This is a genomic window from Rhodoplanes tepidamans, from assembly GCF_030813915.1.
GTDB classification, from domain to species: Bacteria; Pseudomonadota; Alphaproteobacteria; order Rhizobiales; family Xanthobacteraceae; genus Rhodoplanes; species Rhodoplanes tepidamans.
In genome coordinates, this window is sequence record NZ_JAUSUJ010000010.1 from 56,504 (window position 1) to 112,284 (window position 55,781).

The 55,781-nt window shown below is 71.5% G+C and carries 53 protein-coding genes (2 of these 53 running past the window's edge); 20 read left to right on the forward strand and 33 right to left on the reverse strand.

Annotated elements, in window-relative coordinates:
- The 4 genes from secA to J2S22_RS13440 form a co-directional block, all read left to right on the forward strand.
- Positions 1-736 carry the end of a preprotein translocase subunit SecA gene (secA, locus tag J2S22_RS13425; protein WP_272775394.1) on the forward strand. The gene continues 2,057 nt to the left of window position 1, outside the view, so only the last 736 of its 2,793 coding nucleotides appear in the window; the start codon falls outside the window, past its left edge; the stop codon is at positions 734-736.
- Between the two features lie 347 nt (positions 737-1,083).
- Positions 1,084-2,169 (forward strand): DUF2336 domain-containing protein, encoded by a 1,086-nt coding sequence (locus J2S22_RS13430; RefSeq protein ID WP_272775395.1) that lies wholly within the window; start codon positions 1,084-1,086, stop codon positions 2,167-2,169.
- Between the two features lie 219 nt (positions 2,170-2,388).
- Positions 2,389-2,730, forward strand: a complete 342-nt coding sequence (locus tag J2S22_RS13435; protein WP_272775396.1) for a PilZ domain-containing protein — start codon at positions 2,389-2,391, stop codon at positions 2,728-2,730.
- Positions 2,731-2,746: 16 nt separating this feature from the next.
- Complete coding sequence (locus J2S22_RS13440; protein ID WP_272775397.1) at positions 2,747-3,826, forward strand: DUF2336 domain-containing protein; 1,080 nt, start codon at positions 2,747-2,749, stop codon at positions 3,824-3,826.
- Between the two features lie 93 nt (positions 3,827-3,919).
- Here the strand turns inward: J2S22_RS13440 and J2S22_RS13445 are convergent, their stop codons facing one another.
- The 3 genes from J2S22_RS13445 to J2S22_RS13455 all read right to left on the reverse strand — a co-directional run bounded on the left by J2S22_RS13445 (position 3,920) and on the right by J2S22_RS13455 (position 7,667).
- Positions 3,920-5,353, reverse strand: coding sequence for a L,D-transpeptidase family protein (locus J2S22_RS13445; RefSeq protein ID WP_272775398.1), 1,434 nt, complete (start codon positions 5,351-5,353; stop codon positions 3,920-3,922).
- A 330-nt stretch (positions 5,354-5,683) separates the two neighbouring features.
- The gene (locus tag J2S22_RS13450; RefSeq protein ID WP_272775399.1) at positions 5,684-6,640 is read right to left on the reverse strand and encodes an acetyl-CoA carboxylase carboxyltransferase subunit alpha; all 957 of its coding nucleotides are present in this window, start codon (positions 6,638-6,640) and stop codon (positions 5,684-5,686) included.
- Between the two features lie 91 nt (positions 6,641-6,731).
- Complete coding sequence (locus J2S22_RS13455) at positions 6,732-7,667, reverse strand: AraC family transcriptional regulator (RefSeq protein ID WP_272775400.1); 936 nt, start codon at positions 7,665-7,667, stop codon at positions 6,732-6,734.
- Between the two features lie 139 nt (positions 7,668-7,806).
- Between J2S22_RS13455 and J2S22_RS13460 the strand changes: the two genes are divergently transcribed.
- On the forward strand, positions 7,807-8,562 hold the full coding sequence (locus tag J2S22_RS13460) for an SDR family NAD(P)-dependent oxidoreductase (protein ID WP_272775401.1): 756 nt from the start codon (positions 7,807-7,809) through the stop codon (positions 8,560-8,562).
- Positions 8,563-8,631: 69 nt separating this feature from the next.
- Here J2S22_RS13460 and J2S22_RS13465 read toward each other — a convergent pair whose 3' ends face one another.
- The 7 genes from J2S22_RS13465 to J2S22_RS13495 form a co-directional block, all read right to left on the reverse strand.
- Positions 8,632-8,988 carry a HepT-like ribonuclease domain-containing protein gene (locus tag J2S22_RS13465; RefSeq protein ID WP_272775402.1) on the reverse strand — a complete coding sequence of 119 codons (357 nt, stop codon included), beginning with the start codon at positions 8,986-8,988 and terminating at the stop codon, positions 8,632-8,634.
- Complete coding sequence (locus J2S22_RS13470; protein WP_272775403.1) at positions 8,978-9,274, reverse strand: nucleotidyltransferase family protein; 297 nt, start codon at positions 9,272-9,274, stop codon at positions 8,978-8,980. The genes J2S22_RS13465 and J2S22_RS13470 overlap by 11 nt, the downstream gene beginning before the upstream one ends.
- Before the next feature lie 1,135 nt (positions 9,275-10,409).
- Positions 10,410-11,531: a site-specific tyrosine recombinase XerD gene (locus J2S22_RS13475; RefSeq protein WP_272775404.1), complete on the reverse strand. Its 1,122-nt coding sequence runs from the start codon at positions 11,529-11,531 to the stop codon at positions 10,410-10,412.
- Between the two features lies 1 nt (position 11,532).
- Entirely contained in the window at positions 11,533-11,682 is a 150-nt protein-coding gene (locus tag J2S22_RS13480) for a histidine kinase (protein ID WP_272775405.1), read from the reverse strand.
- Between the two features lie 95 nt (positions 11,683-11,777).
- Positions 11,778-13,022 (reverse strand): sensor histidine kinase, encoded by a 1,245-nt coding sequence (locus J2S22_RS13485; protein WP_272775406.1) that lies wholly within the window; start codon positions 13,020-13,022, stop codon positions 11,778-11,780.
- Between the two features lie 87 nt (positions 13,023-13,109).
- A complete protein-coding gene (locus J2S22_RS13490; RefSeq protein ID WP_272775407.1) occupies positions 13,110-13,799 on the reverse strand; it encodes a response regulator in 690 nt (229 codons plus the stop codon).
- A 120-nt stretch (positions 13,800-13,919) separates the two neighbouring features.
- Complete coding sequence (locus tag J2S22_RS13495; protein WP_272775408.1) at positions 13,920-14,570, reverse strand: Spy/CpxP family protein refolding chaperone; 651 nt, start codon at positions 14,568-14,570, stop codon at positions 13,920-13,922.
- 291 nt (positions 14,571-14,861) lie between these two features.
- On the opposite strand from J2S22_RS13495, the gene J2S22_RS13500 reads away from it, so the two are divergent.
- From J2S22_RS13500 to J2S22_RS13510, 3 genes are all read left to right on the forward strand, one after another.
- Positions 14,862-15,548: a shikimate kinase gene (locus tag J2S22_RS13500; RefSeq protein WP_272775409.1), complete on the forward strand. Its 687-nt coding sequence runs from the start codon at positions 14,862-14,864 to the stop codon at positions 15,546-15,548.
- A complete protein-coding gene (gene aroB, locus J2S22_RS13505) occupies positions 15,545-16,672 on the forward strand; it encodes a 3-dehydroquinate synthase (protein WP_272775410.1) in 1,128 nt (375 codons plus the stop codon). The genes J2S22_RS13500 and aroB overlap by 4 nt, the downstream gene beginning before the upstream one ends.
- A 116-nt stretch (positions 16,673-16,788) precedes the next feature.
- On the forward strand, positions 16,789-18,087 hold the full coding sequence (locus J2S22_RS13510) for an HlyC/CorC family transporter (RefSeq protein ID WP_272775411.1): 1,299 nt from the start codon (positions 16,789-16,791) through the stop codon (positions 18,085-18,087).
- A gap of 54 nt (positions 18,088-18,141) precedes the next feature.
- On the opposite strand, the gene J2S22_RS13515 is transcribed toward J2S22_RS13510, so the two are convergent.
- Positions 18,142-18,411, reverse strand: a complete 270-nt coding sequence (locus tag J2S22_RS13515) for a BolA family protein (protein ID WP_272775412.1) — start codon at positions 18,409-18,411, stop codon at positions 18,142-18,144.
- 120 nt (positions 18,412-18,531) lie between these two features.
- Here J2S22_RS13515 and J2S22_RS13520 point away from each other — a divergent pair, with 120 nt between their 5' ends.
- Positions 18,532-19,155 carry a J domain-containing protein gene (locus J2S22_RS13520; RefSeq protein WP_272775413.1) on the forward strand — a complete coding sequence of 208 codons (624 nt, stop codon included), beginning with the start codon at positions 18,532-18,534 and terminating at the stop codon, positions 19,153-19,155.
- A 246-nt stretch (positions 19,156-19,401) separates the two neighbouring features.
- On the forward strand, positions 19,402-20,388 hold the full coding sequence (gene cobS, locus J2S22_RS13525) for a cobaltochelatase subunit CobS (protein ID WP_272775414.1): 987 nt from the start codon (positions 19,402-19,404) through the stop codon (positions 20,386-20,388).
- 13 nt (positions 20,389-20,401) lie between these two features.
- On the opposite strand, the gene J2S22_RS13530 is transcribed toward cobS, so the two are convergent.
- On the reverse strand, positions 20,402-20,653 hold the full coding sequence (locus J2S22_RS13530; protein ID WP_272775415.1) for a hypothetical protein: 252 nt from the start codon (positions 20,651-20,653) through the stop codon (positions 20,402-20,404).
- A gap of 70 nt (positions 20,654-20,723) precedes the next feature.
- Here J2S22_RS13530 and cobT point away from each other — a divergent pair, with 70 nt between their 5' ends.
- Positions 20,724-22,622: a cobaltochelatase subunit CobT gene (gene cobT, locus J2S22_RS13535; RefSeq protein ID WP_272775416.1), complete on the forward strand. Its 1,899-nt coding sequence runs from the start codon at positions 20,724-20,726 to the stop codon at positions 22,620-22,622.
- Positions 22,619-23,677 carry an esterase-like activity of phytase family protein gene (locus J2S22_RS13540; RefSeq protein WP_272775417.1) on the forward strand — a complete coding sequence of 353 codons (1,059 nt, stop codon included), beginning with the start codon at positions 22,619-22,621 and terminating at the stop codon, positions 23,675-23,677. Before cobT ends, J2S22_RS13540 begins: the two co-directional genes overlap by 4 nt.
- Here J2S22_RS13540 and J2S22_RS13545 read toward each other — a convergent pair.
- On the reverse strand, positions 23,658-24,485 hold the full coding sequence (locus J2S22_RS13545) for an NAD(P)H-dependent oxidoreductase (RefSeq protein WP_272775418.1): 828 nt from the start codon (positions 24,483-24,485) through the stop codon (positions 23,658-23,660). The genes J2S22_RS13540 and J2S22_RS13545 overlap by 20 nt on opposite strands.
- A gap of 93 nt (positions 24,486-24,578) precedes the next feature.
- Here J2S22_RS13545 and J2S22_RS13550 point away from each other — a divergent pair, with 93 nt between their 5' ends.
- Positions 24,579-25,604 (forward strand): LysR family transcriptional regulator, encoded by a 1,026-nt coding sequence (locus J2S22_RS13550; RefSeq protein ID WP_272775419.1) that lies wholly within the window; start codon positions 24,579-24,581, stop codon positions 25,602-25,604.
- Here J2S22_RS13550 and J2S22_RS13555 read toward each other — a convergent pair.
- Together J2S22_RS13555 and J2S22_RS13560 are read right to left on the reverse strand one after the other, a co-directional pair.
- Positions 25,541-25,960, reverse strand: coding sequence for a PACE efflux transporter (locus tag J2S22_RS13555; protein ID WP_272775420.1), 420 nt, complete (start codon positions 25,958-25,960; stop codon positions 25,541-25,543). The two genes, J2S22_RS13550 and J2S22_RS13555, sit on opposite strands and share 64 nt — an antisense overlap.
- Before the next feature lie 127 nt (positions 25,961-26,087).
- Positions 26,088-26,822 carry an SDR family oxidoreductase gene (locus J2S22_RS13560; protein ID WP_272775421.1) on the reverse strand — a complete coding sequence of 245 codons (735 nt, stop codon included), beginning with the start codon at positions 26,820-26,822 and terminating at the stop codon, positions 26,088-26,090.
- Positions 26,823-26,936: 114 nt separating this feature from the next.
- Between J2S22_RS13560 and J2S22_RS13565 the strand changes: the two genes are divergently transcribed.
- Positions 26,937-27,857 carry a LysR family transcriptional regulator gene (locus J2S22_RS13565; protein ID WP_272775422.1) on the forward strand — a complete coding sequence of 307 codons (921 nt, stop codon included), beginning with the start codon at positions 26,937-26,939 and terminating at the stop codon, positions 27,855-27,857.
- Between the two features lie 112 nt (positions 27,858-27,969).
- Here J2S22_RS13565 and J2S22_RS30910 read toward each other — a convergent pair whose 3' ends face one another.
- From J2S22_RS30910 to J2S22_RS13590, 5 genes are all read right to left on the reverse strand, one after another.
- Positions 27,970-28,542, reverse strand: a complete 573-nt coding sequence (locus J2S22_RS30910; RefSeq protein ID WP_370878206.1) for a CarD family transcriptional regulator — start codon at positions 28,540-28,542, stop codon at positions 27,970-27,972.
- A gap of 728 nt (positions 28,543-29,270) precedes the next feature.
- Positions 29,271-29,606, reverse strand: coding sequence for a ferredoxin FdxA (fdxA, locus tag J2S22_RS13575; protein WP_272775423.1), 336 nt, complete (start codon positions 29,604-29,606; stop codon positions 29,271-29,273).
- A gap of 244 nt (positions 29,607-29,850) precedes the next feature.
- Complete coding sequence (locus tag J2S22_RS13580; protein WP_272775424.1) at positions 29,851-30,228, reverse strand: RNA-binding S4 domain-containing protein; 378 nt, start codon at positions 30,226-30,228, stop codon at positions 29,851-29,853.
- 3 nt (positions 30,229-30,231) lie between these two features.
- Positions 30,232-33,669 carry a helicase-related protein gene (locus J2S22_RS13585; RefSeq protein WP_272775425.1) on the reverse strand — a complete coding sequence of 1,146 codons (3,438 nt, stop codon included), beginning with the start codon at positions 33,667-33,669 and terminating at the stop codon, positions 30,232-30,234.
- Between the two features lie 555 nt (positions 33,670-34,224).
- Entirely contained in the window at positions 34,225-35,079 is an 855-nt protein-coding gene (locus tag J2S22_RS13590) for a DUF3108 domain-containing protein (protein WP_272775426.1), read from the reverse strand.
- Between the two features lie 245 nt (positions 35,080-35,324).
- Here J2S22_RS13590 and rpmB point away from each other — a divergent pair, with 245 nt between their 5' ends.
- A complete protein-coding gene (gene rpmB, locus J2S22_RS13595; protein WP_272775427.1) occupies positions 35,325-35,636 on the forward strand; it encodes a 50S ribosomal protein L28 in 312 nt (103 codons plus the stop codon).
- Between the two features lie 179 nt (positions 35,637-35,815).
- Entirely contained in the window at positions 35,816-36,433 is a 618-nt protein-coding gene (locus J2S22_RS13600) for a Uma2 family endonuclease (RefSeq protein WP_272775428.1), read from the forward strand.
- A 40-nt stretch (positions 36,434-36,473) separates the two neighbouring features.
- Here J2S22_RS13600 and puhE read toward each other — a convergent pair whose 3' ends face one another.
- From puhE to bchF, 13 genes are all read right to left on the reverse strand, one after another.
- On the reverse strand, positions 36,474-37,505 hold the full coding sequence (gene puhE / locus J2S22_RS13605) for a putative photosynthetic complex assembly protein PuhE (protein WP_272775429.1): 1,032 nt from the start codon (positions 37,503-37,505) through the stop codon (positions 36,474-36,476).
- An 18-nt stretch (positions 37,506-37,523) separates the two neighbouring features.
- Entirely contained in the window at positions 37,524-38,609 is a 1,086-nt protein-coding gene (gene acsF, locus J2S22_RS13610) for a magnesium-protoporphyrin IX monomethyl ester (oxidative) cyclase (protein ID WP_272775430.1), read from the reverse strand.
- A complete protein-coding gene (locus J2S22_RS13615) occupies positions 38,606-38,908 on the reverse strand; it encodes an O2-dependent cyclase accessory protein (protein WP_272775431.1) in 303 nt (100 codons plus the stop codon). The genes acsF and J2S22_RS13615 overlap by 4 nt, the downstream gene beginning before the upstream one ends.
- Positions 38,905-39,372, reverse strand: a complete 468-nt coding sequence (puhC, locus tag J2S22_RS13620; RefSeq protein ID WP_272775432.1) for a photosynthetic complex assembly protein PuhC — start codon at positions 39,370-39,372, stop codon at positions 38,905-38,907. The genes J2S22_RS13615 and puhC overlap by 4 nt, the downstream gene beginning before the upstream one ends.
- A 13-nt stretch (positions 39,373-39,385) precedes the next feature.
- Positions 39,386-40,045 (reverse strand): photosynthetic complex putative assembly protein PuhB, encoded by a 660-nt coding sequence (puhB, locus tag J2S22_RS13625; RefSeq protein WP_272775433.1) that lies wholly within the window; start codon positions 40,043-40,045, stop codon positions 39,386-39,388.
- Positions 40,042-40,824, reverse strand: a complete 783-nt coding sequence (gene puhA, locus J2S22_RS13630; protein ID WP_272775434.1) for a photosynthetic reaction center subunit H — start codon at positions 40,822-40,824, stop codon at positions 40,042-40,044. Before puhA ends, puhB begins: the two co-directional genes overlap by 4 nt.
- A 23-nt stretch (positions 40,825-40,847) precedes the next feature.
- Complete coding sequence (locus J2S22_RS13635; RefSeq protein ID WP_370878207.1) at positions 40,848-42,296, reverse strand: BCD family MFS transporter; 1,449 nt, start codon at positions 42,294-42,296, stop codon at positions 40,848-40,850.
- Entirely contained in the window at positions 42,293-42,991 is a 699-nt protein-coding gene (bchM, locus tag J2S22_RS13640) for a magnesium protoporphyrin IX methyltransferase (RefSeq protein WP_272775435.1), read from the reverse strand. The genes J2S22_RS13635 and bchM overlap by 4 nt, the downstream gene beginning before the upstream one ends.
- An 82-nt stretch (positions 42,992-43,073) precedes the next feature.
- A complete protein-coding gene (gene bchL, locus J2S22_RS13645) occupies positions 43,074-44,027 on the reverse strand; it encodes a ferredoxin:protochlorophyllide reductase (ATP-dependent) iron-sulfur ATP-binding protein (RefSeq protein ID WP_272775436.1) in 954 nt (317 codons plus the stop codon).
- Positions 44,024-47,638, reverse strand: coding sequence for a magnesium chelatase subunit H (locus J2S22_RS13650; RefSeq protein ID WP_272775437.1), 3,615 nt, complete (start codon positions 47,636-47,638; stop codon positions 44,024-44,026). Before J2S22_RS13650 ends, bchL begins: the two co-directional genes overlap by 4 nt.
- Complete coding sequence (bchB, locus tag J2S22_RS13655; RefSeq protein ID WP_272775438.1) at positions 47,613-49,292, reverse strand: ferredoxin:protochlorophyllide reductase (ATP-dependent) subunit B; 1,680 nt, start codon at positions 49,290-49,292, stop codon at positions 47,613-47,615. Before bchB ends, J2S22_RS13650 begins: the two co-directional genes overlap by 26 nt.
- A 3-nt stretch (positions 49,293-49,295) precedes the next feature.
- Positions 49,296-50,585 carry a ferredoxin:protochlorophyllide reductase (ATP-dependent) subunit N gene (locus J2S22_RS13660; RefSeq protein ID WP_272775439.1) on the reverse strand — a complete coding sequence of 430 codons (1,290 nt, stop codon included), beginning with the start codon at positions 50,583-50,585 and terminating at the stop codon, positions 49,296-49,298.
- A complete protein-coding gene (gene bchF, locus J2S22_RS13665; RefSeq protein ID WP_272775440.1) occupies positions 50,582-51,115 on the reverse strand; it encodes a 2-vinyl bacteriochlorophyllide hydratase in 534 nt (177 codons plus the stop codon). The genes J2S22_RS13660 and bchF overlap by 4 nt, the downstream gene beginning before the upstream one ends.
- Before the next feature lie 323 nt (positions 51,116-51,438).
- Here bchF and J2S22_RS13670 point away from each other — a divergent pair, with 323 nt between their 5' ends.
- From J2S22_RS13670 to J2S22_RS13685, 4 genes are all read left to right on the forward strand, one after another.
- Positions 51,439-52,335, forward strand: a complete 897-nt coding sequence (locus J2S22_RS13670; RefSeq protein WP_272775441.1) for a cobalamin B12-binding domain-containing protein — start codon at positions 51,439-51,441, stop codon at positions 52,333-52,335.
- A gap of 116 nt (positions 52,336-52,451) precedes the next feature.
- Positions 52,452-53,828: a transcriptional regulator PpsR gene (ppsR, locus tag J2S22_RS13675; RefSeq protein ID WP_272775442.1), complete on the forward strand. Its 1,377-nt coding sequence runs from the start codon at positions 52,452-52,454 to the stop codon at positions 53,826-53,828.
- Between the two features lie 67 nt (positions 53,829-53,895).
- Positions 53,896-54,795 (forward strand): chlorophyll synthase ChlG, encoded by a 900-nt coding sequence (chlG, locus tag J2S22_RS13680; RefSeq protein ID WP_272775443.1) that lies wholly within the window; start codon positions 53,896-53,898, stop codon positions 54,793-54,795.
- Positions 54,792-55,781, forward strand: partial view of a BCD family MFS transporter gene (locus tag J2S22_RS13685; RefSeq protein ID WP_272775444.1) — the 5' portion only. It continues 387 nt past the right edge of the window; the window shows 990 of its 1,377 coding nt (coding positions 1-990); it begins with the start codon at positions 54,792-54,794; its stop codon lies beyond the right edge, outside the window. The genes chlG and J2S22_RS13685 overlap by 4 nt, the downstream gene beginning before the upstream one ends.

The following is a 55,781-nucleotide window of genomic DNA, read 5'->3' on the forward strand; positions in this document are numbered from 1 at the left end:
CGACGAGGTGACCAACGAGGTCGTCACCGACATGCGCCACAGCGTGGTCGACGACCTGGTCGGCAAGCACGTGCCCGAGAACGCCTATCCGGAGCAGTGGGACACGGCCGGGCTGAAGGAGGAGATCGGCCGCGTGCTCGGCCTCGACCTGCCGGTCGAGGAGTGGGCCAAGGAAGAGGGCATCGCCGACGAGGAGCTGATCTCCCGCATCGAGCGCAAGGCGGACGAGCACATGGCGGCCAAGGCGGCCCAGTGGGGCCCCGACGTGATGCGCTACATCGAGAAGTCGATCCTGCTGCAGTCGCTCGACCATCTCTGGCGCGAGCACCTCGTCATGCTCGACCATCTGCGCAACGTCATCGGCCTGCGCGGCTATGCCCAGCGCGATCCGCTCAACGAGTACAAGGCCGAGGCCTTCGCCCTGTTCGAGACGATGAGCCAGAGCCTGCGCGAAGCCGTGACGGCGCAGCTCATGCGGGTCGAGGTCGTCCAGCAGCAACCCGAGGAGGCGTCGCTCCCCTACATGGAGGCGACCAAGCTCGATCCCTCCACGGGCGAGAACGAGTTCGCCCCGGCGGACGCGGGCTTCCTGCTCGGCACCCGCCTGGACGACACGGTCGCGGCGGAAGCCCGGGATCCGAACAACCCCGCCACCTGGGGCAAGGTCGGCCGCAACGAGCCCTGCCCGTGCGGCTCGGGCAAGAAGTACAAGCACTGCCACGGCCGTTACGGCTGATCGGCGGCTGCCGGCAGCGCGGCCGCGCGCCGGTGTTTCGCCGGCGAATGGACGATATCTAGCCGTATCGCACTAGTGGTAGTTTAACACCCCATTCACCGTTCGGGGCTATGGTCGATACGCCGCACGCGAGTGGAACCGCGGGCGGCGTTCACCTGTCGGTTCCGGCCGAATTCCGGCGCGGTATCGATCACCGTCCGAGCCACCGGCGCGTCTTGCGCTCGCGGGTCTCCTGCCATGCCGGATCGCGCCCCATCTGGCGCCAAGTCCTGCGACCTGTGCCGCGCCGGCATCCGCGGCGATACGGACATGTCGTGCCGCGCCCCCTCGACGCCGGGGGTCGCGCCGTGACCGTCGCGCCGCAGGCCCTGTTCGCCGAGCTTCCCACCGTCCTGGCCCAGGGCACGGCCGCCACCCGCAGCGAGATCCTGCGCCGCCTCACCGACCTGTTCCTGGCCCAGGCGGGCGCCTTCCAGGACGAGCACGTCGCGCTGTTCGACGGCGTCATGGCCGTCATCGTCGACACGGTGGAGCGGCACGCGCTGATCCGGCTCGGCCTGCAGCTCGCGCCGCTGCCGAATGCGCCGATCCGCACCATCGCCCGGCTGGTCCACTCGGACGACATCGCGGTCGCCGGGCCGGTGCTCGAGCGCTCGACGCGGATCTCCGACGAGGTGCTGGTCGACATCGCCTCGACCAAGACCCAGGCGCATCTCGCGTCGATCGCGGTGCGGCGGGCCCTGTCCGTGGTGGTCACCGACGCTCTGGTCGGCCGCGCCGACCTCGAGGTCAGCCGCAAGGTGATGGCGAACCGCGGCGCGCATTTCTCCGAGACCGGCTTCCGGACCATCGCGGGCCGGGCGCATCTCGACGAGGCGCTGGCCCTGCTCGTCGCCGGCCGCGGCGACGTGCCGGCCGAGGTGTTCCGCGACATGGTGAAGAACGCCACCGACGAGGTGCGGCGGCGGCTCGCCCGCTGCGAGGAGCCGGGCGTGCGCCAGCGCCTGAACCAGGCCGTGACGGCGATCGGCAGCCAGCTCCTGCACGCCCGCCGCAGGGCCGAGGCCCCCGGCACCGCCACGCCGGCGAGCCCGGCGCCCGACAAGCTGAAGGCGCTGTGCGAGAAGGCCCGCAGCGGCAAGCGCGGCGACGTGATCGAGGACCTCGCGGTGATCACCGAGGTGCCGGACGTCGCGATCAAGAACCTGATCAAGCAGGGATCCGAGGAGGGCATCCTGATCCTCTGCAAGGTCGCCGGCCTCGCCTGGCCGGACGCCAAGGCCGTGCTCCTCGCTCTCACCGGGTCGGCAGGCGATCCGCGGACCGCCTTCGGCACCTTCTCGGGCCTCACCGCCGAGACGGCGCAGCGGGTCGTCCGCTTCATCCGGCTGCGCAAGTCGGCGAGCCACGCCGAGATCCGCCGCCTCATGTGACGCGCGGCGGCCGGCCCGCCCGCCGTCTCTGGTCCCTAATTACCACGACGTGCAACTGCGGCCTGATCGCGGTAACGTAGTGTTCACGTCCAGGCGTTAAGCTTTCCCGGTTCGCGAGGTGGACCATCACCAGACGACTTCGACGAGCCCGTCGATTTTGACCCGGCGCGAGCAATACAGATGCCCGGCACGCGGCCCCAGAGCTTTCGAGCCACGGCGATGCCCGAACAGGCGTCCGGCGCTGCCGTCGCGACCGGGCGCGAGCAGCGCCGCGCACGCCGCTACCTGACCCTGGCGACCGCCAAGATCGCCATCCCCGGCGACGCGATCGACTGCGCGGTGCTGAACGTGTCGGCCGGCGGCGCCTGCCTGCTGGTGTGCGATGTCGCGGCCGTGCCCGACGCCTTCGATCTGCTGGTCGACCCCGGCCGCATCAAGGTCCGCTGCACGATCGCCTGGCGCGGCCGCCATCATGTCGGGGTCTCGTTCGTGCCGACGGGCGGCGAGCCGCTGCCCTCCCCCGACGCCTGGCCGCCGCTCGTCCCGCTGGCGGAGACGTGATCTGGAATCCCCCGCCATGCCCTCCTCCGCGATCCTGATCGAAGAGCTCTCCAGTGCGCTGGCGGACGGCACCGCGGAACGGCGCAGCGAAGTCCTGCGACGGGTCACCGACCTGTTCCTGGCGAACACCGAGATGCTCGGCGAGGAGCATGTCGGACTGTTCGACGACGTCATGCTGCAGCTCGTCGAGACGGTCGAGCGCTACGCCCTGATCCGCCTCGGGCTGCAGCTCGCCCCGGTGCGCAACGCGCCGCTCGACACCATCGGCCGGCTCGCCAGCGACGACGACATCGGCATCTCGGGTCCGGTGCTGGAACGCTCTCCCCGGGTCTCCGACGCGCTGCTGGTCGAGGTGGCGCGCAGCAAGGGCCAGGCCCATCTCGCCGCCATCGCGGCCCGCGAGCATCTCTCCGAGGTGGTCACCGACATCGTCGTCGAGCGCGGCGACCTCGAGGTGACCCGCAAGGTCACGGCCAACACCGGCGCCCGCTTCTCCGACGCCGGGCTGCGCACCATCGCGGCCCGCGCCCATGCCGACGAGGAGCTCGCCGAGCTGCTCGCCGGCCGCAGCGACGTGCCGCCCGACATCTTCTGCGACATGGTCCGCGACGCCACCGGGATCGTGCGGCATCGGCTCGCCGCCTCGGCGCATCCGGCGGTCCGCACCCGGCTCGACCACGCCATCGCGGCGATCGGCGACCAGCTCGTCCATGCGCGTCTGCACGCCGCCCATCACGGGCCGGCGGTGCGGATCGACCCGGACGGGCTGAAGGTGCGCCTGTGCGAGCACGCCCGGCAGAGGCAGCGCGGGCCGGTGATCGAGGACCTCGCCGCCGTCGCCGACGTGCCGGTGATCGCGGTGCGCAACCTGATCCGCCAGCGCTCCGCCGACGCGCTCCTGATCCTGTGCAAGGCGGCCGGCCTCGGCTGGTCCGACGCCAGGGCCGTGCTGGAGACCACGCTGGGCGAGCCCGAGGATCCGCGCGCCGCCTTCCAGCAGTATATCCGGCTGACCGGCGAGGTGGCGCAGCGCGTCGTGCGCTTCATCAAGCTGCGCAAGTCGGCGAGCCGCAGCGAGCTCGACCGGCTGATGTGATCCCGGCCGGCCGCTCCGCCGGCGCCTGCCCCCGAAACGCCGATGCCCGGCACCGGGCCGGGCATCGGACGGAGTCGACGGAAGCGGCGGACGCTACATCCCGCCCCAGCGGTTGTCGAAGCTCGACGACGACAGCACCGGCTTGGCGCCGGGCATCAGGCTGCCGCCCGCATAGGCGGCGGCCGGCGCCGAGTCGGTCTTGCTCTGCGAGGTCGTCTGGGCCGTGGCCTGCGGCTTCGCGGCGGCCGCCGAGGCGGTCGGCGCCGTGGTGGTCGGCCGGATGGCGCCGAGCGCCACCGGGCGTGACGACGACGAGGCCAGCATGGTCTGCGATCCCGCGGCCGGAGCCGGCTTGGCCGCCGGGGCCGGCCTGGCGGCCGTGGCGGGCTTGGCGGCCGGGGCGGCGGCCGGTTTCGGATTCGGGGGCGGCGGGACGTCGTCGCTCTTGCCGAGGCCGAACCATTTGCCGAAGCCGCTGCCCGAGGATGCCGCGCCGGACCCGCTGCCGCCGAACAGGCCGCCGAGCGCCCCGTCGCCGTCGGCGGAGGCGACCCGGGTGCTGCCGACCACGCCGGCCGTGGTGTCGGGATCGGCCGAGGCGACCGCCGTGGGGGCGGAGTTCGGCAGGTAGACGAGCGTCGCCTTGCCGCCCGACCGGGTCGGCGGCAGGCTGCCGACCTTGCGGCCGTTGCTGACGAAGGTCTCGTTCGGATTGATCTTGGCCAGGAAGGTCGGATGCATGCCGCCGTCGCTGCCGGTGCGCGCCGCCACGGTGCCGACACCCTGGGCGACGTGATGGGCGAACTGGCGCTCGTCGTGATCCTGCTTCGTCTTGACGGCGGCGACGACGTCGTCCGGCACCTGGAAGGAGGGGCAGCGGCCGGTCGGCGAGAAGCTCCCCGACACCGGCGTCGCGTCGAACACGTAGCGCTTCTCGCAGACGTCGACCTTGGGCTCCTGGCGGGTGACCTCGAAGTGGTCGTTGCCCTCCTTGATCATCCGCCAGAACGCCATGTGCGGGCTGTTGCGGTGGCGGGCCATGTTCAGGGCCGTCATCCGGAACGGATAGGCCTGGACCTGGAAGGACTTCTGGCCGCCCAGGAAGGCCTCGCGGCCGAGCGAGTAGATCTCGGTGATCTGCTCGTCCGTCATCGCGTAGCAGCCCGACGACGAGCAGTCGCCGTGCACCATCAGGAAGGCGCCGGTGCGCTCGTTCGCCCTGTCGTAGGCGTTGGGGAAGCCGAGATTGAACGCGAGGTGGAAGCTCGAGTTCGGGTTCATCTGGCCTGGCGTGATCGTGTAGAAGCCCTCGGGGGCCTGGCGATCGCCCTGCTTGATCTTGGGGCCGAGCTCACCCGACCAGCGGCAGATCGGATAGGTCTTCAGGTGGGCGTACTGGCCGGAGGCGTCCTGCTTCCAGACCTCGAGCTCCGATTCCTCCTTGAAGATCCGGACCAGGATCGGGGAATCGACCGGCATGTTCTTCTTTTCGAGCGTCGCCACCATCTCGCGGGACAGCGGCTGCATCGCCTTGCTCGGGATCTGAGAGATCCCGTCGGTCTGGCACCCGGCCAGCGCGATCGCAGCCGCGACCGCCGCCGACGCCAGGAGCGTCCGGACCCACGCCGAATGACGGTTCAAACGGCACTCCCCCTCGTCGTCCCCATTCCGTAAAGACCCGTTAGCGTTAAGATGTGGTCTAAGCAAGGCAACGGAACCGGACCCCACACCCGCCGCGCCGGCATGGTGAATCGGGGGTGTACGGGGGCTTTGGGGAAGCTTCCGACGGGATGGTTTCCGGACCGTTAAGAAACCGTCGTCCGACGCGAATTTCGTGCGTCCGGACCCGGTCTCGCGTCAGGCGAGCGTGCGGCCGATGGCCAGGAACTTGTCGCGGCGCTGCTGGCGGATCGCCTCGGGGCCGAGGTCGCGGAGCTGGTCGAAGGCGGTGGCGACGGCGTCGCCGGTGGCGTTGATGGCGGCCGCCCAGTCGCGGTGGGCGCCGCCCATCGGCTCGCGGATGATGGCGTCGATGACCCCGAACTTGAGGAGGTCGTCGGCCGTGATCTTCATGCCGGTCGCGGCCTCCTGGGCCTTGCCGGAGTCGCGCCACAGGATCGAGGCGGCGCCCTCCGGCGAGATCACGCTGTAGATCGCGTGCTCCAGCATCAGGACCTTGTTGGCGGTGGCGATCGCGATGGCGCCGCCGGAGCCGCCCTCGCCCAGCACCACGGCGACGTTCGGCACCCTGAGGGCGAGGCAGGCGGCGGTCGAGCGGGCGATCGCCTCGGCCTGGCCGCGCTCCTCGGCGCCGATGCCCGGATAGGCGCCGGCGGTGTCGACCAGGGTGATCACCGGGATGTCGAAATGGTCGGCCATCTCCATCAGGCGCACCGCCTTGCGGTAGCCCTCCGGCATCGCCATGCCGAAATTGCGCTTGAGCCGGCTCTCGGTCGAGGAGCCCTTCTCCTGGCCGATGACGCAGACGCTCTCGCCGCGGAAGCGGCCGAAGCCACCGACGATCGCCTCGTCCTCGCCGAAATTGCGGTCGCCGGCGAGCGGCGTGAAGTCGGCGATCAGGCCGGAAATGTAGTCGAGGCAGTGCGGCCGCTGCGGGTGGCGCGCCACCTGGGTCTTGTTCCAGGGCGTGAGATTCGCATAGACGGCCTTGAGGGCCTCGGCCGCCTTGGCCTCCAGCCGCGCGATCTCCTCCCCGATCTCGACCGCGCCGACCGGCTGCTCCAGGGCGCGCAGCTCCTCGATCTTGGCTTCGAGCTCTGCGACCGGCTTTTCGAAATCGAGATAGCTGCGCATCAGGAGAGTGACCGAGGGGTGGATTCCAGGGGTGGATCCCTGCCCGCGGCGACGGCGGGCGGGGGACAGAAGCCCCCGGATGCGGCGGAAGTCAAGGGAGCGGCGAGGGGCCCGGGCCGGGCGCGGCCGCGGCGTCTCGCGGCGCCGGCGGGGGCGCCTCCCGGGCCGCCCTGACGTCGCGCACGGGCGGCCGGCCGAACAGCCGGCCGTACTCGCGGGTGAACTGCGGCACGCTCTCGTAGCCGACCGCGAAGGCGGCGCTGCCGGCGGAGGCGTTCTCGAACAGCATCAGGCGGCGCGCCTCGATCAGCCGCAGCCGCTTCTGGAACTGGAGCGGCGGCAGCGAGGTGACGGCCCGGAAATGCCGGTGGAACGACGACGGGCTCATCCCGGCGACCGCCGCGAGGCGCTCGACCGGCACCGGCCCGGCGAAGTCGGCGCGCAGGACCGCGACGGCGCGCGCGATCCGCTGCACAGGCCCCTCGGGCCAGCCGAGCCGGCGGATCGCCGCCCCGTGCCGGCCGGCGAGCAGCCAGTAGTGCATCTCGCGCACGAGCTGGGCCTGCAGCACCGGCACCGCGGCGGGTCGATCGAGCAGACGCATCAGCCGCAGCGCCGCGTCGGCGACCTCCGTCTCGGTGGCGTCGACCCGCACCGGCGACCGCTCGTCCCCCGACGCCGACGTCGTCCGGGCGGTCAGCTCGGCGATCACGGCGGGATCGAGCTCCAGCACCAGCGACAGATAGGGAGCGGCGACACTGGCGCGGGTGATCTGGCTGACGGTCGGAACGTCGGCCGTGATCAGGAGCGAATCGCCGGCCGAGAACGAGAAGCCGCGCGTTCCCAGGGTGACGTGCTTGCTCCCCTGCACCACCAGGCAGACCAGCGGCCGCGAGACGGCGTAGACCAGATCGCTCGGGGCGGTCGCGCGGATCGTGGTGAGGCCCGGAACCGGCGTGCGCGCGATCCCGGCCGCATCCGCATGGGTCTCGCCGTGGCGGCGGACGGCATCGAGCAGCGTCGTCATCGCGCGATCCTAACGAAGACCGGTCCGGTTCGCACGCCTTTTGCAGGAACAGGCAAGACCCGTGGAGCTTCCGGCAACACCGCCGGGCCGTCCGGCGGCATATCAGGGAGGCCGAAGACACCACGAAAGAGACCCACCCATGACCAAGATCACCCTCGTGACCGGCGCCAGCCGCGGCCTCGGCCGCAACGCCGCGCTCGCCGTCGCCCGCCAGGGCGGCGATGTCGTGCTCACCTTCCAGAGCCGGGCCGACGACGCCGAGGCGGTCGTCCGCGAGATTCGGGCAATGGGCCGCGCGGCCGTCGCCCTGCCGCTCGACACCGGCGACGTCGCCGCCTTCGCGGCCTTCGCCGGGCGCCTGCGCGCCGTCCTGCGGGAGACCTTCGGGCGCGGGACGTTCGACAACCTCGTCAACAATGCCGGGCACGGCGACTACGCCCCGATCGGCGAGACCACCGAGGCGCAGTTCGACCGGCTGGTCGACGTCCACTTCAAGGGCGTCTACTTCCTCACCCAGACGCTGCTGCCGCTCATGGCCGACGGCGGCCGCATCGTGAACCTGTCCTCCGGCCTCACCCGCGTGACCTTCCCGGGCTACGCGGCCTATGCGGCCGCGAAGGGCGCCGTCGAGGTGCTGACCCGCTACATGGCGAGGGAGCTGGGCCCGCGCGGCATCGCCGTGAACACGGTGGCGCCGGGCGCCATCGCGACCGACTTCGGCGGCGGCGCGGTGCGCGACAATCCGGAGATCAACCGGGTCTTCGCCGACATGACGGCGCTCGGCCGCGCCGGCCTGCCGGACGACATCGGCCCGGTGATCGCCGGCCTCCTCTCGGAGAGCCACCGCTGGGTCAACGCCCAGCGCATCGAGGTCTCGGGCGGCCAGGGCATCTGAGGCGGCTTGCAACGGGCGCCGGCGCGGTTCCGGACCGGCGCCCCCTGCCCTGCCGCGACCGCGGCGGGGCTAGTCGCGCGACTCGCTCAGCCGCGACAGCTCCTCGCGGACCACGACCTCGAGCGCGTCGAGCGCGCCGTGGATGGTCTTCCAGATCATCGCCTCACGGACGCCGTCGTACTCGTGTCGATAGACGTTGCCGGCGCGTGCGATCTGCACCCACGGAATCTCGGGGTGCCGTGCGAGCAGTTCAGGGGGCAACCTGCGCGACGCCTCCGAGACGATCTCCAGGCACCGGATCACGGCATACAGCGTCTTGGTGTCTTGTCTGAAGTCGTGGAAGGACAGCCCTGCGACGAACTGGCGGGCCAGTGAAATGTTCGTCGCGATCCCCGACAGCGCGAGAAGCGGAGACTTAGAAGGCATACACCGAGTCTCGCGTGACACTGTCGCGAATGATCGGCTTGATCGTCTCGCGGTCGACCACGTCGACGGGAGCCGGGAACATCTCTTCGATGTAGCTCTTCAGCCCGACATACTGAAAGACGTCCAGGGACAGGTCGGGCGCCAGATCGATGACGATGTCGATATCGCTGTCCGAATTCTCTTCTCCACGCGCAACCGACCCGAACAGCGCGGCGTGCACGACGCCCCGGGCGCGCAGCGCGTCCCGATTCCGGCGCAAGATGTCGAGCACGTCCTGCCGCTTCACCGGCGCACTCCCGAAGGTTGCTCTGGTCTGGAAGAATACCCCGGACGGGAAGGCCGTTCCACCCGCTCGCACCGGGCCGACGAGCAGGTGGAGGTCGCCAGACGGCGGACGACGCTTCGCTGTTCCACTGCGCGCCGGTCATTCCGGAATCCGCGAAGCGGCTGTCCGGAATCCCTAGCCCCTGTCGACGTTGCGACGGAAAGACAGGGGCCGTGGCTTCCGGGCTCGGCGCTGGCGCGCCGCCCCGGAGCGACCGAACCCGCGGGAGGGACGAACACGAAGGTGCGCCCCGTCATCCCGGCGCCAGCCGCTCGTCATGGCCGGGCTCCCCTCCGACTCACATCTTGACTATATTCCTATCCCGCGCTACACCCTCTCCTGTCCTGTCCGTCGAGGGGCGTCGACCGGTGACGTCGGGCGACGGGGCAGGCCGGCGACGTGCGGAGGCGGCGGGTTCGGGGCACCGGAGCCGCAGAGCGCCGCACCAAGGGCGGGATCGGACCCGCCGGAAAAGCCGGGCGCCGGAGCCACGGAGCAACAATCCGCCGGCGCACGTGGCGCCCCGCGGGCCTCGGCCTCGTCAGCCGGGCTCCCGGGCGGCTCGGGAGTGCGCCGCCGGGCATCAGGGTCGTCACAGACCCCACGGACCCGGGGCGACCGCAGAGCGCGACGCCGGACCGCCGCCGTCGTGGTTGCGGCCGCTCGTGATTACGAGCCCGAGACCGACAAGACGCCACACGCGGAGCGCCGGGAGGCGTGCGCATCGAGGCTTCGATGCGCGCCGCGCCTTCCACCGAAGGCGCAACGACAACGGACGCGCCTCTCGGCGCTCCGCGCCCCTCGGTTCGCCGGGGGACAGGTCATGGGCAACACCCGGGCGCCTCGGCGCCGCGGGAGAGACGGGGCGTGCGCCCTGCGCGTGCGGAGCGTGCATCGCCCCGTAGCCTGCATGGAGCGCAGCGGAATGCAGGAGCGACAGGATCGGTGCTCGCCGCACAGCGGCGAGACGGGTGAGGGCAGCTTCCACGGGCTCGGAGCCCGCGGCACGCCCCCTCACCCGCCCGAGCTTCGCTCGGGCACCCTCTTCCACGAGGGGAGAGGGAAACGGAAGGAGCCGCGTCCTCGCGTCCGGCGCCTACCCCTCGTCGGCCAGCGGGTGGAGGTCGCGCACCAGGCTCTTCAGGCGCTCCTCCAGGACGTGGGTGTAGATCTGGGTGGTCGAGATGTCGGCGTGGCCGAGCAACATCTGGACGGAGCGCAGGTCGGCGCCGTTCTGCAGCAGGTGACTGGCGAAGGCGTGGCGCAGCACGTGCGGGCTCACCTTGTCGGGCCGCAGCCCGGCGGCGATGGCCAGGTCCTTCAGCTCGCGGGCGGCGTGCTGGCGGGTGAGGTGGCCGGTCTCGCTGAGCGACGGGAACAGCCAGCGCGAGCCCTCGAAGCGGCCGGCCTCGGCGAGCGCGCCGAGCCACTCCTTCATGGCGGCGCGGGCGGCGTCGTTGAGGATGACCATGCGCTCCTTCGACCCCTTGCCGCGCACCACCAGCATGCGCTCGTCGCGCCGCGCCGCGGCGGCCGGGAGCGCGATCAGCTCGGAGACGCGCAGGCCGGTGGCGTAGAGCACCTCCAGCAGGCAGATCATGCGCAGCGCCCGCAGCCGCTCGCCGTCGCTCTGCTTCGTCCGGTTCGCCAGCTCCCGCGCCGTACCGATCAGCCGGTCGACCTCGGCGACCGACAGGATCTTGGGCAGTGCGCGGCCGCGCCGCGGCCCCTCGATCATGGCGGCCGGATCGTCCCGGCGGTGGCCCTCGGCATAGAGGAAGCGGCAGAGCTGGCGGATCGCCGACAGCTTTCGCGCCACCGAGGTCGCCTTGAAGCCGCGCGCCGCGAGCCCGGCCAGATAGGCGCGAAAATCCTCGGTGCGGGCGTCGAGCACGGTGCGGCCGACCGCCTTCAGGCGGCCGGCGACGTCGGCGAGGTCGCGCGCATAGGCGTCGAGCGTGTTGGCCCCGGCGCCGCGCTCGGCCGCGATCATGTCGAGGAACAGGTCGACATGGCGGTCGGCGGTGGCGACGCGCGGTGCCTTGGGGCGGCCGCGCCTGGGCGTCGCGGCCTTCGGCGCCGCGGCCGGCTTCGGCGTGGATTTCGGACCAGGGGGCGATGCCGGCTTCTCGGCGCCCTTGCGGGGCGGGGCCGCGACCGGGGCGGCGGCGGAGCGCCGGGCGGCGGGCGTGCCGGCCGCCTTCGGAGGGCGTCCCATGTCAGCGCGGCTTGAGGAAACGGTCCGGCGGCACCGCGACGCTGATCTCGCGCGGCTTCACGTCGACGAACAGCGTCAGCGCCAGCATGCCCGCATAGATCAGGCCACCGATCAGGGCGACGACGGCGAGGAATCGGAACAGGCTGGGCATGGGCGAGGTCCTGCGGCGCCTCGGGGCCGGATCGGGAACCCGCGAGTACGACCACGTTCGCTCCCGGCTGGCAAGGCCCGTCGGTCCGCCGCCGGTCAGACCCGCACGAGGGGCAGCGCGACGCGGAAGCAGCTCGGCGCATCCGGCTGCGGCGCCACCGTCGCGTCGCCGCCGTGCAGGCGGGCGATCTGCCGCACCAAAGCGAGGCCGAGCCCGGCGCCGCGCGAATCGCCGGCGAGCCGGAAGAACGGGGTGAACACCTGCTCCTGCTGGCCGGGCGGCACGCCGGGGCCGCCGTCGGCGACGGTCAGCACGGCGCGGCCGCGCTCCGCCGCGAGGCCGACCCGCACCGGCGGGGCGCCGTGGCGCTCGGCGTTCTCGAGCAGGTTGCGGATCATCCGCCGCAGCAGGCGCGGATCGCCGGCGAGCACGACGGGGGCGCCGTCGAGCGTGCAGTCGTACCGGGCGCATTCCTCGGCGGCGAGCGCCAGCAGGTCGACCTCCTCGGTCGCCTGGGGCGCCCCGATGGCGTCGAGCCGGCTGGCCAGCAGGATCTCGTCGATCAGCCCGTCGAGCTCGGCGATGTCGCGCTCGATGTCGGCGGAATGGCGGGGATCGGGCCGCGTCTTCATCAGCTCGACGCCGAGCCGGATGCGGGCGAGCGGGGTGCGCAGCTCGTGCGAGGCGTTGGCGAGCAGCAGCCGGTGGGCGCCGACCAGCTCCTCGATGCGGCCGGCGGCGCGGTTGAAGCTCTCGGCGAGCCGCGCCACCTCGTCGCGCCCCTCGACCGGCACGCGGGCCGCCAGATGACCGGCGCCGAGCGTCTCGACGCCGGCCTGCAGCGTCTCCAGGCGCCGGGTCAGGCCGCGCACCACCGGGAAGGCGGCGACCGCCACGACCACGGCGATCAGCCCGAGCGCGACCATCAGGGCGAGCACCGGGCTGCGGTGGCGGGGCGGCGGCCGCGCCACCAGGATGCGGTCGTCGGGCAGCCGGAACATCCAGGCGGGGCCGCCGGGACCGTAGACGAGGCCGGTGTCGCGGCTGCGGTCGGGCGGCGGCAGCGGCCCGCCGACCGCCGCGATCGGCCGCTGGCGGGTGTCGTAGAGCGCCATGTCGAGCCGCAGCCGGCGGCCGAGCTCCATCAGGGCGTCCTGCTGGGCGACCTGCGGGGCGTCGGCGGGCGGCAGCGCCACGGCGGCGAGCTCGCCGGCGAGCTCGAAGGCCTGCCCGACCGGCGGCCCGCCCGGCCCGAACCGCCAGATCGCGCCGGCGACCAGCACCAGCAGCACCAGCGCCCCGATCATGGTGAGATAGATCTTCTGGTAGAGGCGACGCATCGAGCGGCTCCGCGACCGGTGTTCACCTCGCCCCGGACACGGGGAGAGGGAGCGAGGATGCCGGGACGACCGGCGGGGCGGAGCGCGTCATTCCTGCGCCTTCGCGAAGACGTAGCCGGCACCGCGGACCGTGATGACGCGGCGGGGCTTCTTGGGGTCGTCCTCGATCGCCGCGCGGATGCGCGAGACGTGGACGTCGATCGAGCGGTCGAACGCCTCCAGCCGCTCGTGCTTGACCAGATCCATGATCGCCTCGCGCGACATCACCCGCCCGGCATGGCGGGCGAGCACCAGGAGCAGCTCGAACTGGTAGCTGGTCAGCGGCCGCGGCTCGCCGTCGAGCCGCGCCTGGCGGGCGCCGAGGTCGATCTCCAGCCGGCCGAAGCGCAGCACCTCGGCGACCGGCTCGCCGCCCTTGGAGCGGCGCAGCACCGCCTTGAGGCGGGCCAGCAGCTCGCGCGGCTCGAACGGCTTGGGCAGGTAGTCGTCGGCGCCGACCTCGAGCCCGATCACCCGGTCCATGGCGTCGCCGCGCGCCGTCAGCATCAGGATCGGCGTGCGGGCGCGCGCCCGGATGGTGCGGCAGACGTCGAGCCCGTCCATGTCGGGCAGCATCAGGTCGAGCACCAGCGCATCGAAGCTCTGGCGGTCGTGCAGCGTGACGCCGGCGCCGCCGGTCGGCGCCACCGTGACCTCGAATCCGGCGGCCCCGAGATAGCTCTTCACCATCTCGGCGAGACGGGCATCGTCCTCGATCAGCAGGATGTGGTCGGGCATGGAGCGGACTGTGGACGGGCCGGCGGCAGGGAGCGGGAGCGCAGTGTAGCGCGAAACGGGAGCGAGCGTCGCCGTCCGGGGTGGGGACGACGACGCTCGCCGCGGTGGCGGGGCTGGGGACTAGCCGCGCGACCAGCCGCGGAGGAAGCCGGCCGGGGGCAGCCGCTCCTCGAGCTTGCGGCGCTGCTCGGGGGTCAGGACCTCGGCGGCGTCGCCGAGCGCCTGGGCGATGCGCTTGCTCGCCTGGTCGGCGAGGCCGATCTGCTCGGCGCGCAGCTTCTCGATGGCGGCGCGATCGATCGTCTGGGCGGTGAGCAGGTCACGCGCCTGGCCGCGCGCCGCCCGCACCTTCTCGCGCATCGGCAGCACGTCCTTGAGGGCCGACTTCACGATGGCGCGCAGCTTGTCCTGCTGCTCCGTGGTGGCGTCGAGCTCGACCGCGAGATGGCGCACCATGCGGTCGGCGCGCTGCTCGGCCTGGGCCGGATCGAAGGCGCGGCCACCGAACGGGCCGCCCCAGCCGTGCGGGCCGAAGCCGCCGCCGAAGCCCGGACCGCCGTGCGCGAAGGGCGGGCCGAAGCCCATCCCCTGGCCGAGCGAGCCGGTGGCCGAGAGACCGACGCCGACCACGCCGGCCGCCAGCGCGGCGACGACCGCGTAGGAGGCGATGCGGCGGCCGCGCTTGCGCGCCGGCGCGGCGGGGGCGGTGGCACCGAGCGGCGCCGCGGTCGACGGGTCGTGGGTCAGCGGGTCCTGGATGCGGTCGGACATGGGAAGCTCTCCTGGTTGAATCGCAACGATCGTCGGGCGCTCGCCTCGCCGGTCGTCGTGGCGAAGGTGTCGGCGCGACGGCCTCGGCCCGGGGGGCTCGGCGATCGGCCATGGCGACACTCTCGGGGACGGCGGTTTCGGGGGCTTCTCCGCTGCGTAAAGTTTTGTAAAGACGACCGGCCCGGCCGCTGCCGCCGGTCCGCTGCCGCACCGGCCGTCCGGCCGCGGATGGACAGGCGGGGGCCGGGGTTGTATCGAGCGAACATTCATCGAACGAGTGACCCGGACCGCATGACCGACCTCGCCCTGCGCCCTCCCCCCGAGCCCTCCGGGCTCGCCGTCGCGGTGGCGCGTGCGCTCGCCGGGCGCTCGCTGGTGCTGATCGGCATGATGGGGGCCGGAAAGTCGTCGGTCGGACGACGGCTCGCGGCCCGCATGGGCCTGCCCTTCGTCGACGCCGACACCGAGATCGAGGCGGCCGCCGGCATGTCGATCCCGGACATCTTCGAGGTGCACGGCGAGCCCTATTTCCGGGCCGGCGAGGCGCGGGTGATCGGCCGCCTGCTCGCCGACGGCCCGCGCGTGGTGGCGACCGGCGGCGGCGCCTTCATGAATCCCGGCACCCGCGGGCTGATCGCCGAACGCGGCCTCTCGGTGTGGCTGAAGGCCGAGCTCGACGTGCTGCTGCGGCGGATCCGCCGCCGCTCCGACCGGCCGCTGATGCAGACCCCGGATCCGGAGGCGACCCTCGCCAAGCTGATCGCGGAGCGCTATCCCGTCTATGCCGAGGCGGCCCTCACCGTGCAGTCGCGCGACGTGCCGCACGACGTCATCGTCGACGAGATCGTCGCCACGCTGGCGGCCCACCTGAAGGTGGCGCCGCCCGGCACGGCGTCGCCGCCCGGCGCGCCGCCGGCCGGGTCGTCGCCGGCCGGTCCGGGCAGCGGGCCGCAGGCCGAACAAGGATCCGCGTCATGAATGCTCCGACACGCCCCGGCGAGCCCATCGTGGTCGACGTCGCGCTCGGTGATCGTGCCTACGACATCGTCATCGGGCGCGGCCTCGTCGCCGCGCTCGGCCAGCGCCTCGCGGCGCTGCGGCCCGGCGCCAAGGTCGCGGTGGTGTGCGACGTCACGGTCGCGGCCCTGCATCTCGCCGCCGTCGAGGCGGCGCTCGCGGCGGCCGGCATCCCGTGCGCCCGCGTGATCGTCGCCGCCGGCGAGGGCTCGAAGAGCTTCGCCACGCTGGAGCGCGTCTGCGACGAGCTCCTGGCCGCCCGGATCGAGCGCGGCGACCTCGTCGTCGCGCTCGGCGGAGGCGTCGTCGGCGACCTCGCCGGCTTCGCCGCGGCGATCACCCGGCGCGGGCTCGACTACGTCCAGGTGCCGACCACGCTGCTGGCGCAGGTGGATTCCTCGGTCGGCGGCAAGACCGCGGTCAACTCGAAGCTCGGCAAGAACCTGGTCGGCGCCTTCCACCAGCCGATCCTGGTGCTCGCCGACACCGGCCTGCTCGACACGCTGCCGGGCCGCGAGTTCCGGGCCGGCTATGCGGAGGTGGCCAAGTACGGGCTGCTCGGCGACGCCGGCTTCTTCGCCTGGCTGGAGGCGAACGCCCGCGACGTCTTCTCCGGCGGCCCGGCGCGCGAGCACGCCATCGCGACGTGCTGCCGCATGAAGGCGGCGATCGTCGCCCGCGACGAGCGCGAGACCGGCGACCGCGCGCTGCTCAATCTCGGCCACACCTTCGGGCACGCGTTCGAGGCCGCCGCCGGCTTCTCCGCCAAGCTGCTGCACGGCGAGGCGGTGTCGCTCGGCATGGTGCTGGCGTTCCGCTACTCGGCCCGCATCGGCCTGCTGCCGAAGACCGAGGCGGAGCGGGTGGAGAAGCACCTCGCCGACATCGGCCTGCCGACCCGGGTTAAGGACGTGCCGTTCCGCTGGCCCGACGCCGACCGGATGATGGACCTGATGGCGCAGGACAAGAAGGTCTCGCGCGGCCGCATGACCTTCATCCTGGCGCGCGGCATCGGCCAGGCCTTCGTCACCCGCGACGTCGACCCGAACGACATTCGCGCCTTCGTCGCGTCGCAGCTGGCGTGAGACGAGCACGCGCCGCGGCCGGCGTCGCGGTCGCGGCGCCGGCTCTCCCTCTCCCCGCGCTCTGCGCGCGCGGGCAGAGGTGACACCGAGGATGTCGCGTCCCCACGAGACCCGCCATGACCACCGCCGACTGGCTGACCGTCGCCGCCGTCCTCCTCTGCCTCCTCGCCTCCTCCTTCTTCTCGGGAAGCGAGACGGCATTGACCGCCTCGTCGCGGGCCACCATGGCGCGGCTCGCCCGCGACGGCGACCGGCGAGCCGCCCTGGTGAACGATCTGCTGGAAGCGCGCGAGCGCCTGCTCGGTGCGCTGCTGATCGGCAACAACGTCGTCAACATCGCCGCCTCCTCGGTGGCGACCGGCCTGCTGCTCGCCTGGTTCGGCGAGGTCGGCGTCGTCTACGCGACGCTGGTGATGACGCTCGTCGTGGTGGTGTTCTGCGAGGTTCTGCCGAAGACCGCCGCCTTCGACAATCCGGACCGCATCGCCCTCCTGGTCGCGCGCCCGATGGCGGTGCTGGTGCGGCTGTTCGCCCCGGTGATCGGCGCCGTCAATCTGGTGGTGCGCTGGCTGCTCGCCCGCGCCGGCATCGTGATCGGCGAGGCCGCGCCGATCCTGTCGGCCCACGAGGAGCTGCGCGGCGCCGTCGATCTGTTCCACCGCGAGGGCGGCGTCGAGAAGATCGACCGCGACATGCTGGGCGGCCTCCTCGACCTGCGCGAGCTCACCGTCGCCGACGTGATGATCCACCGCACCGACGTCATCATGGCGAACGCCTCCGACCCGCCCGAGAAAATCGTCGAGGCGGTGCTGTCGGGGCCGAAGACGCGGGTGCCGCTGTGGCAGGGTTCGCCCGAGAACATCGTCGGGGTGCTGCACGTCAAGGACGTGCTGCGCGCCCTCCACGCCGGCGACGGCGACTTCTCCCGGATCGACGTGATGAGCCTGGCGCGCCCGGCCTGGTTCGTGCCGGAGATCCGGCCGCTGTCCGAGCAGCTCAAGGCGTTCCGCCGGCGCAAGACCCACTTCGCGCTCGTCGTCGACGAGTACGGCGAGATGATGGGCCTGGTCACCCTGGAGGACATCCTCGAGGAGATCGTCGGCGACATCTCGGACGAGCACGACCTCGACGTGCCGGGCGTCCGCCTGCAGCCGGACGGCTCGGTGAACGTCGAGGGCAGCGTGCCGATCCGCGACCTCAACCGGGTGATGGATTGGAACCTGCCCGACGCCGACGCGACGACCATCGCCGGCCTCGTCATCCACGAGGCACGCTCGATCCCGGAGCCGGGACAGAGCTTCACGTTCCACGGCTTCCGCTTCCAGGTGCTGCGCCGCCAGCGCAACCGCATCACCGCCCTGCGCATCACCCCGCTGACGCGGCGGCGGAACGCCCTCGTCCTGCGGACCGGGTGACACGGGGCGACCTTCCTCGCTCTCCGGCGAGGGGAGAGGGTCCGGAAAGGAACCTCACCCCTCCCCCGGTGCCGACGCCTCGATGGCGAGCGCATGGACGCCGCCGGCGATCTCGGCGGCGAGCGCCTGGTTGACGGCGCGGTGGCGATCGAGCCGGCTCTTGCCGCGGAACGCTTCCGAAACGATGCGCACGCGAAAATGGGTCTGGCCGCCCGGGCGCGCGCCGGCATGGCCCTCGTGGCGGTGGGACTCGTCGATCACCTCGAGGCTCGCCGGTGCGAAGGCGGCGGAGAGTTTTTCGGTCATCACGTCGCGAACCAGCATGGCGCTTCCTATGTTAGAGATCGTTCCCGTCACGGCTCGGCGCCGGCTTGCGCCGGCGAGCATATCGCCCGCCCCCTGTCAATCTTGCGGGGGTGCGGTCGACGTCCATAATGGCGCGTCATGAAGTTCGACTCACCCCTGTTCGACCGCATTCGCGTCAAGCCCGAGCGCGACCGCACGACGGCCACCGGCCCGACCTGCGAGTGGCCGGGCTGCAGCTGCGTCGCGACGCACCGCGCCCCCAAGGGCCGGACGCAGGCGCGGGAGTACTGGCGGTTCTGCCTCGATCACGTCCGCGAGTACAACCAGAATTACAATTTCTTCGCTGGAATGACCGACTCGGCGGTCGAGCAGTACCAGAAGGACGCGCTCACCGGTCATCGTCCGACCTGGAAGCTGGGACTCGCCGGCAATCCGCGCACCCGCCGCTTCCGCCCCGACCAGATCTTCGGCGGCGACCCGAACGACCCGTTCGACCTCTACGGCGAGCTCGGCGGCCGCAAGCCGGATCCAGCCCAGGCCCGGGCCGAGCAGGAGCGCCGCACCGTGCGCAACGCCGAACGCAAGGCGCTCGGCACGCTGGGCCTCGACGCGGGCGTCGGCCGGACCGAGATCAAGAGCCGTTTCAAGGAGTTGGTGAAACGCCACCACCCCGATGCCAACGGCGGCGACCGCGGGTCGGAGGACAAGCTGCGCGAGATCCTCGAGGCCTACAATTATCTCAAGTCCACCGGGATGGTCTGACCGTCCGGACGGCCGGCGCCGGGTGGGTCGTCCGATCCCGAGCCATGTGGGCTGCTCTTGGGGGAATTGCGTATTCGGGAGATGCGATGCCGCGCCGTGGCGCCCATATTCGGCTAATCTCCCGTTGCCGCAGGCCGCCTCGAGACCGCTTCCGCGCCACACGCGCGGTCTGCTAAAGAAACGGGCGGTCTCGATCGACATGCCGCCGACGCTGCACGCCCCACCCCCGCGGGGCCAGGAGGAGCAATGACTGCCGCAACAGAAGCCGTGGCCGGGCTGCCCGACATGAAGGTGTCGGTCCGACAGCTCTTCGGGATCGATTCCGACATGGAGGTCCCGGCCTATTCGGAGCCCGACGAGCACGTGCCCGAGACGGACCCGGATTATCGCTTCGATCGTCCGACCACGCTCGCCATCCTGGCCGGCTTCGCGCGCAACCGCCGCGTCATGGTCACGGGCTATCACGGCACCGGCAAGTCGACCCATATCGAGCAGGTCGCGGCGCGGCTCAACTGGCCGTGCGTGCGCGTCAATCTCGACAGCCACATCAGCCGTATCGACCTGATCGGCAAGGACGCCATCGTGATCCACGAGGGCCAGCAGGTCACCGAGTTCCGCGACGGCATCCTGCCGTGGGCGCTGCAGCACAACGTCGCGCTGTGCTTCGACGAGTACGACGCCGGCCGCCCCGACGTGATGTTCGTGATCCAGCGCGTGCTGGAGGTGTCGGGCCGCCTCACGCTGCTCGACCAGAACAAGGTGATCAAGCCGCATCCGGCGTTCCGCCTGTTCGCCACCGCCAACACGATCGGGCTCGGCGACACCTCCGGCCTCTATCACGGCACCCAGCAGATCAACCAGGGCCAGATGGACCGCTGGTCGATCGTCACCACGCTGAACTACCTGCCGCACGACAACGAGGTGGAGATCGTGCTCGCAAAGGCGAAGCACTATCGCAACACCCAGGGGCGCGACATCGTCGGCAAGATGGTGCGGGTCGCCGAGCTGACCCGCAACGCCTTCATGAACGGCGACCTGTCGACCGTGATGAGCCCGCGCACTGTCATCACCTGGGCCGAGAACGCCGACATCTTCAAGGACATCGGCTTCTCGTTCCGGGTCACCTTCCTGAACAAGTGCGACGAGCTGGAGCGGCCGTTGGTCGCCGAGTTCTATCAGCGCTGCTTCGGGCAGGAGCTGCCGGAGTCGGCCGTCAACGTCGCGCTGAGCTGAGGCGCGGGGATGGTCACCCGCGGCTTTCGAGGTCGGAGAGGCGCTGCTCGACGGCTTCGAGCCGCTCCTCCACCTCTCCCGCCGCATAGCGACCGAGGACGCTCTCGCCGAATGCGAGCTTACGGAGCTTCTCGATGCGGTCTGTGATTTCGACGCCGTTGCGATCGACCTTGTCGTTCAGCCGATCGACCTTGTCGTCCAATGCCTCGATCGCGCTGCGAATTTCACGCAGCAGCCGGATCGTGTGGTTCTCTGGGTCGGTCATGACTCGATACCGCTCGCTCGGGTAGCATCGTACGCGCAGAGCCCGTGCAAATAAAGGTGGTCGTTTCGATATGGCGTCGAGCACCGGCAAAGGCAAAGGCGGCAAGGAAGCCCCGAACGAGCCGTTCAAGCGGGCGGTCGGCGTGTGCCTGCGGGCGATCGCCCGCAAGGCCGGCCTCGAGGTGCAGTTCGCCGCCGACCGGCCGGGCGCTGCCGGCAACAAGGCGCGGCTGCCGGAGCCGCCGCGCAAGTTCTCGCCCGCCGACGCCGCGGTCGTCCGCGGCCACGCCGACGCGATCGCGCTACGCATGGCCTGTCACGACAACACCGTGCATCGCAAGCTCCTGCCCGGCGGCCAGCAGGCCCGGGCCGTGTTCGAGGCGGTCGAGCAGGCCCGTGTCGAGGCGATCGGCGCGAAGCGCATGCTCGGGGTCGCCCGCAATCTCGGGGCGATGCTCGACGACCGCTATCACCGCGGCCGCTACGAGGAGATCACCGACCGGGCCGACGCGCCGCTCGAGGACGCGCTCGCCATGATCGTGCGCGAGCGCCTGACCGGGCAGGCGCCGCCGCTGCCGGCCCGCAAGATCGTCGAGCTGTGGCGGCCCGTCATCGAGCAGAAGGCCGGCCAGGATCTCGACAAGCTGGGGCGCTTCCTGGAGGACCAGCAGCGCTTCGGCGACGTCGTTCACGACCTGCTGGACTCGCTCGACATGGGCGACGAGCGCGGCCGGGCCGACGAGGAGGACGACTCCGACCAGAACAAGGAGGACGGGCAGAAGGACGACCAGGGCCAGGACGGCCAGGCCTCCGAGACCGAAGAGATGGAGCGCTCCACCGTCGAGGAGGCCGACGCCTCCGCCGACGAGCTGCCGGAGAGCTCGACCGAGGCGCTCGACGCGCCCTCGGCCGACATGCCGGAGGATTCGGAGAGCGGCAATCCGGAGACGGCGTCCGAGCCGTGGCGGATGCGCGAGCGGCGCAACGAGCCGCGCGGCCCCGCCTACAAGCCCTACGTCACCCGGTTCGACGAGGTGATGGGGGCCGAGGATCTGTGCGAGCCGGAGGAGCTCGACCGGCTGCGCGGCTACCTCGACAAGCAGCTCGCCCATCTGCAGGGCGTCGTCGCCCGGCTCGCCAACCGGTTGCAGCGCCGCCTGATGGCGCAGCAGAACCGCTCCTGGGATTTCGACCTGGAGGAGGGCATCCTCGATCCGGCCCGCCTCACCCGCGTCGTCATCGATCCGCTGCACCCGCTCTCCTTCAAGTGGGAGAAGGACACGGATTTCCGCGACACCGTCGTCACCCTGCTGATCGACAATTCGGGATCCATGCGCGGGCGGCCGATCACGGTCGCGGCGACCTGCGCCGACATCCTGGCCCGCACGCTGGAGCGCTGCGGCGTCAAGGTCGAGATCCTCGGCTTCACGACGCGCGCCTGGAAGGGCGGGCAGTCGCGCGAGGCGTGGCTCGCCGCCGGCAAGCCGGCCAATCCGGGCCGCCTCAACGACCTGCGCCACATCGTCTACAAGTCGGCCGACGCCCCGTGGCGGCGGGCCCGGCGCAATCTCGGCCTGATGATGCGCGAGGGCCTGCTGAAGGAGAACATCGACGGCGAGGCGCTGGACTGGGCCCACAAGCGCCTGCTGGCGCGGCCCGAGCAGCGCAAGATCCTGATGATGATCTCGGACGGTGCGCCGGTCGACGATTCCACCCTGTCGGTCAACTCCGGCAACTATCTCGAGCGCCACCTGCGCCACATCATCGAGGAGGTCGAGCAGCGCTCGCCCGTCGAGCTGATCGCCATCGGCATCGGCCACGACGTCACGCGCTACTACCGGCGGGCCGTCACCATCGTCGACGCCGAGGAACTCGGCGGCGTGATGACCGACAAGCTCGCCGAGCTGTTCGACGAGAAGGCGGTGTCGCGCGAACGCAAGCAGCGCACCAAGCACCGGCATCACGCGTGAGCGCACGCGGCCGCGCCCCTCTCGCCGCCGTCGGCCTCGGGCTCGCCGGCGCGCTCGCGGCGCTGGTCGCCATCGGCATCGCGGCCCCGGGCGGCCGGGCCGAGCCGCGGGCCGCCGCGGTCGGCGGCTCCGGCGAGACGATCGAGATCGAGGCGCGGCCGATCGGCTCGTTCGAGGCCGGCCGGCCGGACCGGGTGCGTTTCGGGCCGCTGCAGTTCCGCGGCGGCATCGAGCTGACCTCGCGCCACAAGGCCTTCGGCGGCATCTCGGGCCTGGTGATGCTGGATGCGGCGCGCTTCGTCGCCGTCACCGACAAGTCCGACTGGCTGACCGGCCGCATCGTCTACGACGGGACGAGACCGGTCGGCATCGCCGACGCCGCGATGGCGCCGATGCTCGGGACCGACGGGCGCACGCTGGCGGCACGCGGCTGGTACGACACCGAGGCGATCACGGCCGACCGCGGCGTCGTCCATGTCGGGATCGAGCGGGTCAACCGCATCGTGCGGTTCGACTTCGGCAGGCTCGGCGTCGGTGCCCCGGCCAAGCCGGTGCCGTGGCCTGCGGGCCTGAGGGGGCTGCCGAACAACCGCGGCATCGAGGCGCTCGCCGCCGTGCCGAAGGGCTCGCCGCTCGCCGGCGCCCTGATCGTGATCACCGAGCGGGCGCTCGATCCGGCCGGCAACATCAAGGCGGCCCTGGTCGGCGGCCCGCGGCCCGGCCTGTTCGGCATCGCCCGGCACGACGACTTCGACGTCAGCGACGCCACCGTCCTGCCGGACGGCGACCTCCTGCTGCTGGAGCGCCGCTTCACCTGGACGAGCGGCGTCGCCATGCGGCTGCGCCGCATCCCGATCGCCGCGATCGCGCCCGGCAACGTGGTCGACGGGCCCGTCCTGATCACGGCCGACATGGGCTTCCAGATCGACAACATGGAGGCGCTCGGCGCCCATGTCGGGCCGACCGGCGAGACCGTGCTGACGCTGATGTCCGACGACAACTTCTCCTTCCTCCAGCGCACCGTGCTGCTGCAGTTCACGCTGCTGGACGAGTAGGCGCCGCCGCTTCGGCGGTCGCCGGCGCACGGCCGACATGGAGCGCGAAGCCGCGCGCGCCCGGATCTCCGAGGTCGGGGCGCAGCTCGCAGCCGGAAATCAGGTAGTCGCCGCCGTTCTGGCGGCGGTATGGAATCGGCGGCGTCGTCGCGATCGTCCGCATGCGCTCGCGCAGGCCTTCGGCCGCCGCCTCGAAGCCGGCCGCGTCGAGTCGATCGGCGCGATGCACCACATGGGCCGGCAGCACGTCGTAGCCGGGATAGAACAGGATGCCGTGGTTGATCGGGAACAGGAGGTCGTCCATCGGCCCGTTCACGCCGCGCGCCGAATAGTGCTCGGCCCAGCCGCCCGTGGTCGTGATCACCATGGCGCGCCGGCCCGCGAACGTTCCCTCGCCGTAGCGGTCGCCCCAGCGTGCCTCGCTGTGCTCGCCGACCCCATAGGCGAAGCCGTAGGCGAACACCCGGTCCACCCAGCCCTTCAGGATCGCCGGCATGGTGAACCACCACAGCGGGAACTGCAGGATCAGGACGTCGGCCCACAGAAGCTTCTGCTGCTCGGCCACGACGTCGGCCGTGAGCGCACCGGCCGTGAAGGCCGCCTTCGAGGCGCCCGGCACCTTCAGGCGGTCGGCCGGCGCGAGCAACGGAAAGTCGTCGCGATCGACCTCCGCCTTGAAGCGCATGGCGTAGAGGTCCGACACCTGCACGGCGTGCCCGGCCGCGGTCAGCTCGGCGACGGCGACGTCGCGCAGCGCCGCATTCAGCGAGCGGGGGTCGGGATGGGCGAAGACGATCAGGACGTTCACGGCGGGCTCCATTCGACGACGACTTGGCCTCCGACCTAGCGCCGCCGGAAGCGATCCGGTAGGTGTCGGGAATGGATATGATCGTGCCGAAAAATGGATAGATCGGACGTCACGCTGGAGCGCATGCGGACCTTCGTCCGGGTGGCGGAGCGCGGCAGCCTGTCGGCGGTGGCGCGCGAGCTGGGCATCGGCCAGTCCACGGTCACGCGCCACCTGCGGGAGCTGGAGGACGCCGTCGGCGTCCCGCTGCTCGGCCGGACCACCCGGCGCGTCACGATGACGGACGAGGGCGCGCGTTATTACGCGACCTGCGTCCAGATCCTGCGGCTCGTGGATCAGGCCGGCGAGGAGGCGCGCGGAACCCGCGGCGCGCCGGCCGGCACGGTCCGCGTCTCCTGCACGGCGGCGTTCGGAGTGCTGCATGTCACCCGGCTGATCCTGGCGTTCCAGGAACGCTATCCGGACATCGGCGTCGATCTCGGCCTCACCGACGAGCGGGTCGACCTGGTCCGCGAGGGCGTCGACGTGGCGGTGCGGCTGGGCCCGCTCGGCGACACCGCCATGAAGCTGCGCCGGCTCGGCGTCAGCCGGCGCGTGCTCGTCGCGTCGCCCGCCTATCTGGAGGCCCGCGGCACGCCGACCGAGCCGCGCGATCTGGTCGGGCACGAGGGAATCCGGATGACCAACGTGGCCGGCAGTGACTCGCTGCTGCTCGATGGTCCCGACGGTGTGCGCCACGCCGTGCCGTTCGGCGGGCGGCTGCGGATCGATCACGGGCTGGCGGCCCGCGAGGCGCTCGTCGCCGGGCGCGGCCTCGCCCCGGCGCATCGCTGGCTGATCGAAGATCTGGTCGCCGCCGGACGGCTGACCGTCGTCATGCCGGACTACCGCCTGCCGACCACACCGCTGAGCCTGCTGGTGGTGCCCGAGCGGGCCGGCATCGCCCGCGTGCGGCTGCTGGTCGATTTCTTGGCCGCCGAGATCGCCCGCCTGCCGGGGATCGAACCTCCGGGCGGTGGGGCGCCGGACGGCCGGAGCCGACCGGACGCGGAGGATCACGCCGCCGAGGCCGGCAGGCCGAAGACGCGGTCGAAGACCCAGGTGAAGCCGAACGTGTAGGCGGTGAAGAACAGGATGAGGCCGAGGTCGTAGAGGAACGCCTCCAACAGGGTCGCGTCGAGCTGCCAGGCGATCAGCGGCACCAGCATCAGCACCAGCCCGGCCTCGTACAGCACCGCATGGACGATGCGCCGCCGCGTCGAGCGCCCGCGCACCCGGCGCGATGCCTCCCAGCGCTCGAACATTAGATTGAACACATAGGCCCAGCTCACCGCGATCACCGACGACGCCACCGCGACCACGCCGGTGTCCATCGCGGGCTTTCCGGCGACGAGCGAGAGCGCCGTCGTCACCACCACCAGGGCGACGAGCTCGTAGATCGTGACATAGACGATGCGGCGGACGGTCGGGGTCATGACTCGCACTGGCCGGCGGGAGGGCGGGCGGCCGGCACCGAACCACAAAAGACGCGCCGGCGAAACCGGCGCGCGCTCCTGCCCTCCCGCCCGCGCCGGCTCGCCCGCGGACAATGCGGGCCGCGGCTCACACCAGCAGCGCACCACCGTCCACGACCAGCACCTGGCCGGTGCCGTAGGTCTGCCGCATCAGATAGAGATAGGCCCCGGCGATCTCGTCGACCTCCCCGACATGCCCGACCGGCAGGGCCCGCGCGGCGCCGGCATAGAGCGCCTCTCGGTCGGCCTCGCTCATGCCGGCCCACAGCGGCGAGCGGACGACGCCGGGCGACACGATGTTGACCCGCAGCGGCGCGAGCTCGACTGCGAGGGCCCGCGTCAGCCCCTCCATGGCCTGGCAGACGCTGGCGCCGAGCCACCAGCCGGGCCGTGGCCGGGCGCCGGCGATGCCCGACGTGAGCACGATCGAGCCGCCCGGCCGGATCGACGCCGCGCCATACTTCACCGCCAGCACGGCGCCCCAGTAGCGCAGCCGGAAGAACCTCTGGGCCGTCGCGGTGTCGGTATCGGCGAGGGCGCCGAGCTGGAGCTGCTCGCCCGCCGTGAACACCAGGTGGTCGATGCCCCCGAGCCTGCCGAACAGGTCACGGACCGCGGTCTCGTCGGTCAGGTCGAGGGCATGGCCCGCCGCCCCGGCCGGCAGAGTCGCGAGCGCCTCGTCGACCCGAGCCTGCCGGCTCGACGCGACCACCACGGTCGCCCCGTCCCGGGCCGCCGCCTGCGCGACGGCGAGCCCGATCCCCGAGGTGCCGCCCAGCACCACCACGGCCTTTCCGTTCCAGGTCGTTTCGTCCCGCGCCATGATCGTCCTCCGTTGCGCTGTGATCGACGCTGAAGATCTGGGCTGGCGCGAGCGTTGCCGCCAACGCATTATAGTCTCGCTCACAATGAGCATCGGTCATCATGGCAGGTCACCATGGCGTTCGACGGACGGCTGCTCGGAAGCATCGGCGTGCTGGCCGCCGTGGTCGAGACCGGCAACTTCGTGCGGGCGGCGGACAGTCTCGGCCTCACGCCATCGGGCGTCAGCCGGGCGGTGGCGCGGCTGGAGCAGCGGATCGGGATCCGCCTGCTCGACCGCACGCCGCGGGCCGTGACCCTGACCGACGAGGGCCGCCGCTTCCACGCCCGGGTGATGCCGCTGCTCGCCGAGCTGGAGGAGGCGACGGCCGACGCCGGCGGCGCCGCCGGCACGGTGCGGGGGCGGCTGCGCGTCAACGTCGATCCGTGGTTCGCCCGCTTCGTGCTGGCGCCGCGGCTCGCGGACCTGCTGGCCGCCCATCCCGGGCTGACCATCGAGCTGATGGTCCGCGACACGCTCGGCGACCTCGTCGCCGACGGCTTCGACGTGGCGGTGCGGTTCGGAGTGCCGGAGCCGTCGGGCCTGATCGTCCGCAAGCTCCTGGACACCCGGATCATCACCTGCGCGGCGCCGGCCTACCTGGCGCGCCGGGGCGTGCCGGCGCATCCGCGCGACCTCGCCGGCCACGACTGCCTGCTGTTCCGCGATCCCCGCACCGGGCGGCCGTTCGGCTGGGAGTTCCATCGCGCCGGCGAGATCGTCACGGTGCCGGTGGAGGGACGGCTGGTCGTCAACGACCTCGCCACCAAGCTCGCCGCCTGCGCGGCCGGCCACGGCGTCGCCCAGACCTTCGCGTTGGGGATGGATTCGCTGCTCGCCGCCGGCACCCTGGTGCAGATCCTGCCCGAGTGGACCGACGAGGTCTTCCCGCTCTACGCCGTGCACCCGTCGCGCCGGCTTCCGCCCGCCAAGGTCCGCGCCTTCGTCGACTTCGTCGTCGCGAGCCTCGCTGTGCCCGGTCCCGGCGATCGGTGAGGCCCGCCGTCTGCGGAACGCAAAAAAGCGCCGGCGGGGGAGCCGGCGCTTTTTACGGTTTCGGTGAACGGAGCGTTGCCGGGCTCGCCCGAGCCGGCGCCCCGAGCCGGCCTCAGGCCGCCTCGGCTTCCGCCTCGTCGTCCTCGGCGCCCTTGCCGGCGGCACCGCGCTTCGGGCCCTTGGCGAGCGCCGCCTCGATCTCCTTCACGGCCTCGGTGTCGGTGATCCGCTGCACGGCCGAGATCTCGCGGGCGAGCCGGTCGAGAGCGGCCTCGTAGAGCTGGCGCTCGCTGTAGGACTGCTCCGGCTGGCTCTCGGACCGGTAGAGATCGCGCACCACCTCGGCGATGGCGACGATGTTGCCGGAATTGATCTTGGCCTCGTACTCCTGTGCCCGGCGCGACCACATGGTCCGCTTCACCCGCGCGCGGCCCTTGAGGGTCTCGAGCGCGCGCTTGACGATCGGCGGCTCGGCGAGCTTGCGCATGCCGACGGCGCTGATCTTCGCGGTGGGGACCCGCAGCGTCATCTTGTCCTTGACGAAGTTGATGACGAACAGCTCGAGCTTGTGGCCCGCGACCTCCTGCTCCTCGATCGCCGTGATCTGGCCCACGCCGTGCGCCGGATACACGATGAACTCGTTCGTCTTGAAGCCTTGACGCTGGGTCGTCTTCTTGTTGGACATTCCGGGAACTGCTCCTTCAACCTCCGGCGTCTTGCCGGGGTCCTCCACCCGAGGGCGGGCGGATGGTTTGGCCGAGGCCTTGGCGGTTGCCTTGACGGTGGCCTTGGCCTCCGGCTCGACATCCGTTTTCGTTTTGGCGACCGGCTTCGGGGCCGGCTTCGCAGCCGGCTTGGCAACCGGCTTCGCGGCCGGCCGGGTGACCGGCTTGGCCGCCGGCGGGGTGACCGGCTTGGCGGCCGGCTTGACCGCTCGAGTCGGGGGTTCTTCCGGCTTGGCCGGCTGTTTGGCGACCGCGTTGCCGCGGCGCACATGATCGCGCGTCGTCTTGGTCGTCCGGCGACGGGTTGCCGCCGACGCTTTGGTGGACGCCTTGGAGGTGATCTTAGACGCGGCCTTGGAAGGGGTCTTGGCGACGACCTTCTTCGACTTCGACTTGTGACGAGTTTTTGCTGCCACTGTGATCGCGCGCTTTCTCGCAGAAAGTCACGCCTCCGTATGACGGTTCCTAAGGAACGCCCCGAAAAAATATGCTCCCGGGAGGGAGCGGTCGGAGCCGTGATCTCATGTGTGATGCTTATATATCACATTCTTTGCAAAAAACAAAGCCGTACAGTGCGGCATTCGGCCATCACCGTACCTGATCAACATTAAATTTTAGATATTTGGCGAAGGTCGGGCAGGCGACCGCTCGGGCCGCGTGCCGTCCGCCCCGTGCACCCGTCCGCCGATCAGTCGCCGGAGCCGGGATTCGGCGAGAAAAACTGCATCTTGCCGGGCTTGCCGTCCCACTCCTTGTGGTCGGCCGGCGGGTCGCGCTTCACCGTGACGTTCGGCCAGCTCTTGGCATACTCGGCGTTCAGGCTCTGCCACTGCTCGAGGCCCGGCTCGGTGTCCGGCTTGATCGCCTCCGCGGGGCATTCCGGCTCGCAGACACCGCAGTCGATGCACTCGTCCGGATGGATGACGAGCATGTTCTCGCCTTCGTAGAAGCAGTCCACGGGACACACTTCGACGCAGTCCATATATTTGCACTTAATACAGTTTTCGGTAACGACATAAGCCATGTTCAGCTCCGGCCGGGACCCGCGGCGCTTTTCGCCCGTCCCTAGCGCATCGGCCCGGGACGTGCAAGCGAACGGCCCGGCTCGATCGGCGAAAAAGCCCCGACCGTGGCGTCGCGGCCCGACATTCGCCGCAGCCTTCGAAGCTCGCCCGCGCCCGCAGCCGTCGGCCCCGCGGTCGAAGAAAATCCGAATCCGACGAGAACCATCGGTGCCCGGGCGATGCGCGGTGTCCTGCGGCCGCCGCTCACTCCTCCTCGCCGCGCAGCCGATCGAGGGTGCGCCGGTCGCGCTTGGTCGGACGTCCGGCCCCACGGTCGCGACTCGCGGCCGGCGGGGATGATTCGTCCGGCTCGGCCGGGGTTTCGTCGCGGAACAGGACCTGGGCGTCGGTCGCCGAGCCGCGCCGCTCGGCGAAGCCCGTGACGGTCAGCACCCGGACCCGGCTGTCGAGGGCCACCGTGACGACGTCGCCGACCTTCACGGGCCGGCTCGCCGCGTCGATCCGGGCCCCGTTGACCCGGACACGGCCAGCCGCCGCCAGCGCCGCCGCGGCGCTGCGGGTGCGCACCACCCGCGCGTGCCACAGCCACTTGTCGATGCGCTGGCGCGTGCCGTCGACCAACTGTCAGTGCTTCTCCTTGGCGCTCGCCTCGAGCTGCGCCTTGAGGGCGGCGAGCTTGGCGAACGGGGAGTTCGGATCCGGCTCCTTGTTGCTCCGGTCCGCCCGCTCGTCGCGGCTCTGATAGGTCCGCGGCGGCCGCTCGGAGCGGTCCTGCCGGTCGGACCGGCGCCCGCCCTCGTGGCGCGGCCGGTCGGAACGGTCGCGGTCCGGGCCGCCGCGCGGACGCCCGCGCGCCTGCCGGTCGCCCTCGCTCCGCTCGGAACGCTCTCCCCGGTCGTGGCGGCCGCGCCGATCGCCATGGTCGTGCCGCCCGCCGCGGTGGTCGGGACGGTCGCCCCGCGCCTCGGTCCGCTCGGCCGGCGCCGCCTCGCCTTCGACGGGCGCGGCCGGCGCGCCGGCTGCGGCCGTGGCGGCCGCCTGGCCCTCCGGACGACGGCCCGGGCCGCCGCGGTGATGGCGCTTCGGCCCGCCGCGCCGCTCGTCGTGCGGGCGGCCGGGACGCCAGATCTCGATGAACTGCGGCTCCTCCGGCGTCGCGGCGGCGGTCGCCGCCGTCTCGGCGACGATCTCGGCGGCCTCGGCTCCGGGCTCGGCGACGGCGGCCTCGGGCTCGGGCTCGGGCTCGGCCTCCGCCTCGACAGCCGGTTCGGGCGGCGCCTCCGCGGCGATGTCGGGCGACGCCACGATCTCGGGGGCGGGCTCCTCGGGGGCCGGCTCCTCGGCGATCGACTCGTCCGACCCCGACTCCTCGGCCGGGGCCGCCGCGGGCGGCGCCTCGGCTGCCGCCTCGGTCGCGTCGGCCTCCTGGTCGGGGGCGATCGGCACCTGCTCGTCGCTGGCGGCCGGCTCGGCCGCGACGGCCTCCGCGGCCGGCGCCTCGGCCGTGACCTCCGTGGCTGGCTCGGTCGCGCTCTCGGCGGCGATCTCGACCGTGGTCTCGGCCGGCTTGGCCTCGGCTGGCGGCTCCGGCGGCTTCGGCCGGCGCTCGACCCGGTAGCCGAGCGCCTTGAGGATCGAGGCGAGGTCCTCGCCGGACGAGCCGGTGAGCGAGGTCATCGCCTGGGTGACGACGAACCCCGAGCCGTCGAAGGCGCCGGCCGGCTTCTCGCCGGGCGCGTTGGGCCGCCAGCTCAGGGCCGGGCGGATCAGGTCGGCGAGCCGCTCCAGGATGTCGACCCGGACGGCGCGCTCGCCGCAGACCCGGTAGCCGATGGTGCGGTAGAGCGGCCGCGGCACCGCCTTGTCGACCGCGAAGGAGGTGCGGCCCGAGGCGGCGAGGCGCTGCAGGTCGTCGAGCCCGGTGGTGTCGACGTCGCCGTGCTTCAGCGCCCACAGTTCGGCGGCGAGCGCCCGCGGCGCCGGCTTGAGCAGACCCGGGACGTAGACGTGATAGGCCCCGAAGCGCACGCCGTGCTTGCGCAGGGTGGCGCGCTGGGCCTGGTCGAGCGCCTTCAACTCCTCGGCGATCTTGAAGCGCTCGAGAACGCCGAGCGCCTCGACCAGCTGGAACGCGATGCCGCGGCCGATGCCGGTGATGTCCTCGGCGGCGCCGAGCACGAACAGCGGCGCCAGGATCCGCTCGATATGGGTGCGGGTCCACAGGTCGAGCCGGGTCTGCACGTGCTCCAGCGCGGCGCCGGTCAGGTGCTCGTCCGCCAGGATCTTGACGCGCGGGCGCAGGACGTTGTCGCCGGGCAGGAGCTTCGCCACCGGCTCGCCCATCCAGCGGAGCAGACCGTTGGAGGCGAGCACGAACTGGCTGTCGGGCGCGTGCGCGAGGCGCCCGGCGCGGGCGTCGATCTCGCCGGCCAGCGCCTTCTGGGCGGCGGCCGACAGCGCCTTGCTGTCGGTGCCGCCGGTGGTCGCCTCCGGTGCGAAGCGGAAGCCGTCGAGCCGGCCGATGACGTGCCCTTCGACGACGACCTCGCCCGTCTTGGTGATCTCTGTTTCCAACATCGCATTCTCTCGCAGACGCCGCATCAGGACGCTGGTGCGGCGGTCGATGAATCGTTCGGCCAGGCGTTCGTGCAAGGCGTCCGAGAGCTTGTCCTCGATGGCCCGGGTGACGCCCTGCCAGTGCTCGGGATCGCCGAGCCAGTCCGGACGATTGGCGACGAAGGTCCAGGTCCGGATGTGTGCAATTCGCGTAGACAGCGTATCGATACCGCCCTCGGTGTGATCCGCAAGGGCGACCTGTCGAGAAAACCAGTCGATCGGTATCGTACCTTCGCGCGCCAGGAAACCAAAGAGGGAGACGACCATCTCGGCGTGCGCGGCAGGCGAGATCTTGCGATAGTCCGGGACCTGACAGGCCTCCCACAGCCGCGCGATGTCGGCCGGCTTGCGGGCGAGATCTCGCACCGTGTCGTCACGCATCGCGTGCTCGAGCACGAGGATGTCCTCGGCGATCGGCGCCCGCGTGAGGCCCGGCAGGGTCGGCGTCGCGGCGAGCGAGGCCGACAGCGCACCGAGCGACGAGAAGTCGAGCTCGGTGTTGCGCCACTGCAGGACCTTCACGGGCTCGAAGGCGTGGCTCTCCAGCGCCTGCACGAGCTCCGGCTCGAAGGGCGGGCAGCGGCCCGTGGTGCCGAAGGTGCCGTCGCGGGTCGCGCGGCCGGCCCGGCCGGCGATCTGGCCGAGCTCGCCGGGGTTGAGCCGGCGATACTGGTAGCCGTCGAACTTGCGGTCCGACGCGAAGGCGACGTGGTCGACGTCGAGATTGAGGCCCATGCCGATCGCGTCGGTGGCGACCAGATAGTCGACGTCGCCCGACTGGTAGAGCGCCACCTGGGCGTTGCGGGTGCGCGGCGACAGTGCCCCCAGCACCACCGCGGCGCCGCCGCGCTGGCGGCGGATCAGCTCGGCGATCGCGTAGACCTCCTCGGCCGAGAACGCGACGATGGCGGTGCGGCGCGGCTGGCGCGACAGCTTCTTCTCGCCCGCGAAGGTGAGCTGCGAGAGACGGGGCCGCGAGATCACGTTGGCGCCCGGCAACAGCTTCTCGACCATGCCCCGCATCGTCGAGGCGCCGAGCACCAGGGTCTCCTCGCGGCCGCGCCGGTTGAGGATGCGATCGGTGAAGACGTGGCCGCGATCGAGGTCGGCGCCGAGCTGCACCTCGTCGACCGCGACGAAGGCGACGTCGAGATCGCGCGGCATCGCCTCGACGGTCGAGACCCAGAAGCGCGGATTGGCCGGCTTGATCTTCTCCTCGCCGGTGATCAGCGCCACCGCGTCCGGTCCGACCCGGTCGACGACCTTGTTGTAGACCTCGCGCGCCAGGAGGCGCAGCGGCAGCCCGATCAGGCCGGACGAATGGCCGAGCATGCGCTCGATGGCGAGATGCGTCTTGCCCGTGTTGGTCGGCCCGAGCACGGCGGTGACGCCTGAGCCGCGGGCGCGGGAGTCGCGAACGGTGGGGGACGAGAACGTGATGGGCATCGCTTCTCTGGACCGGAGGTGCCGCCGTCAGGACGGCCGGCGACACGAAAAGGGGCGCGCCGGATCGCATGCGACGGCGCGAGGCGGAGCCTCTCGGGGCAGTCTGTGGGACGTCATGTCCGGGTCCGTTCCTGTGCGGGCGGCGCGTTTCCGGAAGGCGCGTCGCGCCTGCCGCGACCCCGCGGGCTGCCGGCGCCCCCGTGGCAATCCGCGTCCTTCCACCGTGAGGCGTGGACCGGCGGTCCTCTCTTAGCCGCTTTCGCCGGCGCACCCAAGCCTCGCCTCGCCATCGGCGGCCCGATCCCGGACCGTTTTACCGATCTCCTGTCCCGGAATGCGACGTTTCGGCCCGCCTGCGGCGACCCCGGTTAAGTCCTTGGAACGACTCTCGAACGAATCGCGGCCGAATCGCTGACTCGCACCGAGTCGAGATTCGTTCTCTCCCACATCTCGCGACCGCGACGGCCGCACCCCCTGCATCGTGTGGCGGGACGAATCGGCTCCGGCCGGTCTCGCAGCCCGACAGTTAACGCGGCGGCGAATCGGGTGCGCGGCTCAGGGAATGCGCGCGCTGGTCGGGGTCGGCCGGGTGGAGCTCGGCAGCGAGACGAACTGGGTCGCCTCCAGCACGCCGAGGCCGAACGGCGTCGGGATCATGATCTTGTAGGGCACCACCACGCGGGTGCCGGCGAGCGGCGCCATCCAGGCCTCGATCTCGCGCTGGCGCGTCAGATAGGTGATCGCGGGCCGGTCCGGCACGTAGCCGGCGATCGGCCGGAAGGCGACGGCGCAGACCGCCACCGGCCCGGCATAGCCACGCTCGGCCCGCACCGTCTCGAGCCGCTTGAACGACAGCTGCAGATCGAACCGCATCCGGCCGTCGAAGATCGCCAGCTTGCGGGCGCAGGCCTCCGGACCGACCGGCTGGGCGGCGCCCGGCACCCGGATCAGTGCCGCGCTCATCGGGTCGGTGACGCCGCGGCGATGCGCGTCGGTGACCGGCAGGCGCTCGGGCTGCGGCGGCGAGGGCGGCTCGACCGAGACGTCCTTGACGGTGCCGTTCTGCAGCACGATGCGCAGCTCCTCGGACTTCTTGTCCGAGGTGAGGCTGGACGCGTAGGTGGACGGTGAGAGATTGCCGTTGCGGACATGGCCGCGCGAGGCGCTCGACCCCTGCCCGCTGGCGAACAGGCGCACGATGCCGGCCGTGGTGCCGCTCGCCGCCGCCGTGTACTGGTCGTCGGCGATGTCGATCACCCAGGCGCCGCGACCGATCGGAATGCCGGCCAGCGTCGCGACGTAACGGGCGTCGAGCTTGCCCTGCGCCATGGCCGGCTCCGCACCGCCGAGGCCGGCGATCGCGGCCAGTACGCAGAGGAGCGGGCGGGTGGCGAGACGGCCGGACGACACGTGGGTCGGATCCTCGCAGGGCGTTTGGCGATGGGCGGCAGCCCGACCTGTGTCGGGGTCGAATACGTCGTTTCTATGATGTTTCCGCAGGGTGGACCGGCCCGAAACGACCGTGCTTTCGGCCGGGCGGACGCTTGACGCCCCCGCCCGCCCTCTCTATACGTCCGCGATCCCAGATCGAGCTTCGCTCGCGTCCGGTCCCGCGCGCGCGTGGATGGGCGGAATTACAGATCATCGAGGTTTCCATGTCGCGACGATGCGAACTGACCGGGAAAGGGGCGCTCGTCGGCCACACGGTCAGCCATTCCAACATCAAGACCAAGCGGCGCTTCCTGCCGAACCTGGTGAACGTCACGCTGCAGTCCGAGGCGCTCGGACGGGGCGTGCGGCTGCGCATCTCGGCCAACGCGCTGAAGAGCGTCGACCACCGGGGCGGCCTCGACGCCTTCCTGCTCAAGGCCCGCGACACCGAGCTGTCGCCGCGTGCCCTGCTGCTCAAGCGCCAGGTCTCCAAGAAGGCCGTCGCCGAGAAGGCCGAGGCCCCGGCCGCGAGCTGAGGCGGACGCCGGGCCGGTCCCGACCGCGCCGTCACCGATCGAAACGCCCCGCGCGGACACTCCGCCGGGGCGTTTTCTTTTTCGGCCGGGCTGTCGCCGTCGGCTGGCCGTCGCGTTGTCGCCGTGCCCGTCATGGCTTACGGTGCCGGGCCGAGCGACGCGGACCTGCGGAGCCTGCGATGGGTGTCGAACCTCACGAGCCGGCACGACCCGGGCGGATGTCGGGCGAGGCGTTCCGCCGGTTCCAGGACGGCCGCCCCGATCACGAGCGCTGGGAGCTGATCGCCGGTGTTCCGATGATGATGACGCCACCGACGATCGCCCACAACCGCATCGCCGGAAACCTCGAACGGCTGCTGAACGACGCCCTCGCCGGCCACGACCGCACCCGCCTCGCGACCCAGCGTCCCGGCCTCGATCTCGGCTCGGGCGACTTCCGCCCCGAGCCCGACGTCGGCGTGATCGACGCCGACTACGCGGCCGGCCAGCGCTTCGTCGAACGCGCCTTCCTGCTCGCCGAGATCGTCTCCGACTCCGACGACGTGCGCGTGCCCGGCACCGACCGCGCCTGGATCGAGGTGAAGCGGGACATCTATCTCGCGCATCCCGCCTGCGAGGCCGTGCTGATCGTCGAGCAGGAGCGGATCGAGGTGCGGGTCTTTTCGCGCGGCGCCGAGGGCTGGATCGCGCAGACCCTGGGCCCGGACGAGGAGACGCTGTCGCTGCCCGGGTTCGGCCTCGCCTGCCCGGTCGCTGCGCTCTACGAGGGCACGCCGCTCAGGCCGCGGCGCCGGTAAGGCCTGGACGCACCTCCGGGCGAGCCGAGCTCCGCCCTCCCTACCCGTGCGGCGGCACCGCCACGGGGGCGGGCCGGACCCGCAGGGCGCGCTCGTCGGGCGTGCGGTCGAGCGTCACGGTCAGGGTGGTGGCGCCGGTGCGGACGACGCGACGGGCCCGGCGGGCCGGCTCGGCCGGCGCCGCTGCGCCCTCGCGGAGCGCCGCCTCCGGACCGGCCGCCATGGCGACGTCGTCGGCCCGCGGCCGGCCGCCGGCGCGCCGGCCGGCCCGGCGCGAGCCGTTGCGGCGCGGGTCGAGGCGGCGGAACCACTCGCGCGACTTCAGGCCCCAGCGCCACAGCGGCACCACCGACATCGGCATCACCAGGAACCAGTGCTCCAGGATCGCCAGTACCATCAGGGTGACGACGAAGGTGAGGCCGGCGGCCTGGTGCGGATCCGTGGCGGCGAGCTGCGAAGCCTGCACGGCCAGCACCGTGGCGATCACGGTCGACGCCGTGACGGTGAACGGGAACAGCCAGTTCATCGGCCGCTTGCGGAAGTAGCCCTTCATGTAGGCGAGATGGTCGGGCAGGAACTCCTCGGTGAGATTGGGCACGCCGAGGAAGATGTTGAGCTTGGTCGAGAGCCGCATCAGCCACAGGATCATGAAGGTCCAGGTGCCGACCTGGTTGGGCTCGCCCCAGCTCGCCGCGGCGACCAGCACGGCCGACACGATGATCCCGATCTCGTGATACAGGATCGCCTCGACCGCGTGGACGAAGTGGCGCCACCCCTTGCAGCCCGGCGGGCACGCGGTGGTGCGCGGCCCGGTGACGTAGCCCATCAGGAACGTGATCTCGTTGAAGCCCCAGACGATCAGCCCGCATGTGAAGGTGCAGTAGGCGCCGAACACGGTCATGTCGTGGCTCGACGCCGCGATCCCCCACAGCGCGAGGCAGTACAGCACCGCGGCGGCCGCGATGCTGTACGGGAACGTCTTCCGCGGCAGCCCGTCGAGGAACAGGATCACGCCCGTGCTGAACCACCACACGAACAGGGTGTACAGGATCGGGATGCCGTAATGGGTCACGCGGCGGATCCTCGGTCGCTACCAGGCGGGAGCGAGACGCACCCGCTCCGGCAGGGTGTTGGGCTTCACGGGCAGCAGATAGAGCCGGGCCAGCGTCCAGGCGCCGACGGCGCCGAGGCGGACCCGGCTGAGTGCGCCGACGAGGCCGCCGCGCGCGCGTGCCGCCGCGCCGTCCTCGGCGATCCGCCACAGCGTGTCGAGGCCGGCCTTGAACTCGGGCCGGTCGATGTCGAGCTCGAGCGGAAAGACCTGGCGGGAGATCTCGGTCGTCTTGCGGAACACCTCGAAGTCGTAGGTCGTCGGGTCCATCCCGATCGCCTTGTGGAACTCCGGCCGCATGTGGTCGCGCACATACATCGTGGCGAACACGGCGAGCAGGAAGAACCGGATCCACAGCTTGTTGAGCCCGGAGATCAGGCTCGGATCGGCGCGCATCAGCAGCGCGAAGGCTTCGCCGTGGCGGAACTCGTCGTTGCACCACTTCTCGAACCACTTGAAGATCGGATGGAAGCGGCGGTCGGGGTGGCGCTCGAGCTGGCGATAGATGGTGATGTAGCGGGCGTAGCCGATCTTCTCCGACAGATAGGTCGCGTAGAAGATGAACTTCGGCCGGAAATACGTGTACTTCTTGGCGCGGCTGAGGAAGCCGAGATCGACCCCGATGCCGAAGTCCTTCAGCGCGTCGTTGATGAAGCCGGCGTGGCGCGCCTCGTCGCGGCTCATGTAGGTGAAGAGATCGCGCACGTCGGGATTCTTGATGCGCTTCTTGATCTCGGCATAGAGCACGCAGCCGGAGAACTCGGCGGTGAGCGACGAGACGAGGAAGTCGACGAACTCCTGGCGCAGCCCGTCGGGCAGAGCATCGAGGTCGGCCTTCCATTCGGCATCGCGGGTGAAGTGGCCCTTGTTGTGGTCGGCGCGCAGCTCCGCCAGCATCGCCTCCCACTCGGCCCGCACCGCGCTGACGTCGAGCCGGTCCATGGCACCGTAGTCGGTGGTGTAGAATCGCGGGCTCAGGATCGTGTCCTGCCTGGCCAGATCCGTCGTGCTCGCCGGATCCGTCGTCATCCGGATCGCTCCGGCGCCGCCTTCCATCGGTATCATTTGGTCCTCCCGGGGGAAAAGCCGACTTCGTAGAGTTCGGTCAGCTCGAAGTACCCGGCGAGGCGCGCCATCAGGCGCTCCACCCGTCCGGCCAGGACCACGGTGGCCCGGCTGTGGACGATGGTGCTCTCGCCGAAAGGGATCGACGTCGGGGCGTCGTGGACGATCACCTCGTCGCCCGGCTCGATCTCTATCCCCTGGAGGTCCACATGAGCGTGCAGGCTGTCCGCCGTCCGCTCGATCTCGATCGTGCACGGCACCTCGACGACGCGCCGTCCGCGTTTCCATGCTCCGATCATCGGGCTCCGTCCCGTCCCTGGAGGAAGCGGCCGAACGCCTCGGCATTGGTGACGCCGAAGGCCGACAGCTCGACATGCCGCCCGGTGCTCGGGTCGTCGAGCGACAGGCGCCCGTCGGTCCACCGGGTGAGACGGAACGGCAGCTCGACGCCGATGTCCTGGCGCCGGCGCTCGCGGGCGAAGCCGCGTAGCGTGCCGCGAATGAAATTGTCCTGGCCGGAGGCGAGCGCGCCGACGGTGCGCCCGTCGGCCGCGTCGACCACCGCCACGGTGCCGTCCGGCCGGTCGACGAAGCGCAGGTCGCGCATCGCCACCGCCACGGCGGCCGCGGGATCGGGCGGCGCCCCGGTCGGCACCGTTCCGACGCCGCGCGAGACCCCGACCGCGACCAGCACGAAGACCAGCAGGGCCGCTGCACCGAGCAGCGGGCCGCGCGGGAACGGCCGGCGCGCGAGGTCGCTCATGAGGCGCTCCGTGTCACGCCGCGGCGCTCGAGGCCTGCGGCAGATCCGGTGTTGCGGGGCTCGACGCGTCGGCGCCCGCCGGCGGACGCTCGGCTCCCGACCGCGCGGCGAGCGCACGGGCGAGGAGCTCGGCGACCTGCGCGGCCTCCGCGACGACGCGCAGCATCGGCTGCGGCCGCCGCAGGTGCCACGGCCGGGCGTGCGGCCACAGGATCGGATAGGCGATCTTGGTGCCGCCGGTGAGGACCACCGGGATGTCGCCCGAGCCGTCGCGATAGAGGCGCAGCGCCGCCGAGCCGATGTGCTTGAACGGAATGTTCAGGGTCATCGGAAAGGCGACGCCGTATTGCAGGACGATCCGGCGGGACGTGATCGTGTAGGTCGTGGTCCGCCGGACCAGATAGGCGAACAGCCCCAGGATGCCGACCGCGGCGAGCGCGAGCGGCACCACCCACAAGGCCGCGACGACGGCCCCCGCGAGGGAGCCCCCGTCCGCATAGCTGGCCGCGCCGACCCACAGGACGATCGCCGCGAAATAGACGGCGACCTTCCGGACGTGGAAGACGTGCACGGCCAGCGGCGCCAGCAGCGGCGCGCCCCGCCAGAGGATCTCCTCACCGTCGGGAAGAGACTCCGGCAGGGGCCGGGGTGCCCAGGGCTTCAGCCATCTCACAGCAGCGGCTCCGCCCGTTCCGGGGTGGCGTACAGCTTGCCGCCGGCGAAGTAGGCCGAGATCTTGTCCTCCTCGAGCGCCGTGATCTGGTTCGGGCTCTTGATCGACGGGACGCCGGCGAACTGGCTCGCCAGCACGGCCGGGACCGAGAGCTCCTTGCGGTCCGCGTGCACATAGGCGAACACGGCCGGCAGCATCACGGTCTTGCCGCCCTTGCCGCCGAGCGCCACCTCGTAGTAGCGCACGATCGGCTCGGCGCGGTCGATCCACAGCTCGGTGACCACCCCGGCGGCTTCGCCGTCGGCCGCGATCACGGTCATGCCGCGCGGATCGGGATCGTTCTCCTCGACCCAGTGGTCGGTGGCGACGCGCAGCGGCACGATGCGGTTCTCGCCTTCCCAGGTGAGATCCGGATGATCGGCGCGGTCCGCATAGGCGGCCGGGCCGACGCCGGTCTTCATCGGGTCGCCGACCGGCTCGAACGGCGAGCCGGCATGCGGGCCGGGCCGGACGCGGGTGTCGATCACCAGCGGCGCGTAGGACGGCACCGTGACGGTGGCGCCGCTCGCCAGCAGATAGGTCTTGGGCTCCGGCGGCCGCGGCCAGCCGACCACCTCGACCTGCCCGCCCGAGGCGACGGTGCGATCGGAATCGAGCGGGTAGCCTTCGCGCTTGTCCTCGCGCCGGAGATAGAAAATCAGCCCGGCGAAAAAGATCCAGAAGGCGTAGAGAACGACTTGGGCGACGTCCATGTATCCAGTGAAGGCGCCGGTTTGCATGAAAGACCTCCGCGCAATGACGGCTAGCCGGGAAATTCGGCCAGACCGAACTTCAGGGAAGATTGCCCTTTCTCGCCCGCGGGACGAACGAGCGGTCCGATGGCAATCAGGGTGATGAACAGCAGTCCGATTTCGATGTGGTAGACGAAGCCGTAGGCGGCCGAGACGTCGGAGAGCGCCGCCCCCAGCCGGCCGCTGGTGGCGAGATCCGCGACGACGTCGCGGATGGCGCCGCCGATCGCGATGGCGAGCCCGGCCGAGGTCGCCTGCACGGCGCCCCAGGCGCCGAGCGCCAGCCCGCTCTCGCCCTCGCGGCCGAGCGACATCGCCGCCGTGAGGGTGCCGACCGAGAACAGCCCGGCGCCGAAGCCGATCAGCGCCGTGCCGACCCGGAACAGCATCGGCGAATCGGTGGGCGCCGAGAAGATGACGGCCGAGAACGCCACGACGCCGGCGACCGCCCCCCAGCCGGCGAGACGGTAGGGATCGACGCCGCGGGAGAGCAGGCGTGCGGCGAGCCCGAAGCCGAACAGGCTGCCGGCCGACATCAGGGCGGTCAGCGCCGTGGTGGCCCCGACCGTGAGATGCAGGACCTGCCCGCCGTAAGGCTCGAGCAGGATGTCCTGCATGGAGAAACCCGCGGTGCCGCAGCCGACGGCGACCAGCACGCGGGTCGATCGTCCGCCCCGGCAGAACGCCTGCCAGGACTCGCGGAACGACGGCGTGGGCCCGTCGCGCCGGGTGCGCGACGGGTCGCGCGGCTCCTGCTTCCACAGCGCCACGCTGTTGAGGATCATGGTGACCAGCGCGGCGCCCTGGATCATCTGGATCAGGCGCAGCGGGCTGAAGTCGGTGAGCCACTGGCCGTAGACCAGCGAGGCCCCGACCATGCCGACGAGCAGCATCACGTAGAGGAAGGCGACGACGCGCGGCCGCTTGTCCTCGGGCGCGAGGTCGGTGGCGAGCGCCAGGCCCGCCGTCTGGGTGGTGTGCAGGCCGGCGCCGACCAGCAGGAAGGCGAGCGCGGCGCCGAGATGGCCGATCCAGGTGGGCCCGTGCGAGTCGCCGGTGAGGATCAGGAGCGCGAACGGCATGATAGCGAAGCCGCCGAACTGCAGCATCGTGCCGCCCCAGATGTAGGGGACGCGGCGCCAGCCCAGCGCCGAGCGGCGATTGTCGGACTTGAAGCCGATCAGCGCGCGGAACGGCGCGAACACCAGCGGCAGCGACACCATCAGGGCGACCAGCCAGCTCGGCACGCCCATCTCGACGATCATGACGCGGTTGAGGGTGCCGTTGAGCAGCACCATCGCCATGCCGACCGACACCTGGAACAGCGACAGCCGGAGCAGCCGGCTCATCGGCAGCTCCTTGGTGGAGACGTCGGCGAACGGCAGGAACTGCGGCCCGAGCGTCCCGAGGATCGCCAGGAATGCGTTTCCGGTTTTTCCGACGCGCCGTTTGGTCGTCATGACGGCAGCAACTCCAGGGCTTGCGACGTGTAGAACCCGACCGCGATGCGCCGCGTGCGGCCGGTGCGCCAGCCCGCGAAGGCCGGCTCGGCGGCGATCAGCTCGCGCAGCCGCTCCTCGCGGACCGGCTCGATCGAGGGCGCCCGATCGCTGCGCGGGAAGAAGCCGCCGACGAAGTGCATCATGGCGAGCGCCGGCGTGCGCGGCGCGAAGGTGAACACCATCGACCGGTCGGTGCGGGCGACCAGACCGGCGATCGCGCGCGCCGCGTCCTCGGCCCGGTAGTGGATCAGCGAGTCCATCGCGACGACGTGGTCGAAGCGGCCGAAGTCGGGCGACAGCATGTCGCCGGCCACGAACGTCACCTTACCGGCGAGATCGCGCGGGATTCGCTCACGGGCGAGGTCGAGCAGCGTCGGCGAGAGGTCGATGGCGACCACCTCGGCCCCGCGGCGCGCCGCCTCGATCGACAGCATGCCGGGACCGCAGCCGGCGTCGAGGATGCGGCGGCCGGAGAGGTCGTCGGGCAGCCACGAGAGCAGCGTCGCGCGCATGTCGTCGCGGCCCTTGCGCACCGTCGCCCGGATGCCGGAGACCGGCGCGTCCGAGGTGAGCCGCGCCCAGGCGTCGGCCGCCGTGCGATCGAAATAGGCCTCGATCTCGCCGCGTCGCTCCTGGTAGGTCCCGCTCTGCATCGCCGGTGTCCTGGTCCCTGTCCTTCGTGTGCCTGTCCTTCGTGTGCCGCGCCGGCATGCGCCGGTCGCGCACGTCCCCCGATCAGTCGTATCCCAGCAGGTCGAAGATCTCGCGATCCTTCAGCGGCGTCGGCGTCAGCGGATCGACCCCGGCCCAGAGCTTCTCGGCGAGCTGCAGATACTCGTTCTGCACCGCGATCACCTCGTCGCTCGGATCCATCTCGAACAGCGTCGACTTCTTCAGGCGGCTGCGGCGGACCACGTCGAGGTCGCGGATATGGGCGAGCGTCCTCAGCCCGGTGCGGCCGCAGAAGCGGTCGATCTCGTCGGTCGCGGCGGAGCGGTTGGCGATCACGCCGCCGACCCGCACCTTGTAGTTCTTGGCCTTCGCCTGGATGGCCGCGGCGATGCGGTTCATGGCGAAGATCGAGTCGAAGTCGTTGGCCGTCACGATCAGGGCGCGGTCGGCGTGCTGGAGCGGCGCCGCGAAGCCGCCGCACACCACGTCGCCCAGCACGTCGAACACCACCACGTCGGTGTCGTCGAGCAGGTGGTGCTCCTTGAGGAGCTTCACGGTCTGGCCGACCACGTAGCCGCCGCAGCCGGTGCCGGCGGGCGGGCCGCCGGCCTCGACGCACATCACGCCGTTGTAGCCCTCGTAGACGAAGTCCTCCATCCGCAGCTCTTCGGAGTGGAAGTTCACGGATTCGAGGATGTCGATGACGGTCGGCACCAGGCACTTGGTCAGCGTGAACGTCGAATCGTGCTTGGGATCGCAGCCGATCTGCAGCACCCGCTTGCCGAGCTTGGAGAACGCCACCGACAGGTTCGACGAGGTCGTCGACTTGCCGATGCCGCCCTTGCCGTAGACGGCGAACACCTTGGCGGTGCCGATCTGGACGCGCGGGTCGAGCTGGACCTGGACGCTGCCCTCGCCGTCCTCGCGGCCCGCAGTTTCGGCGGCCGTGCAGGACCCGCAGACCTCCTGCGGCACGGGCTCTCCGGCGAGATCCGACGGTCGGGGGATGACGGTCATGCGGCGGCTCCTTGGTCGACACCTTCCAGGCGGTCCTCGAGCTCCTCGCCGGCGCGGCGCAGCGCGTCCAGCATGGCCTCGTCGGGCGTCCAGTAGCGACGCTCGTGGGCCTCGAGGAGCCGGTGTGCGACTTTCGCCGAGGCGACCGGATTGAGGTCGGCCAGGCGACGCCGCATCTTCTCGTCGAGCATGAAGGTCTGGGTCAGCTGCTCGTACACCCACGGCGCCACCTGGCCCGTGGTCGCCGACCAGCCGAGCGTGTTGGTGACCTGGGCCTCGATGTTGCGCACGCCTTCGTAGCCGTGCGCGAGCAGCGCCTCGTACCATTTCGGATTGAGGGCGCGCGTATGGGTCTCCAGCGCCACCTGCTCGGCGAGCGTGCGCACCGTGCCCTCGCCGCGTGTCTGGTCGCCGATATAGACGGACGCCGTGGTGCCGCGGGCGCGCTGCACGGCCCGGGTGATGCCGCCGAGCGTGTCGAAGTAGTGGTCGATCGTGGTGATGCCGAGCTCGACCGAGTCGAGGTTCTGATAGGTCAGGTCCACGCTCGACAGCACGTGGCTCAGCACCTTGTCCTGGCGGGCCGGCTTGCCGTCGACCCCGTAGGCGAAGCCCTTGCGCCGCATGTAGGCCTCGGCGAGCTCGTCCTCGTCGTTCCAGCCGCCCTGGTCGATCAGCTGGTTGACGTTGGAGCCGTAGGCGCCGTCGGCGTTGGAGAAGACCCGCAGCGCGGCCTCGGCGATCTCGCCGCCGTTGGCCGCCTGATAGGCGAGCGCGTGCTTGCGCACGAAGTTCATCTCCGGCGGCTCGTCGGCGCTCGCCGCGAGCAGCGCGGCCTCGGCGAGCAGCTTGGTCTGCATCGGCAGGAGGTCGCGGAAGATGCCCGACAGCGTCACCACCACGTCGATGCGCGGCCGTCCGAGCTTCTCCAGCGGCACCAGCCGCGCTCCGCAGACGCGGCCGTAGCTGTCGTGGCGCGGCTCGGCGCCCATCAGCCACAGGGTCTGGGCGATCGGCCCGCCCTCGGTCTTCAGGTTGTCGGTGCCCCACAGGACCATGGCGATGGTCTCGGGCACCGCGTGGCCGTCGGCCTTCCAGCGGGCGAGCAGGCGCTCCGCCTGGCGGGCGCCGTCCTGGATCGCGAAGGTGCTCGGGATGCGGAACGGATCGAAGCCGTGCAGGTTGCGGCCGGTCGGCAGCACGTCGGTGGTGCGCAGGAGGTCGCCGCCCGGCGCCGGCGCCAGGTAACGGCCGTCGAGCGCCTTGACGATCGCCGGCAGCTCGTGGTCGACGGCGAGCAGCTTGTCGAGCTCCGCCCGCTTCACCGCGTCGGTGACGCCGGCGGCCTCGAGCATCTCGGCCCGCTCGCTCTCGGTCGGCACCTCGCCGACCACGTGCAGGCCGTGCGGGATCAGCGTGTATTCGAGCTCCAGCACCTTGTTGGTGAGCGCGCCGATCTCGGTCGCCGGGTCGCCCCAGGCCGGCTCCGCCGGCGCCAGGTTGACGGCCGAGGCCTGCGCCTGCAGCAGCACGGCGAGCGCCGTGCGGGTCTCCGCATCGGTCTCGGGCTCGAGCGCCCGCCAGCGGTCGAGCGACGACTTCAGGTCGAGGAGGCCGCGATAGAGGCCGGCATTGGTGATCGGCGGCGTCAGGTAGCTGATCAGCGCGGCGCCGGCCCGGCGCTTGGCGAGCGTGCCCTCGGACGGGTTGTTGGAGGCGTAGACGTAGAAGTTCGGCAGGTCGCCGATCAGCCGGTCGGGCCAGCACTCGCCCGACATGCCGGCCTGCTTGCCGGGCATGAACTCGAGCGCCCCGTGGGTGCCGAAATGCAGCACCGCATGCGCCCCGAAGTCCTCCTTGATCCAGCGGTAGAAGGCCGAGAAGGCGTGGGTGGGGGCGAATCCGCGCTCGAACAGGAGCCGCATCGGGTCGCCCTCGTAGCCGAAGGCGGGCTGCACGCCGACGAAGACGTTGCCGAACCTCTCGCCGAGCACGAACAGGCTGCGCCCGTCGGTGAGATGGCGGCCGGGCGCCGGGCCCCACTGCTTCTCGATCTCGACGAGATGCTTCTCGCGCCGCACATGGTCGTCGGCCGCGATCCTGGCCGCGACGTTCGCCTCGCTGCCGTGGCGCGCGGAATTGCCCTTCAGGATGGCGTCGCGCAGATCGTCGACGGTCGCCGGGACGTCGACCGTGTAGCCGGCGTCGCGCATCGCCTTCAGGGTGTTGTGCAGGGAGGCGAAGACCGACAGGAAGGCCGCCGTGCCGATGGCGCCGGCATTGGGCGGGAAGTTGAAGATGACGACCGCGACCTTGCGGTCGGCGCGCTTCGCCCGGCGCAGCGCGACCAGCTTGGCGACGCGCGCCGCCAGCGTGCCGGCGCGCTCGGGATGCGAGGTCATCTCGCGCTGGCCCTCGTCGCGCGGGCCGGAGGTCTCGGCCAGGATCGAGCGGCCCCCGAAGGTCATCGGCCAGATGGCGCCGTCGAGCTCGGGGATCGCCACCATCATGGTGGCCTCCACCGGCATCAGGCCGCGCGGATCGGCGTGCCACTGCTCCAGCGTCTGGAACTCGACCGGATGCGCCGCGATGTAGGGCACGTCGAGCCTGGCGAGCAGCTCGGCGGCGGCGCGGGCGTCGTTGTAGGCGGGGCCGCCGACCAGCGAGAAGCCGGTGAGCGAGACCACGGCGTCGACGGTCGCGCGGCCGTCCTTCATGAAGAAGGCCTCGACGGCGGGCCGCGCGTCGAGCCCGCTGGCGAAGGCCGGGATCACCTTGAGGCCCTTCGCCTCCAGCGCCGCGATGACGCCGTCGTAGTGGGCCGCGTTGCGGGCCAGCACGTAGGAGCGCATCACCAGCACGCCGACCGTGCCGTTGGGGCCGGCCGCCGGCAGGTCGCCGAGCTTCTCGGTGACGCGGCCCTTGACCGCCGGATGATAGAGCCCGGTGTCGGGATACTCGACCGGCGCGCCCGCCTTCACGGCGGACCGCAGGCCCTTGCGCGGGCCGTCGGCGTAGCGCTCGACCATCAGGCGCACGAGATTGGCGACGTTCTCGTCGGTGCCGGCGAGCCAGTACTGCAGGACCAGGAAGTAGGCGCGCAGATCCTGGGCCGTGCCCGGGATGAAGCGCAGGAACTTCGGGATCTGGCGCAGCATCTTCATCTGCCCCTGGCCGTTCGATCCCGGCCCTTCGGAGCTCTTGCCGCGCAGCCGCTTGAGCAGGCTCAGCACGCCCATGGTCTCGCCCGACATGCTGAACTTGTGCATGCGGGTGAGGCGCACCACCTCGCCGGCGGCGAGCGCGCAGACCATCGCGTCGCAGCTGTCGCGCCGTGCCTGCAGGGCGGGCAGCACCGGGCGGATGTGCTCGTCGAGGAACAGCATCGTCGCGACGACGATGTCGGCCGCGGCGATGTCGGCGAGGCAGCGCGCCAGCGCCGCGGAGTCGCCGGCCCACTCGTCGGCCGCGTGCATCACCAGGTCGAGGCCGGGCAGCTCGCGCGTCAGGGCGGCGCGGGCGCGCGCCACCGATCCCGCGAGATGGCTGTCCATCGTCACGATGACGACGCGGATCGGCGTCGGGTCACCGGCTGAAATACGCTTTCGCATCGTACAATGTCTCGACCGTGATCAGGGACAGGCCGCGATCCTGCGCGAAGCGCTCGGTATTGCGGCGGGCCTTGCCACGCACGAAGAAGGGAATCTTGTGCAGTTCCTTCTCGGCGTCGGCTGCCCAGCGAAGCGGGGGTGCGGAAACCGGCCCGCCGTCTGCGGACGGGACCGGGGAAACAGGACCGGCCGCCGCGATCGCGAGTGCGGCGGTGGCGGGCGCGGCGTTGGCGGGCACCGGCTCGGGAGCCGGTGCCGACGCGGGCGCCTCGACGCGGGCGCCCGGGGCGGCATGCGAGCCGAGATGCGACGGCGCCGCGTCGGCGTGGAACTCGAAGTCCTCGCGGAACATCTGCAGGAGATGCTCCTCCAGCCCCATCATCAGCGGATGGACGAAGGTGTCGAACAGCACGTTCGCGCCCTCGAAGCCCATCTGCGGCGAATAGCGGGCCGGGAAGTCCTGAACGTGGACGGGGGCCGAGATGACGGCGCAGGGCACGCCGAGGCGCTTCGCCGTGTGGCGTTCCATCTGGGTGCCGAGCACCAGCTCGGGATGGGCGGCCGCGATCGTCTCCTCGACCTCGAGATAGTCGTCGGTGATCAGCGGCGCGACGCCGTACTTGGCGGCGGCCGCACGGAGCTCGCGGCCGAACTCGCGCGAGTAGGTGCCGAGCCCGACCACCTCGAAGCCGAGCTCCTCCGCCGCGACGCGGGCGGCGGCGATCGCGTGGGTGGCGTCGCCGAACACGAAGACGCGCTTGCCGGTGAGATAGGTGGAATCGACCGAGCGGGCGTACCACGGCGCCCGGCTCGTGACGCCGTCGAGCACCGGCGCCGGATCGACGCCGGCCAGCGCCGCCACCTCGCGGACGAAGTCGATCGTCGCGCCGGTGCCGATCGGCACGACCTTGGTGGACTTCTGCCCGAAGCTGCGCTCGAGCCACTGCGCCGCCTGGTAGGCGATCTCGGGATAGAGGACGACGTTGAAGTCGGCCTCGCCGAGGCGGGCGAGGTCGGCCGGGCTCGCGCCGAGGGGCGCGACGACGTTCACGGCGATGCCGAGCCGGTGGAGCAGACCGGTGATCTCGTGAACGTCGTCGCGATGCCGGAAGCCGAGCGAGGTCGGCCCGAGGACGTTGCAGCGCGGAGCCGATGTACTGGCGTGCTCGCCGGGCTCGCGTGCCGTCCGCTTGGAGCCGGGCGGCGGCACGGAGGGTCCTGCGAGGGTGCGGACGAGACGGTAGAAGGTCTCGGCCGCGCCCCAGTTCTCCTTGCGCTGGTACGCGGGCAGTTCGAGCGGCACCACCGGGACCGGCAGGCCGAGCGCCTGGGCGAGCCCGCCCGGGTCGTCCTGGATCAGCTCGGCCGTGCAGGAGGCACCGACCATCAGGGCCTGCGGCCGGAACCGCTCGTACGCCTCCTTGACGGAGGTCTTGAACAGCTCGGCGGTGTCGCCGCCGAGATCGCGGGCCTGGAAGGTCGTGTAGGTGACGGGCGGACGCTTCCGGGCGCGTTCGATCATGGTGAACAGCAGGTCGGCATAGGTGTCGCCCTGCGGCGCGTGCAGCACGTAGTGGACGCCCTCCATGGCGGCGGCGATGCGCATCGCGCCGACATGCGGAGGAGCCTCGTATGTCCACACCGTGAGCTGCATCACCTACACCTTCAGCCGGCTGCGGCGGACGAGCGGGCGGGCGAACAGCTCGGCCAGATCCGCCGCCTGCTCGAAGCCGTGCACCGGGGTGAACAGGAGCTCGATCGACCACTTGGTCGCCAGGCCCTCGGCCTCCAGCGGATTGGCGAGGCCGAGCCCGCACACCGTGAGGTCGGGCCGCGCCGCGCGGGCGCGATCGAGCTGCTTCTCGACGTCCTGGCCTTCGGAGAGCGCCGTGCCGGCCGGCAGCAGCGCGAGCTCCGCGGCGAGATGGCCGCGATGCAGATAGGGCGTGCCGACCTCGACGAGGCGCATGCCGAGCTCGCGCGCCGCGAACCGGGCGAGCGGCACCTCGAGCTGCGAGTCGGGGAAGAAGAACAGGCTCTTGCCGTCGAGCTTCTCGCGCTGGCGGGCGAGCGCGGCGCGAGCCCGCTCGGCCCGCGGCGCCACGACCGCGTCGAAGCGCGCGTCGTCGATCCCGAAGGCCTCGGCGGCGGCGCCGATCCACCCCGTCGTCCCTTCCACGCCGAGCGGGAACGGCGCGGGAAGCCGGGCCGCGCCGCGCTTCTCCAGGAGGCGCGCGGTCTCGGCCAGGAACGGCTGCGCGAGCAGAAGCTTCGTGCGCGGGCCGACCGGCGGCAGGTCGTCGGAGCGGCGCGGCGGGAAGAAGCGCACCCGGTCGATTCCGAGCTCGGCGAACAGGCGGAGGAACTGATCCTCGACCACCTCGGCGAGCGCGCCGACCACGAGCAGCGACGGCGGCGCGTCGGCCGCCTCGGCCGGCATGTCGGGCACCAGCGCGGACAGGCAGGCGTCCTCGCCCTGGGTGAAGGTCGTCTCGATGCCGCTGCCCGACCAGGACAGGATCCGCACCTTCGGGGCGAAGGTCTCCGAGAGCCGCTGCGCGGCACGGTGGAGATCGAGCTTGATCACCTCGGACGGGCAGGATCCGACCAGGAACAGGAGCCGGATGTCGGGCCGCCGCTCGATCAGCCGCGTCACCACCCGGTCGAGCTCGGCATTGGCGTCGGCGAGGCCGGCGAGGTCGCGCTCCTCGATGATGGCGGTGGCGAAGCGCGGCTCGGCGAAGATCATCACGCCGGCGGCGGACTGCAGGAGATGCGCGCAGGTCCGCGAGCCGACCACCAGGAAGAACGCGTCCTGGATCTTGCGGTGCAGCCAGACGATGCCGGTGAGCCCGCAGAACACCTCGCGCTGGCCGCGCTCGTAGAGCACGGGGGCGTCGGTGCACCCGATCTCGGCGGCCGGCCTGGCGGGCGCGATGGCGTTCATCGGGCCGCTCCGGGCGCTGCTTCGGCCAGGCTGGCGGCGGCGTCCATCGCCTCCTGCTGCTTGCGCGCGGCGCGCAGCTTGAGGACGAACTGGGTGGCGTTGACGACGTAGGTGGCGTAGGCGGCGAGCGCCAGCGTCATCTGGGTGGCGACGGCGGCATCGGTCGCCAGCGCCGCCAGATAGGCCGTGTGCAGCGCCAGGACCAGCATGCTGAACACGTCCTCCCAGAAGAACGGCTTCGCGAACAGGTACTTGCCGAAGACCACCTTCTCCCAGATCGAGCCCGTCACCATGATCACGTAGAGGATCACGGTCTTGGCCACGACCGAGACGGTCGCCGCGACATAGCCCTCGCCGGTGGCGAGGAAGCGCAGCACGAGGCCGAGGCTGACCAGGAAGACGAGGAACTGCAGCGGGGCGAGCACCCCCTGCACGATGGTCCATGGCGACGCGTCGCGCCGGCGCCGTTCCTCGGGCGTGTACAGCCCGACGATTGCCGTGTGCGATGCCGCATCGGAGGAAACTTGCATCCGATCAGGATCCGAGTTGCCTGACAATCGGTAATGACACGGACTGTCAACCGCCCTTGACGGACGGGACGCCGGATGGTGCGATGAATCTCCCGCAGCGCCGCGGCCTGCCGCATCTTGCGTTGCGCAACATGCAGACGAGACCACCCCCTCTGAGTCGCCTTTTTGCATCGCGCCGCTCCTTGCGCGTGCCATCGAGAAAGGCAGCCTAGGATGCTTCCCAGGTGGTGTCAACAATTCTGTACGTAAACTAAACTTGACTGTTCATCCCCGCGGGCTTTAACTTGTTGAGAGGCGTAGCTATGGCCGAAGCGAGACCCCAGGTGGCGGCGAGGGATTGGTGGGTCAGGACGAGCGGCTATCCGGGCGACGGCCGTGCCGCCGAGCGCCTCGCCGCACCCGACCTGCAGCGCACCGGTGACTCGCCCTGGTCCGTCGCGGGCGCGTCTCCGGGAGCATCTCCGGTGAACCGGGCGGTCGAATTCCATATCGTTCCGAAGCTGGTGCTGGCGCATCCGAGCCTCTGCGAGGATCTGCCGGGCGCCGGACAGCCGCTGGACTCCGACGAGGTGGCCGAGCTGACCGACCGCGTGCTCGCCGGCGACGACGCCGGCGCGCTCGCCTTCGTCGAGGCGGTGCTGGCGCGCGGCATGCCGGTCGAGCGCATCTATCTCGACGTGCTGGCGCCGACGGCGCGCCATCTCGGCGAGCTGTGGAATCGCGACACCTGCGACTTCACCCAGGTGACGCTCGGCCTGTGGCGCCTGCACCGGGTGCTGCGCGAGTTCAGCGCCGCGTTCCACAGCGAGGTCGAGCACCAGCAGGAAGGCCTGCCGGTGCTCCTCGTGCCGGCGCCGGGCGAGCAGCACACCTTCGGCATCGCGATGGCGGCCGAGTTCTTCCGCCGCGCCGGCTGGCTCGTCTGGGACGCGCCGGTTCCGGCGCGGACCGAGCTCGCCGCCATGGTCCGCAACGAGTGGTTCGCCGTGGTGGGCTTCTCGTTGAGCTGCGAATCCCGGCTGGAGGCGCTCGCCTCGGCCATCCAGATGGTTCGCCGCGAATCCTGCAATCGCTCGGTCGGCGTGCTGGTCGGCGGGCGCGTCTTCGTCGAACGCCCCGACTACGCGTCGCGGGTCGGCGCCGACGCGGTCGCCATCGACGCCCGCCAGGCACCCATTCAGGCCCAGAATCTCGTCGCCGCGCTCGCCCACCGTCCGTGATCGACGCGTCACGCGGCGACCAGGGACGGCGGGCCGACCGGTAACGGCTCGAAAAAGGACTTGGTCGCAACGTGAACGGCTTCAGAGCGCCGATAGAGTCGCTGGGCGAACTGGACGTGAGGGCGGCTGCGACCCTGGTCGCGGCGGCCGCGGACGTTGCGCTCGTCGTCGGCGACAACGGTGTGATCCGCGACATGGCCTGCCAGAGCCCGGAGCTGCAGTCGGCCCTCGAGGGCCACGGCCCGCTGCTCGGCCAGCCCTTCGCCGACACCGTGACGAGCGAGAGCCGCCCCAAGGTCGAGGCCCTGCTGCGCGAGGCCGGGATCGAGGCGACTCCGCGCCGGCAGGTCAACCATCCCTCCCCGCGCGGGATGGACGTCCCGATTCTCTATTCGGCCATCCGCCTGCCCTCCGGCCCCCTGGTCGCGGTCGGCCGCGACCTGCGGGCCGTCGCCGAGCTGCAGCAGCGCCTCGTCGAGGCACAGCAGTCGATGGAGCGCGACTACACGCGCCTGCGCCACGCCGAGACCCGCTACCGGCTCCTGTTCCAGATGTCGCCCGAGCCGGTGCTGATCGTCGACACCGGCACGCAGCGCGTCGTCGAGGCCAATCCGTCGGCCGCCCAGACCTTCGGCGACGTCGGCCGCCGCATCATCGGCCGGCCGCTGCTGGAGGCGTTCGAGCCCGACACCGTGCCGGCCGTGCAGGCGCTGCTCGCCGGGGTGCGCTCGGCCGGCCGCTCGGACTCGACCCGCGCCCGTCTGGTCGATTCCGGACGCGTCGTGTTCGTCTCCGCCTCGCTGTTCCGCCAGGAGAACGCCTCGCTGTTCCTGGTCCGCCTGTCGCTGCCCGAGCGCGACGGCGGCAGCAGCGGCACCGAGAGCCGCACCAAGCTGCTGCGCTTCTTCGAGCACGCGCCGGACGGCATCGTCGTCACCGATCGCGACGGCCGGGTGATCGCCGCCAATCCGGCCTTCCTGGATCTCGCCCAGCTCGCCAGCGAGGAGCAGGCGCGCGGCGAATCGCTGGAGCGCTGGCTCGGCCGGTCCGGCGTCGACCTCAACGTGCTGGTCGCCAATCTGCGCCAGATCGGCTCGGTGCGGCTGTTCGCGACGACGCTGCGCGGCGAGCTCGGCGCCCAGGCCGACGTCGAGATCTCCGCCGCCGCGGTCGCCAACGGGGCCGAGCCCTTCTACGGCTTCACGGTCCGCAATGTCGGCCGCCGCCTGCCGACCGACGCACGCGCCGGCCGCGAGATGCCGCGCTCGGTCGACCAGCTCACCGAGCTGGTCGGGCGGGTGTCGCTCAAGGAGCTGGTGCGCGAGGCGACCGACGTGGTCGAGCGCCTGTGCATCGAGGCCGCCCTCGAGCTCACCGGCAACAACCGCGCCTCGGCGGCCGAGATGCTCGGGCTGTCGCGCCAGAGCCTCTACGTGAAGCTGCGCCGCTACGGGCTCGCCGATGCCGGCGAGCCGGCCGAGAGCGAAGAATGAGCGCCGGTGCCGGCCGTCACCGGGGACCGGGCGGCGCAGGAACGCGCGACGCGAGGACGAGTGACGCATGAGTGTGACGACGACCATGCAGATGCCGGCGCCGTCCGCCGTGCTCGAGCTGCTGAAGCCGATCACTTGGTTTCCGCCGATGTGGGCGTTCGCCTGCGGCGTGGTGTCGTCCGGCCTGCCGCTCGGTCCGCGCTGGCCCGTGGTGGTCGCCGGCATCGTGCTGTGCGGGCCGCTGCTGGTCGCCACCAGCCAGGTCGTCAACGACTGGTTCGACCGCCATGTCGACGCCATCAACGAGCCGCACCGCCCGATCCCGTCCGGCCGCATCCCGGGCCGCTGGGGCCTCTGGCTCGCCATCCTGTGGACCGCGATGTCGCTCGCGCTGGCGAGCCAGCTCGGCGGCTGGGTGTTCGGCGCCGCCGCGGTCGGCCTGGTGCTCGCCTGGCTGTACAGCGCGCCGCCGGTCCGCCTGAAGCAGAACGGCTGGTGGGGCAACGCCGCCTGCGCCATCACCTACGAGGGCTTCGCCTGGTTCACCGGCGCCGCCGTGATGATCGGCGGCCTGCCGGACTGGCGCATCGTGACGCTGGCCTTCCTCTACAGCGCCGGCGCGCACGGCATCATGACGCTCAACGACTTCAAGTCGATCGAGGGCGACATCCGCACCGGCGTGCGCTCGCTGCCCGTGCAGTTCGGCGTCGACGCCGCGGCGCGGCTCGCCTGCGTCGTGATGGCGCTGCCGCAGCTCGCCGTGATCGTGCTGCTCGCCAGCTGGGACCGCCCCGTGCACGCCGCAATCGTCACCTTGCTGCTGGTCGCACAGGGGGCGCTCGCGATGCGCTTCCTGGCCGCCCCGATCGCCAAGGCGACCTGGTTCAGCGGCCTCGGCGTCACGCTCTACGTCCTCGGCATGATGACGAGCGCAGTGGCGCTCGCGGCGTTCGGAGCCCCGGCATGACCCCCGTCCCGCCCGGCCATATCGGCCTCCTGGGCATCGTCCGCCTCGGCCTCGTCCAGACCGCGCTCGGCGCCGTCGTGGTGCTGACCACGTCGACGCTCAACCGCGTCATGGTGGTCGAGTTCGCCCTGCCGGCGATGCTGCCGGGCGCCCTGGTCGCCATCCACTACGCCGTCCAGGTGCTGCGGCCGCGCTGGGGCTACGGCTCCGACACCGGCGGCCGGGTGACGCCGTGGATCATCGGCGGCATGGCGACGCTGGCGCTGTCCGGGGCCGCCGCCGCGGCCGGCACGGCGATGCTCGGCACCAGCGTGATCGCCGGCGTCGCCATCGCGGCGCTCGCCTTCCTGGGGATCGGCGTCGGCGTCGGCGCCGCCGGCACCTCGCTCCTGGTGCTGCTCGCCAAGCGCGTCCATCCGGATCGCCGCGCCGTCGCCGCCACCATCGTCTGGGTGATGATGATCGTCGGCTTCATCGTCACGGCCGGCGGCGCCGGCCACCTGCTCGACCCGTTCTCGCCGGCCCGTCTGGTGACGGTGGCGACCAGCGTCTCGGCGATCGCCTTCGTGCTGTCGCTCGCGGCGGTGTGGGGAGTCGAGGGCGACACCCGCCCGGCCGCGCAGGCCGCTGCGCCGGGCCGCGGCGAGGAGGCCCGCAAGGTGCCGTTCCGCGAGGCGCTGGCCCAGGTCTGGGCGGAGCCCGAGGCACGCCGCTTCGCCATGTTCGTGCTGATCTCGATGCTGGCCTACAGCGCCCAGGACCTGATCCTCGAGCCGTTCGCCGGCACCGTGTTCGGCCTCACCCCGGGCGACTCGACCAAGCTGTCCGGCCTGCAGCACTCCGGCGTGCTGGTCGGCATGGTGACGGTCGGCATCGCCGGCACCGGCCGCTTCGGCCGGGCGCTCGCCTCGATGCGCGGCTGGTGCATCGGCGGCTGCATCGCGTCCGCCGTGGCGCTCGCGAGCCTGGCGCTCGGCGCCTTCGCC

What these genes read in the sequence shown, in the direction of transcription:
- J2S22_RS13435 (WP_272775396.1), top strand. Translation starts at nt 2,389, where the DNA reads ATGCCCGAACAGGCGTCCGGCGCTGCCGTCGCGACCGGGCGCGAGCAG.
- J2S22_RS13440 (WP_272775397.1), top strand. Translation starts at nt 2,747, where the DNA reads ATGCCCTCCTCCGCGATCCTGATCGAAGAGCTCTCCAGTGCGCTGGCG.
- J2S22_RS13445 (WP_272775398.1), bottom strand. Translation starts at nt 5,353, where the DNA reads ATGCAGCCGCTGTCCCGCGAGATGGTGGCGACGCTCGAAAAGAAGAAC.
- J2S22_RS13450 (WP_272775399.1), bottom strand. Translation starts at nt 6,640, where the DNA reads ATGCGCAGCTATCTCGATTTCGAAAAGCCGGTCGCAGAGCTCGAAGCC.
- J2S22_RS13455 (WP_272775400.1), bottom strand. Translation starts at nt 7,667, where the DNA reads ATGACGACGCTGCTCGATGCCGTCCGCCGCCACGGCGAGACCCATGCG.
- J2S22_RS13460 (WP_272775401.1), top strand. Translation starts at nt 7,807, where the DNA reads ATGACCAAGATCACCCTCGTGACCGGCGCCAGCCGCGGCCTCGGCCGC.
- J2S22_RS13465 (WP_272775402.1), bottom strand. Translation starts at nt 8,988, where the DNA reads ATGCCTTCTAAGTCTCCGCTTCTCGCGCTGTCGGGGATCGCGACGAAC.
- J2S22_RS13475 (WP_272775404.1), bottom strand. Translation starts at nt 11,531, where the DNA reads ATGGGACGCCCTCCGAAGGCGGCCGGCACGCCCGCCGCCCGGCGCTCC.
- J2S22_RS13480 (WP_272775405.1), bottom strand. Translation starts at nt 11,682, where the DNA reads ATGCCCAGCCTGTTCCGATTCCTCGCCGTCGTCGCCCTGATCGGTGGC.
- J2S22_RS13485 (WP_272775406.1), bottom strand. Translation starts at nt 13,022, where the DNA reads ATGCGTCGCCTCTACCAGAAGATCTATCTCACCATGATCGGGGCGCTG.
- J2S22_RS13490 (WP_272775407.1), bottom strand. Translation starts at nt 13,799, where the DNA reads ATGCCCGACCACATCCTGCTGATCGAGGACGATGCCCGTCTCGCCGAG.
- J2S22_RS13495 (WP_272775408.1), bottom strand. Translation starts at nt 14,570, where the DNA reads ATGTCCGACCGCATCCAGGACCCGCTGACCCACGACCCGTCGACCGCG.
- J2S22_RS13500 (WP_272775409.1), top strand. Translation starts at nt 14,862, where the DNA reads ATGACCGACCTCGCCCTGCGCCCTCCCCCCGAGCCCTCCGGGCTCGCC.
- aroB (WP_272775410.1), top strand. Translation starts at nt 15,545, where the DNA reads ATGAATGCTCCGACACGCCCCGGCGAGCCCATCGTGGTCGACGTCGCG.
- J2S22_RS13510 (WP_272775411.1), top strand. Translation starts at nt 16,789, where the DNA reads ATGACCACCGCCGACTGGCTGACCGTCGCCGCCGTCCTCCTCTGCCTC.
- J2S22_RS13515 (WP_272775412.1), bottom strand. Translation starts at nt 18,411, where the DNA reads ATGCTGGTTCGCGACGTGATGACCGAAAAACTCTCCGCCGCCTTCGCA.
- J2S22_RS13520 (WP_272775413.1), top strand. Translation starts at nt 18,532, where the DNA reads ATGAAGTTCGACTCACCCCTGTTCGACCGCATTCGCGTCAAGCCCGAG.
- cobS (WP_272775414.1), top strand. Translation starts at nt 19,402, where the DNA reads ATGACTGCCGCAACAGAAGCCGTGGCCGGGCTGCCCGACATGAAGGTG.
- J2S22_RS13530 (WP_272775415.1), bottom strand. Translation starts at nt 20,653, where the DNA reads ATGACCGACCCAGAGAACCACACGATCCGGCTGCTGCGTGAAATTCGC.
- cobT (WP_272775416.1), top strand. Translation starts at nt 20,724, where the DNA reads ATGGCGTCGAGCACCGGCAAAGGCAAAGGCGGCAAGGAAGCCCCGAAC.
- J2S22_RS13550 (WP_272775419.1), top strand. Translation starts at nt 24,579, where the DNA reads ATGGATAGATCGGACGTCACGCTGGAGCGCATGCGGACCTTCGTCCGG.
- J2S22_RS13555 (WP_272775420.1), bottom strand. Translation starts at nt 25,960, where the DNA reads ATGACCCCGACCGTCCGCCGCATCGTCTATGTCACGATCTACGAGCTC.
- J2S22_RS13560 (WP_272775421.1), bottom strand. Translation starts at nt 26,822, where the DNA reads ATGGCGCGGGACGAAACGACCTGGAACGGAAAGGCCGTGGTGGTGCTG.
- J2S22_RS13565 (WP_272775422.1), top strand. Translation starts at nt 26,937, where the DNA reads ATGGCGTTCGACGGACGGCTGCTCGGAAGCATCGGCGTGCTGGCCGCC.
- J2S22_RS30910 (WP_370878206.1), bottom strand. Translation starts at nt 28,542, where the DNA reads ATGTCCAACAAGAAGACGACCCAGCGTCAAGGCTTCAAGACGAACGAG.
- fdxA (WP_272775423.1), bottom strand. Translation starts at nt 29,606, where the DNA reads ATGGCTTATGTCGTTACCGAAAACTGTATTAAGTGCAAATATATGGAC.
- J2S22_RS13585 (WP_272775425.1), bottom strand. Translation starts at nt 33,669, where the DNA reads ATGCCCATCACGTTCTCGTCCCCCACCGTTCGCGACTCCCGCGCCCGC.
- rpmB (WP_272775427.1), top strand. Translation starts at nt 35,325, where the DNA reads ATGTCGCGACGATGCGAACTGACCGGGAAAGGGGCGCTCGTCGGCCAC.
- J2S22_RS13600 (WP_272775428.1), top strand. Translation starts at nt 35,816, where the DNA reads ATGGGTGTCGAACCTCACGAGCCGGCACGACCCGGGCGGATGTCGGGC.
- acsF (WP_272775430.1), bottom strand. Translation starts at nt 38,609, where the DNA reads ATGATACCGATGGAAGGCGGCGCCGGAGCGATCCGGATGACGACGGAT.
- J2S22_RS13615 (WP_272775431.1), bottom strand. Translation starts at nt 38,908, where the DNA reads ATGATCGGAGCATGGAAACGCGGACGGCGCGTCGTCGAGGTGCCGTGC.
- puhC (WP_272775432.1), bottom strand. Translation starts at nt 39,372, where the DNA reads ATGAGCGACCTCGCGCGCCGGCCGTTCCCGCGCGGCCCGCTGCTCGGT.
- puhA (WP_272775434.1), bottom strand. Translation starts at nt 40,824, where the DNA reads ATGCAAACCGGCGCCTTCACTGGATACATGGACGTCGCCCAAGTCGTT.
- J2S22_RS13635 (WP_370878207.1), bottom strand. Translation starts at nt 42,296, where the DNA reads ATGACGACCAAACGGCGCGTCGGAAAAACCGGAAACGCATTCCTGGCG.
- bchM (WP_272775435.1), bottom strand. Translation starts at nt 42,991, where the DNA reads ATGCAGAGCGGGACCTACCAGGAGCGACGCGGCGAGATCGAGGCCTAT.
- bchL (WP_272775436.1), bottom strand. Translation starts at nt 44,027, where the DNA reads ATGACCGTCATCCCCCGACCGTCGGATCTCGCCGGAGAGCCCGTGCCG.
- J2S22_RS13650 (WP_272775437.1), bottom strand. Translation starts at nt 47,638, where the DNA reads ATGCGAAAGCGTATTTCAGCCGGTGACCCGACGCCGATCCGCGTCGTC.
- bchB (WP_272775438.1), bottom strand. Translation starts at nt 49,292, where the DNA reads ATGCAGCTCACGGTGTGGACATACGAGGCTCCTCCGCATGTCGGCGCG.
- J2S22_RS13660 (WP_272775439.1), bottom strand. Translation starts at nt 50,585, where the DNA reads ATGAACGCCATCGCGCCCGCCAGGCCGGCCGCCGAGATCGGGTGCACC.
- bchF (WP_272775440.1), bottom strand. Translation starts at nt 51,115, where the DNA reads ATGCAAGTTTCCTCCGATGCGGCATCGCACACGGCAATCGTCGGGCTG.
- chlG (WP_272775443.1), top strand. Translation starts at nt 53,896, where the DNA reads ATGAGTGTGACGACGACCATGCAGATGCCGGCGCCGTCCGCCGTGCTC.